The 57,671-nt window shown below is 60.6% G+C and carries 48 protein-coding genes (1 of these 48 running past the window's edge); 19 read left to right on the top strand and 29 right to left on the bottom strand.

The window, feature by feature from the left end; all coding sequences use genetic code 11:
• From ACYZT5_RS15675 to ACYZT5_RS15650, 6 genes are all read right to left on the bottom strand, one after another.
• Positions 1-248, bottom strand: partial view of an acetyl/propionyl/methylcrotonyl-CoA carboxylase subunit alpha gene (locus tag ACYZT5_RS15675; RefSeq protein ID WP_462051892.1) — the beginning only. It extends 1,714 nt beyond the left edge of the window; 248 of the gene's 1,962 nt are visible here — the first part of the coding sequence; the start codon lies at positions 246-248; its stop codon lies off the left edge, out of view.
• A gap of 125 nt (positions 249-373) precedes the next feature.
• Positions 374-1,171 (bottom strand): enoyl-CoA hydratase/isomerase family protein, encoded by a 798-nt coding sequence (locus ACYZT5_RS15670; RefSeq protein WP_462051891.1) that lies wholly within the window; start codon positions 1,169-1,171, stop codon positions 374-376.
• Positions 1,168-2,325 (bottom strand): citronellyl-CoA dehydrogenase, encoded by a 1,158-nt coding sequence (gene atuD, locus ACYZT5_RS15665; RefSeq protein WP_462051890.1) that lies wholly within the window; start codon positions 2,323-2,325, stop codon positions 1,168-1,170. Before atuD ends, ACYZT5_RS15670 begins: the two co-directional genes overlap by 4 nt.
• 70 nt (positions 2,326-2,395) lie before the next feature.
• On the bottom strand, positions 2,396-4,012 hold the full coding sequence (gene atuC / locus ACYZT5_RS15660; RefSeq protein WP_462051889.1) for a geranyl-CoA carboxylase subunit beta: 1,617 nt from the start codon (positions 4,010-4,012) through the stop codon (positions 2,396-2,398).
• Positions 4,013-4,015: 3 nt separating this feature from the next.
• Positions 4,016-4,885, bottom strand: coding sequence for an SDR family oxidoreductase (locus ACYZT5_RS15655; protein ID WP_462051888.1), 870 nt, complete (start codon positions 4,883-4,885; stop codon positions 4,016-4,018).
• 12 nt (positions 4,886-4,897) lie between these two features.
• Positions 4,898-6,700 (bottom strand): acyclic terpene utilization AtuA family protein, encoded by a 1,803-nt coding sequence (locus tag ACYZT5_RS15650; protein ID WP_462051887.1) that lies wholly within the window; start codon positions 6,698-6,700, stop codon positions 4,898-4,900.
• 178 nt (positions 6,701-6,878) lie between these two features.
• Here ACYZT5_RS15650 and ACYZT5_RS15645 point away from each other — a divergent pair, with 178 nt between their 5' ends.
• The 3 genes from ACYZT5_RS15645 (at position 6,879) to ACYZT5_RS15635 (ending at position 9,519) form a co-directional block, all read left to right on the top strand.
• Positions 6,879-7,505: a TetR/AcrR family transcriptional regulator gene (locus ACYZT5_RS15645; RefSeq protein ID WP_462035850.1), complete on the top strand. Its 627-nt coding sequence runs from the start codon at positions 6,879-6,881 to the stop codon at positions 7,503-7,505.
• A gap of 90 nt (positions 7,506-7,595) precedes the next feature.
• Positions 7,596-8,405 carry a substrate-binding periplasmic protein gene (locus ACYZT5_RS15640; protein WP_462051886.1) on the top strand — a complete coding sequence of 270 codons (810 nt, stop codon included), beginning with the start codon at positions 7,596-7,598 and terminating at the stop codon, positions 8,403-8,405.
• Positions 8,406-8,505: 100 nt separating this feature from the next.
• Positions 8,506-9,519, top strand: a complete 1,014-nt coding sequence (locus tag ACYZT5_RS15635; RefSeq protein WP_462051885.1) for a GNAT family N-acetyltransferase — start codon at positions 8,506-8,508, stop codon at positions 9,517-9,519.
• Between the two features lie 135 nt (positions 9,520-9,654).
• On the opposite strand, the gene ACYZT5_RS15630 is transcribed toward ACYZT5_RS15635, so the two are convergent.
• Positions 9,655-10,203, bottom strand: a complete 549-nt coding sequence (locus tag ACYZT5_RS15630; protein WP_033059180.1) for an RNA polymerase factor sigma-70 — start codon at positions 10,201-10,203, stop codon at positions 9,655-9,657.
• A gap of 371 nt (positions 10,204-10,574) precedes the next feature.
• Here ACYZT5_RS15630 and ACYZT5_RS15625 point away from each other — a divergent pair, with 371 nt between their 5' ends.
• The gene (locus ACYZT5_RS15625; protein ID WP_462051884.1) at positions 10,575-23,558 is read left to right on the top strand and encodes a non-ribosomal peptide synthetase; all 12,984 of its coding nucleotides are present in this window, start codon (positions 10,575-10,577) and stop codon (positions 23,556-23,558) included.
• A gap of 171 nt (positions 23,559-23,729) precedes the next feature.
• Positions 23,730-24,542, top strand: coding sequence for an alpha/beta fold hydrolase (locus ACYZT5_RS15620; RefSeq protein ID WP_462051883.1), 813 nt, complete (start codon positions 23,730-23,732; stop codon positions 24,540-24,542).
• Between the two features lie 128 nt (positions 24,543-24,670).
• Here the strand turns inward: ACYZT5_RS15620 and dsbG are convergent, their stop codons facing one another.
• Genes dsbG through dsbD form a run of 3 tightly spaced genes read right to left on the bottom strand, consistent with a single transcriptional unit; the run spans position 24,671 to position 28,016 of the window.
• Positions 24,671-25,438: a thiol:disulfide interchange protein DsbG gene (gene dsbG, locus ACYZT5_RS15615; protein ID WP_462051882.1), complete on the bottom strand. Its 768-nt coding sequence runs from the start codon at positions 25,436-25,438 to the stop codon at positions 24,671-24,673.
• The gene (locus tag ACYZT5_RS15610; protein ID WP_462051881.1) at positions 25,414-26,280 is read right to left on the bottom strand and encodes a TlpA family protein disulfide reductase; all 867 of its coding nucleotides are present in this window, start codon (positions 26,278-26,280) and stop codon (positions 25,414-25,416) included. Before ACYZT5_RS15610 ends, dsbG begins: the two co-directional genes overlap by 25 nt.
• On the bottom strand, positions 26,280-28,016 hold the full coding sequence (dsbD, locus tag ACYZT5_RS15605; RefSeq protein ID WP_462051880.1) for a protein-disulfide reductase DsbD: 1,737 nt from the start codon (positions 28,014-28,016) through the stop codon (positions 26,280-26,282). The genes ACYZT5_RS15610 and dsbD overlap by 1 nt, the downstream gene beginning before the upstream one ends.
• A gap of 153 nt (positions 28,017-28,169) precedes the next feature.
• Here dsbD and ACYZT5_RS15600 point away from each other — a divergent pair, with 153 nt between their 5' ends.
• From ACYZT5_RS15600 to ACYZT5_RS15580, 5 genes are all read left to right on the top strand, one after another.
• Positions 28,170-28,853, top strand: a complete 684-nt coding sequence (locus tag ACYZT5_RS15600) for a response regulator (RefSeq protein WP_462051879.1) — start codon at positions 28,170-28,172, stop codon at positions 28,851-28,853.
• Entirely contained in the window at positions 28,850-30,175 is a 1,326-nt protein-coding gene (locus ACYZT5_RS15595; RefSeq protein ID WP_462051878.1) for an ATP-binding protein, read from the top strand. Before ACYZT5_RS15600 ends, ACYZT5_RS15595 begins: the two co-directional genes overlap by 4 nt.
• A gap of 217 nt (positions 30,176-30,392) precedes the next feature.
• A complete protein-coding gene (locus tag ACYZT5_RS15590) occupies positions 30,393-30,878 on the top strand; it encodes a GNAT family N-acetyltransferase (RefSeq protein ID WP_462051877.1) in 486 nt (161 codons plus the stop codon).
• A 77-nt stretch (positions 30,879-30,955) separates the two neighbouring features.
• Positions 30,956-32,368: a diaminobutyrate--2-oxoglutarate transaminase gene (locus tag ACYZT5_RS15585; RefSeq protein WP_462051876.1), complete on the top strand. Its 1,413-nt coding sequence runs from the start codon at positions 30,956-30,958 to the stop codon at positions 32,366-32,368.
• A gap of 81 nt (positions 32,369-32,449) precedes the next feature.
• Positions 32,450-32,677 (top strand): MbtH family protein, encoded by a 228-nt coding sequence (locus tag ACYZT5_RS15580; protein WP_008152757.1) that lies wholly within the window; start codon positions 32,450-32,452, stop codon positions 32,675-32,677.
• A gap of 92 nt (positions 32,678-32,769) precedes the next feature.
• Here ACYZT5_RS15580 and ACYZT5_RS15575 read toward each other — a convergent pair whose 3' ends face one another.
• The 10 genes from ACYZT5_RS15575 to ACYZT5_RS15530 all read right to left on the bottom strand — a co-directional run bounded on the left by ACYZT5_RS15575 (position 32,770) and on the right by ACYZT5_RS15530 (position 40,934).
• Positions 32,770-33,681 (bottom strand): metal ABC transporter substrate-binding protein, encoded by a 912-nt coding sequence (locus tag ACYZT5_RS15575; RefSeq protein ID WP_462051875.1) that lies wholly within the window; start codon positions 33,679-33,681, stop codon positions 32,770-32,772.
• The gene (locus ACYZT5_RS15570; protein WP_003226663.1) at positions 33,682-34,581 is read right to left on the bottom strand and encodes a metal ABC transporter permease; all 900 of its coding nucleotides are present in this window, start codon (positions 34,579-34,581) and stop codon (positions 33,682-33,684) included. It abuts the gene before it with no gap.
• On the bottom strand, positions 34,581-35,432 hold the full coding sequence (locus tag ACYZT5_RS15565) for a metal ABC transporter ATP-binding protein (protein ID WP_462051874.1): 852 nt from the start codon (positions 35,430-35,432) through the stop codon (positions 34,581-34,583). Before ACYZT5_RS15565 ends, ACYZT5_RS15570 begins: the two co-directional genes overlap by 1 nt.
• The gene (locus ACYZT5_RS15560) at positions 35,429-36,358 is read right to left on the bottom strand and encodes a metal ABC transporter substrate-binding protein (RefSeq protein WP_462051873.1); all 930 of its coding nucleotides are present in this window, start codon (positions 36,356-36,358) and stop codon (positions 35,429-35,431) included. The genes ACYZT5_RS15565 and ACYZT5_RS15560 overlap by 4 nt, the downstream gene beginning before the upstream one ends.
• A gap of 35 nt (positions 36,359-36,393) precedes the next feature.
• Positions 36,394-36,966 carry a DUF6162 family protein gene (locus tag ACYZT5_RS15555; protein WP_462051872.1) on the bottom strand — a complete coding sequence of 191 codons (573 nt, stop codon included), beginning with the start codon at positions 36,964-36,966 and terminating at the stop codon, positions 36,394-36,396.
• Positions 36,963-37,292, bottom strand: a complete 330-nt coding sequence (locus tag ACYZT5_RS15550; protein WP_429510747.1) for a hypothetical protein — start codon at positions 37,290-37,292, stop codon at positions 36,963-36,965. The genes ACYZT5_RS15555 and ACYZT5_RS15550 overlap by 4 nt, the downstream gene beginning before the upstream one ends.
• Positions 37,289-37,831, bottom strand: coding sequence for a thiamine pyrophosphate-binding protein (locus tag ACYZT5_RS15545; protein ID WP_462051871.1), 543 nt, complete (start codon positions 37,829-37,831; stop codon positions 37,289-37,291). Before ACYZT5_RS15545 ends, ACYZT5_RS15550 begins: the two co-directional genes overlap by 4 nt.
• Positions 37,828-39,027, bottom strand: coding sequence for a PepSY-associated TM helix domain-containing protein (locus ACYZT5_RS15540; protein WP_462051870.1), 1,200 nt, complete (start codon positions 39,025-39,027; stop codon positions 37,828-37,830). Before ACYZT5_RS15540 ends, ACYZT5_RS15545 begins: the two co-directional genes overlap by 4 nt.
• A 359-nt stretch (positions 39,028-39,386) precedes the next feature.
• Positions 39,387-40,262: an alpha/beta fold hydrolase gene (locus ACYZT5_RS15535; RefSeq protein ID WP_462051869.1), complete on the bottom strand. Its 876-nt coding sequence runs from the start codon at positions 40,260-40,262 to the stop codon at positions 39,387-39,389.
• A 213-nt stretch (positions 40,263-40,475) separates the two neighbouring features.
• Positions 40,476-40,934 carry a VOC family protein gene (locus ACYZT5_RS15530; protein WP_462051868.1) on the bottom strand — a complete coding sequence of 153 codons (459 nt, stop codon included), beginning with the start codon at positions 40,932-40,934 and terminating at the stop codon, positions 40,476-40,478.
• A 267-nt stretch (positions 40,935-41,201) separates the two neighbouring features.
• On the opposite strand from ACYZT5_RS15530, the gene ACYZT5_RS15525 reads away from it, so the two are divergent.
• The 3 genes from ACYZT5_RS15525 (at position 41,202) to ACYZT5_RS15515 (ending at position 43,930) form a co-directional block, all read left to right on the top strand.
• Positions 41,202-42,416, top strand: a complete 1,215-nt coding sequence (locus ACYZT5_RS15525; RefSeq protein ID WP_462051867.1) for an SfnB family sulfur acquisition oxidoreductase — start codon at positions 41,202-41,204, stop codon at positions 42,414-42,416.
• Between the two features lie 2 nt (positions 42,417-42,418).
• Positions 42,419-43,084 carry a methionine ABC transporter permease gene (locus ACYZT5_RS15520; protein WP_462051866.1) on the top strand — a complete coding sequence of 222 codons (666 nt, stop codon included), beginning with the start codon at positions 42,419-42,421 and terminating at the stop codon, positions 43,082-43,084.
• Between the two features lie 75 nt (positions 43,085-43,159).
• Positions 43,160-43,930: a MetQ/NlpA family ABC transporter substrate-binding protein gene (locus ACYZT5_RS15515; protein WP_462051865.1), complete on the top strand. Its 771-nt coding sequence runs from the start codon at positions 43,160-43,162 to the stop codon at positions 43,928-43,930.
• A 125-nt stretch (positions 43,931-44,055) separates the two neighbouring features.
• Here the strand turns inward: ACYZT5_RS15515 and soxR are convergent, their stop codons facing one another.
• Positions 44,056-44,523 (bottom strand): redox-sensitive transcriptional activator SoxR, encoded by a 468-nt coding sequence (soxR, locus tag ACYZT5_RS15510; protein WP_462051864.1) that lies wholly within the window; start codon positions 44,521-44,523, stop codon positions 44,056-44,058.
• Between the two features lie 95 nt (positions 44,524-44,618).
• Here soxR and ACYZT5_RS15505 point away from each other — a divergent pair, with 95 nt between their 5' ends.
• Complete coding sequence (locus ACYZT5_RS15505; RefSeq protein WP_462051863.1) at positions 44,619-44,984, top strand: antibiotic biosynthesis monooxygenase; 366 nt, start codon at positions 44,619-44,621, stop codon at positions 44,982-44,984.
• Here the strand turns inward: ACYZT5_RS15505 and ACYZT5_RS15500 are convergent.
• From ACYZT5_RS15500 to msuE, 4 genes are all read right to left on the bottom strand, one after another.
• Positions 44,981-46,084 (bottom strand): sigma-54 interaction domain-containing protein, encoded by a 1,104-nt coding sequence (locus tag ACYZT5_RS15500; RefSeq protein WP_201182558.1) that lies wholly within the window; start codon positions 46,082-46,084, stop codon positions 44,981-44,983. The genes ACYZT5_RS15505 and ACYZT5_RS15500 overlap by 4 nt on opposite strands.
• Before the next feature lie 21 nt (positions 46,085-46,105).
• The gene (locus ACYZT5_RS15495; RefSeq protein ID WP_462051862.1) at positions 46,106-47,293 is read right to left on the bottom strand and encodes an acyl-CoA dehydrogenase family protein; all 1,188 of its coding nucleotides are present in this window, start codon (positions 47,291-47,293) and stop codon (positions 46,106-46,108) included.
• 150 nt (positions 47,294-47,443) lie between these two features.
• Positions 47,444-48,589 (bottom strand): FMNH2-dependent alkanesulfonate monooxygenase, encoded by a 1,146-nt coding sequence (ssuD, locus tag ACYZT5_RS15490; protein ID WP_101206980.1) that lies wholly within the window; start codon positions 48,587-48,589, stop codon positions 47,444-47,446.
• A gap of 10 nt (positions 48,590-48,599) precedes the next feature.
• Positions 48,600-49,163 (bottom strand): FMN reductase, encoded by a 564-nt coding sequence (gene msuE / locus ACYZT5_RS15485; protein WP_462051861.1) that lies wholly within the window; start codon positions 49,161-49,163, stop codon positions 48,600-48,602.
• Between the two features lie 401 nt (positions 49,164-49,564).
• On the opposite strand from msuE, the gene ACYZT5_RS15480 reads away from it, so the two are divergent.
• The 4 genes from ACYZT5_RS15480 (at position 49,565) to ACYZT5_RS15465 (ending at position 53,788) form a co-directional block, all read left to right on the top strand.
• Positions 49,565-49,834: a hypothetical protein gene (locus ACYZT5_RS15480; protein ID WP_462051860.1), complete on the top strand. Its 270-nt coding sequence runs from the start codon at positions 49,565-49,567 to the stop codon at positions 49,832-49,834.
• 94 nt (positions 49,835-49,928) lie between these two features.
• Positions 49,929-50,552, top strand: a complete 624-nt coding sequence (locus ACYZT5_RS15475; RefSeq protein WP_462051859.1) for a LysE family translocator — start codon at positions 49,929-49,931, stop codon at positions 50,550-50,552.
• 204 nt (positions 50,553-50,756) lie between these two features.
• Positions 50,757-51,914 carry a cysteine desulfurase family protein gene (locus ACYZT5_RS15470; RefSeq protein ID WP_462051858.1) on the top strand — a complete coding sequence of 386 codons (1,158 nt, stop codon included), beginning with the start codon at positions 50,757-50,759 and terminating at the stop codon, positions 51,912-51,914.
• Between the two features lie 65 nt (positions 51,915-51,979).
• A complete protein-coding gene (locus ACYZT5_RS15465) occupies positions 51,980-53,788 on the top strand; it encodes an aminopeptidase P family protein (protein ID WP_462051857.1) in 1,809 nt (602 codons plus the stop codon).
• A gap of 54 nt (positions 53,789-53,842) precedes the next feature.
• Here ACYZT5_RS15465 and ACYZT5_RS15460 read toward each other — a convergent pair whose 3' ends face one another.
• Positions 53,843-54,433 (bottom strand): 2-hydroxychromene-2-carboxylate isomerase, encoded by a 591-nt coding sequence (locus ACYZT5_RS15460; protein WP_462051856.1) that lies wholly within the window; start codon positions 54,431-54,433, stop codon positions 53,843-53,845.
• 36 nt (positions 54,434-54,469) lie between these two features.
• The gene (locus ACYZT5_RS15455; RefSeq protein WP_462051855.1) at positions 54,470-55,198 is read right to left on the bottom strand and encodes an SDR family oxidoreductase; all 729 of its coding nucleotides are present in this window, start codon (positions 55,196-55,198) and stop codon (positions 54,470-54,472) included.
• Positions 55,199-55,290: 92 nt separating this feature from the next.
• Between ACYZT5_RS15455 and ACYZT5_RS15450 the strand changes: the two genes are divergently transcribed.
• Entirely contained in the window at positions 55,291-55,851 is a 561-nt protein-coding gene (locus tag ACYZT5_RS15450) for a TetR/AcrR family transcriptional regulator (protein WP_462051854.1), read from the top strand.
• Between the two features lie 15 nt (positions 55,852-55,866).
• Here ACYZT5_RS15450 and ACYZT5_RS15445 read toward each other — a convergent pair whose 3' ends face one another.
• On the bottom strand, positions 55,867-56,148 hold the full coding sequence (locus tag ACYZT5_RS15445; protein WP_041069802.1) for a hypothetical protein: 282 nt from the start codon (positions 56,146-56,148) through the stop codon (positions 55,867-55,869).
• 167 nt (positions 56,149-56,315) lie between these two features.
• Positions 56,316-57,203, bottom strand: coding sequence for a threonine/homoserine exporter RhtA (rhtA, locus tag ACYZT5_RS15440; protein WP_462051853.1), 888 nt, complete (start codon positions 57,201-57,203; stop codon positions 56,316-56,318).
• Between the last annotated feature and the right edge of the window lie 468 nt (positions 57,204-57,671).

Raw genomic sequence — 57,671 nt, 5'->3', positions numbered from 1 at the left:
CCGGGATGGATCGCGTCGGCACCGGTGCGCCGGGCAGCGTCGAGCATTGCCGGGATGTTCAGATAGGACTGCTGCGCCGCGGCCGGGCCGATGTTCACGGATTCGTCGGCCATCTGCACATGCAGGGCATCGGTGTCGGCATCGCTGAACACCGCGACCGTGCGATAGCCCAGGGCCTGGGCGGTGCGCTGGATGCGGCAAGCGATTTCACCGCGGTTGGCGATCAGGATTTTTCTGAGGGCGGGCATTGGGTCTTCTCTCAAGTTGTGCGGTGCAAGTGATGGCCTCTTCGCGGGCAAGCCTCGCTCCTACAGAGCTTTGCGCAAACCTGTAGGAGCGAGCGGTGCGGCGGTCCGACTTGCCCGCGAAGCTCTTAAATGGCCCACCCCGGTTTTCGCTTTTGCACAAAGGCCATGGTCCCCTCAATACCTTCAGCCCCGGAGACCGCCTCGCTGAACCACTCGGCCGCTTCATCCAGCAACGCATTCGATGGCTGCCCGGCACTCGCCAGCAACAGCTTTTTGGTCGTCGCATTGGCCTCCGGCGCGCAGCACAACACATGGGCCAAAATTTCATCGAGACGCTCGGCCAACGCTTGCGCATCATGTTCGACAAAATGCACCAATCCCATGCGCCGCGCCTGTGTGCCGTCGAAACGTGCTGCGGTCAGTGCCAGTCGGCGAGCCTGAGTCAGGCCGATGCGCTGGACCACGAACGGGGCGATCTGCGCTGGCAGCAGACCGAGGCTGGTTTCCGGCATACCGAATTGCGCCTGGTGATCGGCCAAGGCGACGTCGCTGACGCAGGCCAGACCAAAACCACCGCCGAGCACCGCGCCTTGCAGCACCGTGATTACCACTTGCGGCGCGTGTTGCACCTCTTGCAGCAGTGCACCAAACGCTCGATTCAGGTCGCGATAGGCGCTCGGACCTTGAGCGCGTGCATTGGCCATGTCCTTGATGTCGCCCCCGGCGCAGAAATGCCCGCCGGCACCGCCGATCACCAGCGCGCGAATGGCTCGGTCGTCACGCACTGCTGCCAGCACGGCGCGCAGTTCAGCGACCATCTCCAAGCTCATGGCGTTGCGGCTTTGCGGTCGATTGAGGGTGATGTGCAGGACACCGTTATGGGGTTCGAGCAACAAAGTCTGGCAAACAGGCAGGGTGCTCATTTCTTTTTCCCCGGCAGGATGCCCATGAGTTTGCAGATGATCCCCAGCATGATTTCGTCGGCACCGCCGCCGATCGACACCAGCCGCACATCGCGGTACGCGCGGGCCACCGGGTTGTCCCACATGAAGCCCATGCCGCCCCAATATTGCAGGCAACTGTCGCTGACTTCACGGCCCAACCGTCCTGCCTTGAGTTTGGCCATGGACGCCAGACGGGTGACGTCCTGGCCTTTGATGTATTGCTCGGTGGCCTGATAGACCAGCGCCCTCAGGCATTCGATTTCGGTTTGCAGCTCGGCCAGCCGGAAGTGGATGACCTGGTTATCGATCAGCGCATTGCCGAAGGTTTTGCGCTCCTTGCAGTACTCGATGGTGCTGTCGATGCAGTACTCCAGGCCCTTGATCATGTTCGCCGCGCCGAACAGCCGTTCCTCCTGGAACTGCAGCATTTGCATCATGAACCCCGCGCCTTCGTGGCCAATGCGATTGCGTTGCGGCACCCGCACGTTGTCGAAAAAAACCTGAGCGGTTTCCGAGCTGCGCATGCCGAGCTTGTCCAGGTGCGAGCTGAGACTGATGCCTGGCGTGTTCATCGGCACCATGATCAGCGACTTGTTGATGTGGGGTTTGTCGTCCGAGGTGTTGGCCAGCAGGCAGATGAAATCCGCGCTCGGCGAGTTGGTGATCCACATCTTGCTGCCATTGATCACGTAGTCGTCGCCGTCCTTGCGGGCGGTGGTTTTCAAACCGGCCACGTCGGAACCGGCGCCGACTTCGGAAACACCGATGCAGCCGACCTGCTCGCCAGTGATGGCCGGGCGGAGAAACGCTTCGCGCAGTTCATCGGAGCCGAATCGCGCCAGCGCCGGGGTGCACATGTCGGTCTGAACACCGATGGACATCGGAATCCCGCCGCAATGAATGGTGCCGAACTCTTCGGCAGCGACGATTGAGTAGCTGTAGTCCAGGCCCATGCCACCGAACTTTTCCGGTTTGGAAATCCCCAGCAGGCCGAGGTCGCCGGCCTTGCGAAAGATCTCGTGGATCGGAAAGCGTCCGGCCTTTTCCCATTCCTCGACGTGAGGATTGATCTCGTGATCGACGAATTGGCGGACGGTGCGGCGCAGTGCTTCGTGTTCCTGGGTGAAGATCATTTTTTATTGTTCTCCTGAATGATCGTTCCCACGCTCTGCGTGGGAATGCAGCCTTAGACGCTCTGCGTCATCAAAAACGGGCTACACCAAAACTGTTGGTTTGCAGCGGCCGCACGTCGGCCTCATGGCAGATATCCAGCAAGTACCCGAGCAAGGTCCGGGTATCGCGAGGATCGATCAACCCGTCATCCCACAGGCTGGCGCTGCCATACAGCGCGGTGGACTGGCTGTCGAGTTTCTGCGCGGTGACGTGTTCCAGCATGTCGAGCATTTTCGGGTCGGGCACCAGGCCGTCCTTGGCCTGTTTGGCCTCGGTGACGATCCGCAGCACTTTACCGGCCTGGGCGCCGCCCATCACCGCCGTGCGGCTGTTGGGCCAGGCGAAGATGAAACGCGGGTCGAGGCCACGGCCACACATCGCATAGTTGCCGGCGCCGTAGGAACCGCCGACGACGATGGTCAGTTTAGGCACCCGGGCGTTGGCCACCGCTTGAATCATCTTCGCGCCGTGTTTGATCACGCCTTGCTGCTCCGACTCGGTGCCCACCATGAACCCAGTGGTGTTGTGGAAAAACAGCAGCGGCGTCCGGCTCTGGTCGCAGAGCTGAATGAACTGCGCAGCCTTGCTCGCACCCTTGGGGGTGATCGGTCCGTTGTTGCCGATGAACCCGCAGGCGCGGCCTTGAATCTGCAAATGGCCGCAGACAGTTTGCTGATCGAACTCGCCCTTGAATTCGAGAAAGTTCGAGCCGTCGGCAATCCGCGCGATGATCTCGCGCACGTCGTAAGGTTTTTTCGTGTCGTCAGGAATCAGTCCAAGCACTTCGTCGATGGGGTAGAGCGGTTCTTCCCAGCGCCGCGCAGACGCTAAAGGTAACCGGTCATTCCACGGCAACAGGCTGACAATCTCGCGCACCTGCCGCACGCCATCGGCATCGTTCTCGGCCAGGTATTCAGCGGTGCCGGCGATTTGCGCGTGCATCTCGGCGCCGCCCAGTGCTTCATCGGTGGCGACTTCGCCGGTGGCAGCCTTGAGCAGCGGCGGGCCGGCAAGAAACAGCTTGGCCTTGCCTCGCACCACCACTACGTAATCCGAGAGCCCCGGCTGATAAGCGCCGCCGGCCGTGGCCGAACCATGAACCACCGTGATTTGCGGCAGGCCCATGGCCGACATCCGCGCCTGATTGGCAAAGCTGCGGGCACCTTCGACGAAAATCTCCGCCGCGTAATTGAGGTTGGCGCCGCCGCTTTCGGCCAGGGTAACGACCGGCAGTTTGTTCTCCATGGCGATCTGTTGCAGACGCAGGGATTTTTTCAAGCCGCTGGGGGAAATGGTCCCGCCCTTGATCGCACTGTTGTTCGCCACCACCAGAACCCGAACGCCGGACACGTAACCGATCCCGGCGATCAAACCGCCGCCAGCCGAACTGCCGTCCTTGTCGTCATGCAGTTTGTAGCCGGCCAGGCTGGCCAGTTCAAGGAACGGTGCGCCAGGGTCCAGCAGCAGATTGAGGCGTTCGCGGGGCAACAACTGGCCGCGTTTGTCGAACCTGGGTTTGGCTTCGGCAGCCTTGTTCAGCAGGTTCTGTTCGAGCTGGCGGACATGCTCGATGCCGACCAGCATCGCCGCTCGATTGCGGGCGAACTGCTCGCTGAGCGGGTCCACGTGCGACTGAATCACCGGCATGGCTTATTCCTTGTCCTTGAGCACGTCCGGTAAGTAGGCGCGGTGAAAACCGTTATACGACTCGCTGATCTGCGCCTTGTGTATCGGCCAGGCGCGCCCGCCCAGGCTGGCGGCGCCGTCGATGCGCAAGGTGCTGCCGCTGACAAATGCCGCTGCCGGGCTGAGCAGGAAAACGATCGCCGCGCTGACCTCCGATTCGGTGCCGATGCGTTTGAGCGGCACGTGCTCGCGCAACGTCGGGATCACCGCTTTGAATGCGCCTTCGTAGGTGTCCATACCGCTGGACGCGATCCAGCCCGGCGCCACGGCATTGACCCGCACCCCGGCGTAACCCCATTCGAACGCGGCGGTCTTGGTGAGGTTATCCATGCCCGAACGCGCTGCACCCGAGTGGCCCATGCCGGGCATACCGCCCCACATGTCGGCGAGCATATTGACGATGGCGCCGCCGTGCGTGCTCATGGACTGGTTGAACACTTCCCGGGCCATCAGGAAGCCGCCCATCAGGTTGGTGCGCAACACCGTGTCGAAGCCTTTTTGATTGATCGACGCCAGCGGCGACGGGTACTGCCCGCCGGCGTTGTTGACCAGGCCGTGAATCGGTCCGTGCTTGCGGATCAACTCGCTGACCACATGCTTGACCGCTTCTTCCTCACGAATATCGCAGACCATCCAGTCAGCCTTGCCGCCATCCTCGGCAATCTCGGCCGTGACGTTTTTCAGCTTGTCTGCCGTGCGCCCGAGCAGCAGCACATGGGCGCCGAGGGCCGCCAGTTCGTGAGCGGTGCAACGGCCGATGCCGCTGCCGCCACCGGTGACGATGATGTTTTGGCCTGCAAACAAATCGGCTTTGAAAATCGAATCGTAAGCCATGGCGACAGTCCTCTAGTTGACTTGGTCGGCGATGCGCTGAGGCACCGGTATCTGGATTTCCAGCAGTTGCTGGGCGAAGGCTTTGCCTTGCGGATCGATCCGCAGGCTGGCCACACCACCGCCTCCAAGGGCGTTTTCCAGCAGAAAATTAAGGCTGTGGGTGCCCGGCAGATACCAGCGTTCGACACGGCCGTGGATCGGGTCGAGGACATGACTCATCCAGTCGACGATCACTTCTGGCGTCAAGGCCTCGGCAATCCACGGCAGGTACTCCGGCTCGCGGGCCAAGACGCCGATGTTGCTGTGGTTGCCCTTGTCACCGGAGCGCGCCACGGCGAGTTTGACCAGGGCCACGCTGGCATCGGCCCGGTCTGAGGGTTTCGGTGGGGCGCACGCCACGGGCAGGTCGGCGGTGTCGAGTACATCAACGGCGGGCAGGGCGCATGGGTGGCGCTGGCCCTTGAGATCAATTTCCAGCGTGCAGGCGGTTTTGTCGATAAGGAACGAGAACAGCCGGATCAGCGGATACACCGTCGGCCGTCCACCGACAATCCCGGTCAGTCCCGGCGCCATGCCGGTGGCGGCCTGGGCGATTTCCCGGGAGAACACGATCAACGCCTGTTTACCCGGATGGCGCACCGCAAGTTTGATCACCACTTCGCGGTTGTCATGGCGCTGACCGTGGGTGCCGTAAGTGGCTTCGCTGCCGAGCAGTTCGATGTTCACTTCGCTGTAGGGTGGCCAGCCGCGCTGGCTGAAGATTTCCGACGTCTTGTTGATGATGGCTTCGCTGACTCGACGCGCCTTGTCGACCGCATCGATCCCCGCGATCAGGCAACTGGCGGTGCAGCGAAAACCGTCCGGGTAAGTGGCGCTGACCTTGTACTGATCGGTCGGTGGCAAGCCTTTTGCGCCGTGTACCTGAACCGCATTTTTGCCTTGTTGCACAAGTTTTACTTCAGTGAAATTGCAGACCACGTCCGGCAGCAGATAGGCCTGTGGGTTGCCGATTTCATACAGCATCTGCTCGCCGACCGTCAGCGGTGTGACCAGTCCGCCGGAGCCTTCGGGTTTGCTGACGATGAACTGGCTGTCGGCGCTGACTTCGACGATGGGGAAGCCGATGTGTTCGTAGTCGGGCACCTCACGCCAATCGGTGAAGTTGCCGCCGGTGCACTGGGCGCCACATTCGATGATGTGGCCGGCCAATGCGGCCTGGGCGAGTTTGTCGTAGTCGTGCCAGGACCAATCGAATTCATGCACCAATGCAGCGCTGACCACGGCGCTGTCGACCACGCGCCCGGTGATCACAATGTCGGCACCCAGGCGCAGGGCTTCGACGATGCCCGGCGCGCCGAGGTAGGCGTTGGTCGAGACGCACATCGGCGGCAGGGGCGCGCCGCTAAACATTTCATGGATACCGCTGCTGCTCAGCTGTTTGAGCTGCGGCTGCAGGTCATCGCCCAGCAGCACGGCGATTTTCAATGCCACCCCGGCCTTGTCGCAGGCAGCGGTCAGGGCGGCGGCGCAGGCCTGTGGATTGACTCCGCCGGCGTTACTGATGACGCGGATTTTCTGTTCGGCGAGTTGACCCAGCAGCGGGCTGAGGACTTCGATGAAGTCGCTGGCGTAACCGGCCTGAGGATCTTTCATCCGCGCGCCGGCCATGATCGACATCGTAATCTCGGCCAGATAATCGAAGACCAGATAGTCCAGGCGCCCACCTTCCACCAGTTGCGCGGCAGCGGTCGAGGTGTCGCCCCAGAAGGCGCTGGCGCAACCGATGCGAATTGTTTTAGGCCCAGTCAACTCCATAGTCACCTCCGACAGAAGTTCATCGAGACTACCAAGCAAGCGCTTGGTTTGTAAACGGCTTAAATATCTTCTTCCCGAGCGCTTGCTTGGGCGCCCCGGCCAGCTTAAATTGCCCGCGCAACCCCACTGTTTTAGCGGTGAGCGGCGTATTTGATTGATCGACTGTAGGAGAGAACGGGTGGACGAGCAAAAAGCCCTGAGGGTGATGCGCGAATTGGTCGACAACGGCCAATTGACCGACCCGGACAGCGCCCGTGGCAAACTGCTGCAAGTGGCGGCTCACCTGTTCCGCAATAAAGGATTTGAACGCACCACCGTGCGCGATCTGGCCGGCGCCGTGGGCATTCAGTCAGGCAGTATTTTTCATCACTTCAAAAGCAAGGACGAGATCCTGCGGGCGGTGATGGAGGAAACCATTCGCTACAATACCGCGTTAATGCGTGCAGCCCTGGCAGAAGCCGGCAGTGTGCGCGAGCGAGTGTTGGCGCTGATTCGTTGTGAATTGCAGTCGATCATGGGCGGCAGCGGCGAGGCCATGGCCGTGTTGGTCTATGAATGGCGTTCGCTGTCCGAAGACGGGCAGGCGCAGGTGCTGGCGCTGCGCGACATTTATGAAGACCTCTGGCTACAGGTGCTGGGCGAGGCCAAGGACGCCGGTTTTATTCGCGGGGATGTGTTCATCACCCGCCGCTTTCTGACGGGTGCGTTGTCCTGGACCACCACCTGGTTTCGCGCCGGCGGCAGCATGAACCTCGATCAATTGGCCGATGAGGCGTTGATTCTGGTGCTGGAAGAGAAGCAATAAGTTTGTTTTGAGTCGCGAGGAAACTGGCTAAGTGGCCGAAACCGCCTAGCTTGAATGCATTGATGCGTATTTTTTGGGGAGTGGGGTGTTTTGAAGTCTTCGCCAATTAGGACGGCTTCGCGGCTTTTGCTGGCGACGCTTGCGGTGTTATGCGTGATTCCTGCCCAGGCAGCACAGCTGGTGCGAGTCGGTGCCGCCCATTTTCCTCCTTATACCGTGCGCCCGGAATCCGGTGCTGACACCGGTTTGCTGCCGCAGTTGGTCGAGGCACTCAATGCCTTGCAGGGCGACTACCAGTTTGTGTTGGTGCCCACTTCCATTCCCCGGCGTTTTGGTGACTTCAAGCAAAGCCGGGTGGACATGGCGATTTTCGAGAACCCGGACTGGGGCTGGAAGGACATCCCGCACACCAGTGTCGACATGGGGCTGGAAGATGCCGAGATTTTTGTCGCGCAACGCCAGCCCGATGGTCTGCCGGTTCGTCAGCAGAATTATTTTTCCGACCTCGCTGGCAAGCGTCTGGCGCTGTTCAGCGGCTATCACTACGAATTCGCCAATTTCAATGCCGATCCAAAATTCCTCGCGCAGAACTACAACGCCACGCTGACGTATTCCCATGACAGTAACCTGCTGATGGTGCTGCGCGGGCGTGCCGACGTTGCCTTGGTGACGCGCTCGTACCTGAGCGATTACCTGCTGCGCAACAAGGAAGTCGCTGATCAATTGCTGGTGTCCCAGCGTATCGATCAGGTCTATCACCACTACGCCATCCTCCGTCCGGCCGCACCCATCAGTGGCGTGGCGTTCGGCAAGTTACTGCAAGGGTTGCGGGACAATGGCGAGATGCTGAAGATTTTCGACCCCTACAAGATCGCCGTGGTGCCGGTCCCGGGTAGTTGAGATCGCGCCACAGGTCGCGTATTTGCCGACTTCTCTTAAATTTCCCGCGGTGGCTCACGTCACATCGTTGAACTGTCGACGATTAACGTGAGCCCCACCCATGTCCAATCTGAATGACCTGACTGCCCTGGCCTTGCCGACAGGAAGCCGTCTTGTAGCCGATGAAACCGAAAGCCGCCTGTGTCTCAGCCTTGAAGGGCAGCCGCTGATCGAATTGCGCCTGACCCGTGAGCCCGAGTTGCAGGTGCAGGTCGAGGCACGCTTCGACCGCCCTGACGGTCAGGCATTCTGGGCAGCCTGTTATTGGCTGTTTGCCCGTGACCCGGGCTGTCAGCGCCTGATCTGGCAACTCGATGTAGCCCCCACCGATGCATTGCTCAGCGGGTTGCTGATCCCCACCGAACTCGTCGGCCAGTATCGCTGTGAGCGAACACTGTTCTGGCAATTGCCTCAGCCTTGGCTGGGTGTGTCGCTGACATCGAGTTATCCACAGCAAATGATCATCAGTGGCGGCAAGCGTCATCCGCTGCGCCCGATGAAACCGCGCGGTGAAGTCTATCGGCGTTTTGATGCGCGCCTCGGTGCCTGGATTTCCCTGCGCACGGTGGAGATCGACCTGGACCTGGCGCGTTTCAATCGTTGGCAGAACAGCCCGCGGATCGCGAGCTTCTGGCAGGAGGAGGGCAGCCTCGAGCAGCATCGCGAGTACCTGAGCAAACTTGAGGCCGACCCCCACTCCTTGACGCTGATCGGTTGTTTCGATGATCAGCCGTTCGCCTACTTTGAAGCCTATTGGGCCAAGGAAGATCGCATCGCGCCGTTCTATGACGTCGGCGATTACGACCGCGGTATTCATATGCTGGTGGGTGAAGAAAATCACCGTGGCCCGCACAAGGTGGCGAGCTGGTTATCGGCGCTGACGCATTACCTGTTTCTCGACGATCCACGCACCCAGCGGGTGGTCGCCGAGCCTCGCGCCGACAACGCGAAGATGATCGGGCATATGCAGAACCAGGGTTTCCACTGCGAGAAAGCGTTCGACTTCCCGCACAAGCGCGCGGCGTTGATGGTGTTGGGGCGTGAGCGGTTTTTTGATCGGTGTGTGTTGGCTTGATGCATAAAGCTCAAGGTCTGCATCGACCTTAAGTCAGTCTTCGCGGGCAAGCCTCGCTCCTACAGAATTTATGGTTGGATCACGGGTTGCGATTCACCAAAAAACCTGTAGGAGCGAGGCTTGCCCGCGAAGATTTTAGCGGCGGGCAAAGGTATCCACACGACTGCCCGACACCTTGCGGCAGTGCACCAGCGCATCACGAATCATGAAGTTCACCAGGGTCGGCGAGACGCCAAGCTCCTTGGCGATGTCCTTTTGCGGCACGCCGTGCAGGCGATACATCTCGAAGGCGTAGCGGGTGCGGCTGGGCAACTCGGTCAGCGCATCGGCAATGTTTTCCAGGGTCGAGAAGTTGATGTGCGAGGTTTCCGGCGAAGCGCCTTGAATCACCACGTTCAGGCCTTCCTCTTCAGGGCCCGAATACTTCTGCTCCAGCGCCTGTTTACGGTAGTGATCGATCGCCAGGTTGCGCACAATCTGGAACAGGTAGCTGAGCTGAGCCTTGAACGAGGACGTGATCTGCGGCGCTGATTGCAGCCGGAAGAACGCATCCTGCACCACGTCTTCCGCACGCGACCGGCAGCCGGTAATGCGGGCTGCAATCTTGACCAGAATCAGTCGATTGTCGACGAATGCCTGAAGTAGCGGTGAATCGCACCTGCTTGTGGACACTTGTTCCGTCATGGAAATCACCTTGCTGCCAATAGGTTAGTGGGACGGCAAGCCGGGGCTCAGCCGTCCAACACATCGAGCGACAAATTATGTTGAATGATAATGATTGTCAATTGAGAAAGAGAATTAATGCTCCGCAAAGGTGCAAAGTGAGAACTGCGGCACGCTGACGCGTCCGGCCCTGTTGGGGTCCACGCCTTCCGACTAATTATTTCAAGACGTCAACCGTTCTCATTGGTGAATGGTTCCGGGTAGCGGCTGCGGCCAAAACAGCATTCCCAAGCCTCGCGCGGTCGGCGAAGACCGCGTCCTGCACGCCCTCGAAGGGGCGTGACGTCAGAAAACCGATTTCACTTGCAAGCCGAATTCAGGCAGGAAACCTCATGACCGACGCGTTCGAACTCCCCAGCACACTGGTCCAAGCCCTTCAGCGCCGAGCGGCCCTGACGCCGGACCGGGTGGCCTTGCGTTTTCTCGCCGAAACCCAGGATCAGGCTGTGGTGCTCAGTTATCGCGAGCTGGATCAGCGGGCGCGGACCATTGCTGGCGCGTTGCAGGTCGAGGCTACGTTTGGCGATCGTGCGGTGCTGTTGTTTCCCAGTGGCCCGGATTACGTCGCGGCGTTCTTCGGCTGCCTGTACGCCGGTGTGATCGCGGTGCCGGCCTATCCGCCGGAGTCGGCTCGTCGTCATCATCAGGAGCGTCTGCTGTCGATCATTAGTGATGCCGAACCGCGTCTACTGCTGACGAGCGCCGGTCTGCGCGATGCGTTGCTGCAAATCGACGGTGCGCCGCCGTTGCTGTGTGTCGATACGCTCGACAGTGCATTGGCCGAACGTTGGGTAGCGCCGAACCTTGTAGACGACCACATCGCGTTCCTGCAATACACCTCCGGCTCCACCGCGTTGCCTAAAGGTGTGCAAGTCAGCCACGGCAACCTGGTGGCCAATGAACTGCTGATTCGCCACGGCTTCGGCATTGATCTGAATCCTGACGACGTGATCGTCAGTTGGTTGCCGCTGTACCATGACATGGGCCTGATTGGCGGTCTGTTGCAGCCGATTTTCAGCGGCGTGCCTTGCGTGTTGATGTCGCCGGCGTATTTCCTCGGCCGGCCGTTGCGCTGGCTGGAAGCGATCAGCGAGTACGGCGGCACCATTAGCGGCGGGCCTGATTTTGCCTATCGGTTGTGCAGTGAGCGGGTCAGTGAATCGGCCCTGGAACGCCTCGACCTGAGTGGCTGGCGCGTGGCGTACTCCGGCTCCGAGCCGATTCGCCTCGATACGCTGGAACGCTTCGCCGAGAAGTTTGCGACCTGCGGTTTCACCCAAGACAGTTTCATGGCGTCCTACGGGTTGGCCGAAGCGACCCTATTCGTGGCCGGCAGCCCTCGGGGTCAGGGCATTGGAAACCTGTGCGTGGACGATAAAGCCCTGGCACAAAACCGTGCGGAGCCAGGCGAGGGCAACCCGATCATGAGTTGCGGCATCAGCCAGCCGGATCACGCGGTGCTGATTGTCGATCCGATTGCGCTCAACGAGCTGGCTGACAACACGGTCGGCGAAGTCTGGGCCGCCGGGCCAAGCATTGCCCACGGCTACTGGCGCAACCCCGAAGCCTCCGCCAAGACGTTCGTTCAGCACGCCGGCCGTACCTGGCTGCGCACCGGCGACCTGGGCTTTATGCGCAACGGTGAACTGTTTATCACTGGGCGCCTGAAAGACATGTTGATCGTGCGTGGTCACAACCTTTATCCACAGGACATCGAGCAAACCATCGAACGCGAAGTGGAGGTGGTGCGCAAAGGGCGGGTCGCCGCTTTCGCCGTCAACATCGAGGGTCAGGAAGGCATCGGCATTGCGGCGGAAATCAGCCGCAGCGTGCAGAAAATCCTCCCGCCCGACGCCCTGATCAAAGCCATCCGCCAAGCCGTGGCCGAGGCGTATCAGGAAGCGCCAAGCGTGGTGGTGCTGCTCAATCCGGGGGCGCTGCCCAAGACATCGAGCGGCAAACTGCAACGCTCGGCATGCCGCAATCGCCTGGCGGACGGCAGCCTCGACAGCTATGCGCTGTTCCCGTCGGCGGACGTCGACAGTCAATCCGCAACTGAATCAGGTTCTGAACTGCAAACCTTGATCGGCCAGATCTGGTGCGAGCAGCTCAGCGTCAAACAGGTCAGCGCCGACGATCACTTCTTCCTGCTGGGCGGCAACTCCATTGCCGCCACTCAGGTAGTCGCACGTCTGCGCGAATCACTCGCTCTGGAGCTGAACCTGCGCTTGTTGTTCGAAGCGCCGACCCTTGGCGCGTTTGCCGTCGCTGTCGCTCAGCAACAACAGGACGGTGGACTCGCCCAGGGCGCGATCACACCGCTGTCGCGCACCGAAGCCATGCCGCAATCGCTGGCGCAAAACCGTCTGTGGATCACCTGGCAACTCGACCCGCAGAGCAGCGCCTACAACATTCCTGGCGCCTTGCGCTTGCGCGGCGAGCTGGATGAACACGCCTTGCGCGCCAGTTTCCAGCAGCTGATCGAGCGTCACGAATCCCTGCGCACGCGGTTCTTCGAGCGCGACGGTGTGGCGCTGCAACAGGTCGATGCAGCGAGCGAGTTCAACCTGCAACTCATCGATATCAGCGACCTGCCAGCTGCCGAGCGTGAAGTCCGTGCGCAGCAAATCCGTGAGGACGAAGCCCGTACTCAATTCGATTTGGAAAAAGGCCCGCTGCTGTGGGTGACCCTGGTGCGCCTCGATGAAGAGGACCATCAACTGTTGGTGACGATGCATCACATCATCGCCGACGGTTGGTCGCTGAACGTGCTGATCGACGAGTTCTCGCGCCTGTACGCCGCAGCGTCCCAAGGACAAATAGCGACGCTCGCGGCACTGCCCACGCAATACGCCGACTACGGCAGCTGGCAGCGCCAATGGCTGGCGCAAGGGGAGGGCGAGCGTCAGCTGGCTTACTGGAAAGCGCAATTGGGCGATGAGCATCCAACCCTGAGCCTGGCCACCGACCATCCGCGCTCGGCGCAACACACTCACAGTGCTGCCCGCCATTGCGTGAAGCTGGGCGCGACCCTGAGCGAAGCCATTCGCCAGACCGCCCAGGCCCATGAATCCACTTCGTTCATGCTGTTGCTCGCGGCGTTCCAGAGCCTGCTGCACCGCTACAGCGGTCAGCGTGACATCCGCATCGGCGTACCCAACGCCAACCGTCCGCGCCTGGAAACCCAAGGGCTGATCGGATTCTTCATCAACACCCAGGTGCTGCGCGCCGAGCTGGATTCGCAGCTGCCATTCGTGGAGCTGCTGGCGCAAACCCGTCAGGTCGCGTTGGGCGCACAAGCGCATCAGGATCTGCCGTTCGAACAATTGCTCGAGGCCTTCCCGCACGCCCGCGAACAAGGTTTGTTCCAGGTCATGTTCAACCACCAGCAACGGGATTTGAGCGCATTGCGTCGACTGCCAGGGTTGTTGGCCGAAGAGCTGCCGTGGCACAGCCGCGAAGCCAAGTTCGACCTGCAATTGCACAGCGAGGAAGACCAAAAGGGTCGCCTGAGCCTGTCCTTCGACTACGCCAGCGAACTGTTCGACGTGGCGACTATCGAGCGTCTGGCCGATCATTTCAGCAACCTGCTGCAAGCCATTTGCGAGCAACCGAAAACCTCGATCGGCGACCTGCAACTGCTGAACCCGTCCGAGCTCGATCAGCAAGCATCATGGAGCGCCGCACCGTGTACGCCGGCCAGTGTGTGGCTGCCCGAATTGCTCAACGAACAAGCGCGTCTGACTCCGGAGCGCACCGCCCTGATGTGGGACGGTGGCGGCATGGACTTCGCCGAACTGCACACCCAATCCAACCGCCTGGCCCATTACCTGCGCGACAAAGGCGTCGGCCCGGATGTCTGCGTGGCCATCGCCGCCGAGCGTTCGCCGCAGTTGCTGATCGGTCTGCTGGCGATCATCAAGGCCGGTGGCGCCTACGTGCCGCTGGACCCGGACTACCCGGCCGAACGTCTGGCCTACATGCTCAACGACAGCGGCGTCGAATTGCTGCTGACCCAAACCGAGCTACTTGACCGCCTGCCGGCCGCCGACGGCGTCAGCGTGATCGCCATGGACGCCTTGCATCTGGAGAGCTGGCCGAGCCAGGCACCGGGCCTGCACTTGCACGGCGACAACCTGGCGTACGTGATTTACACCTCCGGTTCCACCGGCCAGCCGAAGGGCGTCGGCATCACCCACGCAGCCCTCGCCGAGCGGCTGCAATGGATGCAGAACACCTATCGTTTGAACGACACCGACGTGCTGATGCAAAAGGCGCCGATCAGTTTCGACGTGTCGGTGTGGGAGTGCTTCTGGCCGCTGATTACAGGTGCACGCTTGCTGATCGCCGGCCCCGGCGAGCACGGCGACCCGCATCGCATCGCGCAGCTGGTTCAGCAATACGGCGTGACCACGCTGCACTTCGTACCGCCACTGCTTTCGTTGTTCATCGATGAGCCGCTCACCACCGAATGCACCAGCCTGCGTCGGGTGTTCTCCGGTGGCGAAGCCTTGCCCGCCGAACTGCGCAACCGCGTGCTGGAACAACTGCCAGCCGTGCAATTGCACAACCGTTACGGCCCGACCGAGACCGCGATCAACGTCACTCATTGGCACTGCACATCCGCCGATGGCGAACGCTCGCCGATTGGTCGTCCGTTGGGCAATGTGTTGTGCCGCGTGCTCGATGAGGCACTCAATCCCGTTCCGGCCGGTGTGCCGGGCGAGCTGTGCATCAGTGGCATCGGTTTGGCGCGCGGCTATTTGGGTCGTCCGGGCCTGACCGCCGAACGCTTTATTGTCGATCCGCTGGGTGAGCAGGGTGCTCGTTTGTACCGCACCGGTGACCGTGCGCGCTGGACCGCCGACGGTGTGATCGAATACCTCGGCCGTCTCGATCAGCAGGTCAAACTGCGTGGCTTTCGCGTTGAACCGCAAGAAATCGAAGCCCGTCTGCTGGCTCAGGACGGCGTCGCTCAAGCCGTGGTGCTGGTGCGCGAAACAGCGGTTGGCGGACAGTTGATCGGTTATTACACCGCCACTAAAACCAGAGAAACCGAAGACACTCAAACCGCCCGCCTGACAATAGCGCTGGCCGCTGAGTTGCCGGAGTACATGGTCCCGGCGCAGCTGATGCGTCTGGACGAAATGCCCCTGAGCCCCAGTGGCAAACTCGATCGTCGCGCCTTGCCAGAACCGCAATGGCAAGTCCGCGAACATGTCGAACCGGCCACCGCGCTGGAACAACACCTCGCCGGTATCTGGCGAGAAGTATTAGGCCTGGCGCAAATCGGTCTGCGCGACGACTTCTTCGCCCTCGGCGGCCATTCCTTGCTGGCCACGCAAATCATCTCCCGTACCCGTCAGGCCTGCGACGTCGAGTTGCCGCTGCGCACGCTGTTCGAAAACAGTGAGCTGGGCGCGTTTACCGAACAGGTTCAACTGATCCAGGCCAGTGGCAAAACCAATCAGCAGCCGCCGATCGAGAAAGTCGACCGCAGCCAGGCGGTACCGCTGTCTTATTCCCAGCAGCGCATGTGGTTCCTCTGGCAGATGGAACCGGACAGCCCGGCCTACAACGTCGGCGGCATGGCGCGGCTGCGCGGAGTGCTTGATATCGGGCGCTTCGAAGCAGCGCTGCAAGCACTGATCATGCGTCACGAAACCTTGCGCACCACGTTCCCGAGTATCGACGGCGTGGCGCAGCAACGGGTTCACCCGGAAACCGGGATGCGCATGGACTGGAAGGACTTCTCCGCGTTCGACGTTGATCTCCGCGAACAACGCGTCCAGCAACTGGCCGACGACGAGGCACATAAACCCTTCGATCTGGAAACCGGACCCCTGCTGCGCGCCTGCATGGTCAAGACCGCCGAGCACGAACATTACCTGGTGCTGACCCTGCACCACATCGTCACCGAAGGCTGGGCGATGGACATCTTCGCCCGGGAACTGAGCGCGCTCTACGAGGCCTTCGTCGATGACCGCGAATCGCCGCTGCAACCGCTGCCGGTGCACTACCTGGATTACAGCGTCTGGCAGCGTCAGTGGCTGGAGTCCGGCGAACGTCAGCGCCAACTCGATTACTGGACCGCGCAATTGGGGCGTGAACATCCGCTGCTGGAATTGCCCGCCGACCGTCCACGTCCTCCCGTGCAAAGTCATCAGGGCGAACTGTTCCGTTTCGACTTGAGCGATGAACTCGCCGCTCGCGTTCGCGCCTTCAATGCACAAAACGGTCTGACCCTGTTTATGACCATGACCGCCGCGCTGGCTGTGCTGCTTTACCGCTACAGCGGCCAGACCGACCTGCGCATCGGCGCGCCGGTGGCCAACCGGATTCGTCCGGAAAGTGAAGGGCTGATCGGTGCGTTCCTCAACACCCAGGTGCTGCGTTGCCAGCTCGACGGGCAAATGTCCGTGGGTGAGTTGTTCGAGCAGGTTCGCCACACCGTGATCGAAGGCCAGTCCCATCAAGACTTGCCGTTCGATCACTTGGTGGAAGCCTTGCAGCCACCGCGTAGCGCGGCTTACAACCCGCTTTTCCAGGTGATGTGTAACGTTCAGCGCTGGGAATTCCAGCAGAGTCGCACATTGGCCGGCATGACCGTCGAGTACTTGGCCAACGATGCGCGAGCGACCAAGTTCGACCTCAACCTGGAAGTCACCGACCTTGATCATCGCTTGGGCTGCTGCCTGACCTACAGCACCGATCTGTTCGATGAACCACGCATTGCGCGGATGGCCGGGCACTGGCGCAACCTGCTGGAAGCGCTGCTGGCCGATCCGCAACAGCGCCTCAGTGAACTGGCATTGCTGGAAGCCAGCGAACAGCAAAACCTGCTCGACAGCCTCGGCGTCGAGCTGGGCGAACATCGACTCGACCAGTGCATTCATCACCTGTTCAGCGAGCAGGCCCTGGCCCGCAAAGACGCGCCAGCCCTGACGTTCGCCGGACAAACCCTGAGCTACGCCGAACTCGACAGTCGCGCCAATCGCCTGGCCTGGATGCTCCGCGAGCGTGGTGTTGGGCCGCAGGTTCGGGTCGGTCTGGCGCTTGAGCGGTCGCTGGAAATGGTCATCAGCCTGCTGGCGATCCTCAAGGCTGGCGGCGCCTACGTGCCGCTGGACCCGGAATACCCGCTGGATCGTTTGCACTACATGATCGAAGACAGCGGCATCGGTTTGCTGCTCAGCGATGCGGCGATGTTCGAAGCGCTTGGCGAACTGCCGCCAACCGTGGCTCGCGGGTGCCTCGAAGAGGACGCCGCCACACTGGCCAATTACCCGGCCACCGAACTGCCGTTTATCAGCCTGCCACAACATCAGGCGTACCTGATTTACACCTCGGGCTCTACCGGCAAACCAAAAGGCGTGGTGGTGTCCCACGGTGAAATCGCCATGCACTGCCGCGCCGTGATCGAGCGCTTCGGCATGCGCCCGGACGACTGCGAGCTGCATTTCTATTCAATCAACTTCGACGCCGCGACCGAGCGTTTGCTGGTGCCGTTGTTGAGTGGTGCTCAAGTCGTTCTGCGCGCTCAAGGCCAGTGGGACGCGGAAGAAATCTGCGGGCTGATTCGCAGCCACAACATCAACATCCTCGGCTTCACGCCGAGTTACGGCAGCCAGTTGGCGCAATGGCTGGCGACTCAGGGCGAGACGTTACCGGTGCGGATGTGCATCACCGGTGGCGAAGCCCTGACCGGTGAACACCTGGCGCGAATTCGCGCAGCGTTCAAACCGAGCCTGTTTTTCAACGCCTATGGCCCGACCGAAACCGTGGTCATGCCGCTGGCCAGTCTGGCGCCCGAGCAACTGGCAGAAGGTCTGGGCAGTGTGCCGATCGGCAGCGTGATCGGCGCTCGCGTGGCGTACATTCTCGATACCGATCTGGCGTTGGTCCCGCAAGGCGCGACGGGCGAGTTGTACGTCGGCGGCGCCGGTCTGGCGCAGGGTTATCACCAGCGTCCGGGCATGACGGCGGAACGTTTTGTAGCTGATCCGTTCGCCGCCAATGGCGGGCGTCTGTACCGCACCGGCGATCTGGTGCGCCAGCGCGCCGATGGTCTGGTGGAGTACCTCGGGCGCATTGACCATCAAGTGAAAATTCGTGGATTCCGCATCGAACTGGGCGAGATCGAAACCCGTCTGCTGGAGCATGAATCTGTGCGTGAGGCCGTGGTTTTGGCCCTCGATGCACCGAGCGGAAAACAACTCGTCGGCTATCTGGTGACCGACGTTGCCGGGCAGGACGAAACTCAACAAGCCTCACTGCGCGAAGCCCTGAAAAATCACCTCAAATCCCAGTTGCCGGACTACATGGTGCCGACGCACCTGATCCTGCTGGCCAGCATGCCGCTGACCGCCAACGGCAAACTCGACCGCCGCGCACTGCCGGCGCCGGACCCGGAGCTGAACCGTCAGCATTACGTGGCGCCTAGCAATGAGCTTGAACTGACGCTGGCCGCGATCTGGTGCGAAGTGCTGAATGTCGAAAAAGTCGGCCTCAACGACAACTTCTTCGAACTGGGCGGTGACTCGATTCTGTCGATTCAGATGGTCAGCCGTGCGCGGCAGCAGGGCATTCATTTCAGCCCGCGTGACCTGTTCCAGCACCAGACTGTACAGACCCTGGCCGCCGTGGCGACCCGTACGGAGCAGGTCACGGCCGAGCAAGGTTTGCTGACCGGCGAATCACGTTTAACGCCGATCCAGCACTGGTTCTTCGACACAGATATCCCCCAGCGCCAACACTGGAACCAGGCATTGCTGCTGGAGCCGACCGTGGCGCTGGAGCCCCATCGCCTCGAACAAGCATTGCTGGCGGTGACCGAACAGCACGACGCCTTGCGTTTGCGTTTCACCGAAGTCGCAGGTCAATGGCAGGCCGAGCACCAAGCGATTTCCGATGCGCCGGTGCTGTGGCAAGTGCGTGTTTCGACCATGGACAAATGCGCGGCACTGTTCGCCGATGCCCAGCGCAGCCTCGACCTAGAAGAAGGGCCGTTGATGCGGGCGCTGCTGGTCGACGGTCCCGAGGGCCAACAACGGCTGTTTATTGCCATTCACCACCTGGTGATGGACGGCGTTTCGTGGCGAGTGCTGCTGGACGACCTGCAAACGGTGTATCGCCAACTGGATGCGGGGCAGTCGACAAAACTGCCGGCGAAAACCAGTGCCTTCAAGGACTGGGCCGCACGCTTGCAGGCGTATGCCGGCAGCGAATCCCTGCGTGAGGAACTGAGCGGGTGGCAGTCGCAACTGGCCGGTGAAAGCGTCGAATTGCCGTGTGATCGACCCGAGGGTGGCCGGCAGAGTTGTCATGCACAAACCGTCAGCGTGCGCCTCGACAGCGAGCGCACCCGACAATTGTTGCAGCAAGCGCCGAGTGCCTATCGCACTCAGGTCAACGACTTGCTGTTGACTGCATTGGCCCGCGTGTTGTGCCGCTGGAGCGGTCACGCGTCGGCGTTGGTTCAACTCGAAGGCCACGGCCGTGAAGCGCTGTTCGACGAAATCGACCTGACGCGCACCGTCGGCTGGTTCACCAGCGCTTACCCGCTGCGGCTGACGCCAGTGGATGGGCAGGGCGACTCGATCAAGGCGATCAAGGAGCAACTGCGTGCGGTGCCGCACAAAGGTCTGGGTTATGGCGTGTTGCGTTATCTGGCCGATGACCTGTGCCGTCAGAGCATGGCGGCCTTGCCGGTGGCGCCGATCACCTTCAATTACCTCGGTCAGTTCGACCAGAGCTTCGGCGCGGACGCCTTGTTCCTGCCTCTCGATGAAGCGGTCGGCGCGGCCCATGATCCTCGCGCGCCGCTGCCCAATGAGCTGAGCGTCGACAGTCAGGTCTATGGCGGTGAGCTGGTGTTGCGTTGGACCTTCAGCGCCGAACGCCACACTGTGCAGACCATCACTGAACTGGCAGACGCTTACCTCGGCGAATTGCAGAGCCTGATCGAGCATTGCCTGGGCGACGATGCGGGCGGCCTGACACCGTCGGACTTCCCGTTGGCGAAACTGACCCAACCGCAACTCGATGCGCTGCCCATCCCGGCCGTCGCCATCGAGGACGTCTACCCGTTGACACCGATGCAGGAAGGCATGCTGCTGCACACCTTGCTGGAACCGGGCACTGGCCTCTACTACATGCAGGATCGCTACCGCATCAACAGCGAGCTCGACCCGCAGCGTTTCGCCCAAGCATGGCAAGCGGTGATCGCGCGTCACGAAGCCCTGCGCGCGTCGTTCTGCTGGAACGTCGGCGAAGACATGCTGCAAATTATCCACAAGCCGGGCAGCACGCCGATCGAGTATCTGGACTGGACCGCAATCGCCGAAGCCGAGCAGGAGCCGACGTTGCAGGCACTGCTCAAAAGCGAGCGCGAGGCCGGGTTCGATCTGCTCAACCAGGCACCGTTCCACCTGCGTTTGATCCGGGTGGGCGCAGCGCGTTACTGGTTCATGATGAGCAACCACCACATCCTGATCGATGCCTGGTGCCGTTCACTGCTGATGAACGATTTCTTCGAAATCTACACCGCACTGGGCGAAGGTCGAGATCCACAGCTGGCCGTGCCACCGCGCTATCGCGACTACATTGGCTGGCTGCAACGCCAGAGCCTCGCCGAGGCGCGGCAATGGTGGAAAACCAACCTGCAAGGTTTCGAGCGCACCACGCCGATTCCGAGCGACCGGCCGTTCCTGCGTGAACATGCCGGTGAAAGCGGCGGCATGATCGTCGGCGACCGCTACACAAGGCTGGATGCCCGTGACGGTGCGCAACTGCGCGAACTGGCCCAGGCGCATCAACTGACCATCAACACCTTCGCTCAAGCGGCTTGGGCGCTGGTGCTGCGACGTTTGAGCGGCGATCGCGACGTGCTGTTCGGCGTCACGGTGGCCGGGCGTCCGGTGGAAATGCCAGAGATGCAGCGCACCGTCGGGCTGTTCATCAACAGCATCGCGCTGCGGGTGAAAATGCCCGAAGACGATCAGCGTTGCAGCGTTCGTCAATGGCTCAGTGGCCTGCTCGACAGCAACATGCAGCTGCGCGAGTACGAATACCTGCCGCTGGTGAGCATTCAGGAAAACAGCGAACTGCCCAAGGGCCAGCCGTTGTTTGACAGCCTGTTCGTGTTCGAAAACGCCCCGGTGGAAGTCTCGGTGCTGGACCGTGCGCAGAGCCTCAACGCGACGTCGGATTCGGGCCGAACCCACACCAACTTCCCGCTGACGGCGGTCTGCTATCCGGGCGATGACCTGGGCTTGCACCTGTCTTACGACCAGCGTTATTTCGATGAATCGACCGTCGAACGCATGCTCGGCGAGTTCAAGCGGTTGCTGCTGGCGCTGGTCGAAGGTTTCCACGGCGACATGGCCGATCTGCCGCTGCTGGGTGCCGAAGAACAGGACTTCCTGATCCACGGCTGCAACCAGAGCGAACACGATTACCCGCTGGAGCAAAGCTACGTCGCTTTGTTCGAAGCGCAAGTCGCTCAGCATCCGCAACGGATCGCCGCGAGTTGCCTGGATCAGCGGCACAGCTACGTTGAGCTGAATAAACGCAGTAACCGTCTCGGCCATGCGCTGATTGCGGCCGGTGTCGGGCTGGATCAACCGGTGGCGTTGCTGGCCGAACGTAACCTCGATCTGCTGGGCATGATCATCGGCAGCTTCAAGTCGGGCGCCGGTTACTTGCCACTGGACCCGGGCCTGCCGAGTCAGCGTCTGAGCCGGATCATCGACTTGAGCCGTACGCCGTTACTGGTTTGCACCCAAGCCTGCCGCGAGCAGGCCGTCGCGCTGCTGGAAGAATTCGGTTGTGCCAGTCGACCACACTTGCTGGTCTGGGAAGACGTGCAAGCGAGCGATGCATCGGTGCAAAACCCGGGCATCTACAGCGCTCCGGATAATTTGGCCTACGTGATCTACACCTCGGGCTCCACCGGTCTGCCGAAGGGTGTGATGGTCGAGCAGCGCGGCATGCTCAACAACCAGTTGAGCAAGGTGCCGTACCTGAATTTGAGCGCCGCCGATGTGATCGCTCAGACCGCCTCGCAAAGCTTCGACATTTCGGTCTGGCAGTTCCTCGCCGCACCGCTATTCGGCGCTCGGGTGGACATCGTGCCGAACACCATCGCCCATGATCCGCAAGGGTTGCTGGCGCATGTGTCGGCCCAGGGCATCACCGTGCTGGAAGGCGTGCCATCGCTGATTCAGAGCATGCTCGCCCAGGAACGCATGAGCCTCGACGGCCTGCGCTGGATGCTGCCGACCGGCGAAGCGATGCCGCCGGAGCTGGCGCACCAATGGCTGCTGCGTTACCCGGATATCGGGCTGGTGAATGCCTACGGTCCGGCGGAATGTTCGGATGACGTGGCGTTCTTTCGCGTTGACATGGCATCGACTCGTGGCAGTTATTTGCCGATCGGCACGCCGACCGACAACAACCGTTTGTACCTGCTCGACGGCGCGCTGGAACTGGTGCCACTGGGTGCGGTGGGCGAATTGTGCGTCGCCGGTACTGGCGTCGGCCGTGGCTACGTCAGCGATCCGCTGCGCACCGCTCAAGTGTTTGTGCCGAACCCGTTTGGCGCGCCCGGTGATCGTTTGTATCGCACCGGTGATCTGGCCCGTCGTCGCAGTGACGGCGTGCTGGAATACGTCGGGCGTATCGACCATCAAGTGAAGATCCGCGGCTACCGCATCGAACTGGGCGAAATCGAGGCGCGTCTGCATGAGCAGCCGCAAGTCCGCGAAGCGGCGGTGGGTGTGCAGGAAGGGGTCAACGGCAAGCATCTGGTCGGCTATTTGGTAGCGGCTGATTCTTTGATCAATCCAACCGAGCGACTGGAGCGCATCAAGCAACGCCTGCGCGCAGAACTGCCGGAATACATGGTGCCGCTGCATTGGTTGTGGCTCGACCGGATGCCGCTGAATGCCAACGGCAAACTGGATCGCAAGGCCTTGCCGGCGCCGGAAATCGGCCAGTTGCAGAGCCAGGACTATCAGGCACCGCGCAATGAGTTGGAGCAGACGCTGGCTAGTATCTGGGCGGAGGTGCTGAAGGTCGAGAAGGTGGGGGGGCGTGACAATTTTTTCGAGCTGGGCGGGCATTCATTGCTGGCGACGCAAATTGCTTCGCGGGTGCAGAAAGCCCTGCAACGTGATGTGCCGCTGCGAGCGATGTTCGAATGTAGCACGGTGGAGGAGTTGGCTGAATACATCGATGGGCTGGCGGCGAGCGACATCACCGAGGAGAAGGTGGATCGTCTGAATGATCTGATGGCGGAGTTGGAGGGGCTTTAAACATCAAAAGATCGCAGGCTTCGCCAGCTCCTACACAGGCTAGGCGTACACCTGTAGGAGCTGCCGCAGGCTGCGATCTTTTGATCTTCAATCCGGTTGACTGCCGAGCACATGCGGCTCAGGCTGCTTGTGCTTTTTTGGGTGGATCGCAATTCACAAAGGAGACAGTCAATGCCCTTCGTAACGGTTGATGGACAACCCCTTCACTACATTGATCAAGGCACTGGCCCAGCCGTTCTGCTGGCCGGCAGTTATCTGTGGGACCAGGCCATGTGGGCGCCGCAAATTGCCGCGTTGTCGCAACACTACCGGGTAATTGCTCTGGACTTATGGGGCCACGGTGAATCCGGGCCACTACCCCAAGGCACGAATTCGCTGGATGACATCGCACGTCAGGCACTGGCGTTGCTCGATCATCTGGACATCGACCGTGTCACGCTGGTCGGTCTCTCGGTCGGTGGCATGTGGGGCGTGCGTCTGGCGCTGTCGGCGCCGCAGCGGATCAACGGTCTGGTGCTGATGGACACCTTCGTCGGGGTCGAACCCGAACCGACTCGCCAATACTATTTCTCGCTGTTCAAACAGATCGAAGACACCGGCGTGATTGCGCCGCAGCTACTCGATATTGTGGTGCCGATCTTCTTCCGTCCGGGCATCGATCCGCAGTCGGCGCTGTATCAGGATTTCCGCGCCAAACTGGCTGCATTGCCGCCTGAACGGCTGCGCGAGAGCATTGTGCCGATGGGTCGGATTACGTTTGGGCGTGATGATCTGTTGCCGCGACTGGGCGAGTTGAATCCTGAAACCACGCTGGTGATGTGTGGCGATCAGGACAAACCGCGGCCGCCATCGGAGACGAGGGAGATGGCCGAGTTGATCGGTTGCCCATCGGTGCTGGTGCCGGAGGCGGGGCATATCTCTAATCTGGAGAATCCGGAGTTCGTCACCGAGGCGTTGTTGAAGTTTCTGGCAAAACTCAAGTAAAGATCGTTCCCACGCTCTGCGTGGGAATGCATCCTGTGGCGCTCTGCGCCACGATCTGAAGCGGACGCGGAGCGTCCGGGGCGGCATTCCCACGCAGAGCGTGGGAACGATCAATGGGGCCGGTGAGGTCACTTCGGCCCGAGAATCTGCACCAATTTATCCGGCGAAGGCGCGCCTTGCTGCTGTTGCAACTCGCCCTTGTCGTCCGTGTAGAAAATCGCCGGGGTGGCCTGCAGCTCCAGGTCTTCCATCAGCTGCATGTTCGCCGCCAGTTTCGCCTGAATCGCCGGAGGTACGTCTTTCAGGGCTTTTAGCGAACTGTCCTTACCGGATTTCTCGTGGTCTTCCAGCGCTTTCTGCGGATCCTTGGCGGCCAGCAGCGCAGCCGATTTGCCCGGGCTGTCTTCTCGAATGATGCCGACCATAATGTGCCGCAGCTGCACCTTGCCAGCCTTGACCCATGGCCGCGCCTGCTCCCAGAACATGTTGCAGTAAGGGCAATTCGGATCGCTGAACAGGTACACGATCCGCGGCGCATCTTTCTTCCCGTCACCGATCCAGTTGCTGGCTTCCATTTTGCCCCAGACTTCCTTGGCCATCGGTGCGTAAACCAGCTTCTGCAGCGGCGCGCTGCTCAGGTCGTTGCCGTCGGCGTCGTACAGATTACCGAGCAGCACATGCTTGCCATCGGGAGTCAGGTAAAGCGCGATGCCACGGCTCTGGTACTGCGCCGCATAACCACGCAGACCGTCGGGTGCGTCGAATTGGCCGACGATTTTCGCGCCCTTGGCTTCGATTTTCTTGATCGCTTCGGGCAGCTCTTCAGCCTGTACCGACGGCAAGTGCAGCAGGGCGGCGCCCAGGGTCAATGTCAGCAGGTGGCGGAGGCGGGACATGGCAGTTTCCTTGAAGAGGTGGCCGGTGCGGCAGGATTCGGGGTGTCGAAGTTTTCCAGGGCGCGGGCCAGGCTGGCTTCCGACAGCTCGCCCAAGTGGCTGCCCAGCAGGCGACCGTCGGGGTTGTAGAACAGCGTAGTCGGCAACGCCATGGAGCCGACGGCCTGGCCCAATCGGCCACTGCCATCAAACAACACGTTGGACAGGCTCAAGCCCTGGGTTTCCAGAAAGGTACTGACGCTTTGCATGCTTTCAGCCTGGTTGACGAACAGGAACGTCAGGTCCGGGCGGTGTTGCTGGGCGTTTTCCAGCACCGGCATTTCCCGACGACACGGCGGACACCAGGTGGCCCAGAGATTGATCACCAACGGGCCGCCCTTGTAGTCGGCCAATTGCACGGTTTCACCGGCGGCATTGCGCAGGGCAATTTCCGGCAGGCGCGTGCCTTGTTCGTAAATCGTCAGGGAGAACGTCGCCAGCAGCCAGAACGCCAGGCCGCTGGCCACGCCAAAGCCCAATGGACGGCGTAAACCCGGGCGACGCCAGCCTCGATACAACGCGGCGAGCAGCAGCACGATCACACCGGGCCAGGCGAGGAAACCGCCGTCGCGCAGGTCGATGATCTGCCACAGATCGTTGCGGTACTGCGCCCAGTAGGCGATCACGAAGCTGATCCGGGCGGCCAGCATGCCCAGCAGGAACAGGCTGAACAGCACCGACTCCGGGTTTTCGCCGCCGCGCTTGGCCACCCGCCAGCCGACGAAGGTCGCCAGCGCCAGGGCACTGATCAGCAGCAGGTGATTAAGCGCGATGGCAAAAGTGCCGAGGGTAAAGGTCAGCATTAACGGGCGTCTCGGGTGGTGGTCCAGCGTTGCAGGAAAGTATCGGCATCGACCTCACCGGTGATGCGCTGGCTGCGACGCTCGATGCCGTCGGCACCGATCCACAGCAGGCTCGGTGGCCCCGGCACTTTATAACGGCCGAGCAGTTCGCGGCTGGCGGCATTGTCGGCGGTGACGTCCAGGCGTAGCAAGCGCACATCGCTCAAGGCTTCCAGTACGTGGGGTTTGCCGAATACCTGTTTTTCCATGACCTTGCACGACACGCACCAGTCGGCGTAGTAGTCCAGCAGCACCCACTGGCCTTGAGCCCGTGCCGCGTCCAGTTCCCGTTGCAGTTCGGCGGGGTCCTTGAGGGTGGTGAAGGCGTCGTGGCCGACAGGGGTTGCCGCACGGCTCGAGTTTGAAGTGCTGTAGACCTTTAACGGCTTGAACAGATCGTCACTGCCACCGGCGGCACCCACCAGCAGCAGGCTGCCCCACAAACCCAGTAACAAAGAGCTGGCCCCGAACACATGAGCGGTCCGTCCGAAACCGTCGGATTGGCGCCAGGCGCTGTAGGCCGCGAGCACCAGCAAGGCGCCGCACAAGCCGACCCACAGGGATTCATCCAGCACCGGGCGCAGCATCAGCAGGGCAGTGGCGAGGAACAGGAAGCCGAACACACCTTTGAGCAGGTTCATCCAGGCGCCGGGTTTGGGCACAAAGCGATTGCCGACGGTCACCAGCAACAGCAGCGGCACACCGATGCCGATGCCCATGGCGAACAGAATCAACCCGCCATGCAGCGCGTTGCCGCTTTGCGCGATGTAAAGCAAGGCGCCCGCCAGTGGGGCGGTCATGCACGGGCCCACCAGCAAACCGGACAAGGCACCCAACACACCGGCGCCGAACAGATTGCCGCCGCGCTGATTGCGCGAGACATTTTCCAATCGATCACGCACCGCCACCGGCAGTTGCAACTCGAAGAAACCGAACATCGGCAACGCCAGCAACACAAACACAGTCGCGAAACTGCCCAGCAACCAAGGGTTCTGCAACAACGCCTGCAGATTCGCCCCGAGCAGCGCGGCCAGAACGCCCATCGCCGCATACACCAGCGCCATGCTCACGACGTAGCTGGTCGCCAAGGCGAAACCGCGCTTGGGCGTGGCGCCACTGCCGACGATCAAACCGGCCAGAATCGGCAGCATCGGCAACGAGCAAGGCGTGAAGGCCAGCAACAGCCCCAGACCAAAGAACACCAGCAAGCTCCAGCCCAGCGCCTGTTGTTGCAGGTCGCTGGCCAAGGCTTGATCTGGCGCTTCGTTTGCCGCAGCGGTAGTCGATCTACCGCCCAGATCCACGACCTGAGTGTGCGGCGGATAACACAAACCGGCATCGGCACACCCCTGGAAGCCCACCTTGATCTGACCCGTGGCGCCTGCCGGGATCTTCAGTTCCAGGCCTTGGCGATAGACCTGCTGTTCGCCGAAGAACTCATCGCTGTGCGCTTCGCCGTCAGGCAATACAGGCTTGTGTTCCGCGGGCAAGCCATCGAACTTCAGGCGTTGCTGGTAGAGGTAATAACCGTCGGCGATTTGCCAATAGAGCTGAGTTTCACCGGAATCGAGGCGTTCGGAGGTGAAGATGAACGCCTTGCCGAGGGGAAGAAAGTCGGGTTTGGTCGCGAACGGATCAGTCCCTGCCTGGGCCAAACCCGAGATCAGTAGAACAAAGAATAGAAACAGTTGACGCATGGGTAAGCCTTATCCCTGTGCAAGTGGAATGCACAATGGGTGGCGGCGATTAACCGATGATTAACCGTAACAACCTTGTGGCAATGGCCCTTGCGGCATAATGTGCGCTTAATCGGCCAACTGCCTAATGACCTTTTTTCTACGGGGCTCCCCATGCATGTACTGGTTTGCGAAGACGATGAGCTGATCGCCAGCGGCATTGTCGCGGGCCTCACCGCTCAGGGCCTGACGGTAGAGCACGTCGCTACCGCGTCGTCTGCCCGGGCGATGCTCAAAGTGGCGGAATTCGATGTGATGGTGCTCGATCTCGGCCTTCCCGATGAAGACGGCCTGAAACTGTTACAGCAGTTGCGTCACAGTGGCCTGGAGATTCCGGTGCTGATTCTGACGGCGCGGGACTCGGTGACGGATCGCGTCGATGGCTTGCAAGCGGGCGCCGACGATTACTTGCTCAAGCCCTTCGACCTGCGTGAACTCGCCGCGCGTCTGCATACGTTGTTGCGACGGGTGGCGGGGCGCAGTGTCAACCTGATCGAGCACGGTCGGTTGACCTACGACCCGAGCAGCCGCGAAACCCTGCTTGGCGGCCAGCCGGTGGACCTTTCCCGTCGCGAGCAGTCGCTGTTGCAGGCCTTGCTGCATAACCGGGGCCGGGTGTTGTCCACCGAGCAGTTGAAAGACAGCGTTTATGGTTTTAACGATGAGCTGGAAAGCAACGCTCTCAATGTGCATATCCATCACCTGCGGCGCAAACTCGGCAATGGCATTGTCGAGACGGTGCGCGGCCTGGGCTATCGCCTGGGGCCGGCCGATGGCGCAGAGGAATTGAAAAAGTGATGAGCCTGCGTTTGCGTCTGAGCCTGACACTCGGCGCCGCTTTTGCGCTGATCTGGGCCCTGGCTGCGGCCTGGATGCTCAGCGACCTGCGCAACCAAATGATGTTTTCCCTCGACCAGCGGCTGGTGGCGTCGGCACGCATGGTTGCCGGCCTGATGGAGCAAATGCCGGCGTTGCCAAGCAAGGGCGAGGGCACCCATTTCAGTGCTGAACAACTGAACATCCCCGGCGGCATGGCCTGTCAGGTCAGTTCGTTGCGTGGCGAAATCCTCGCCCGCAGTCACACCGATCCGCAACAAACCCTGGAAGCCGAGAAAATGGGCTTTCACGACCAGATGATCGATGGTGCACCGTGGCGTAGTTTTACTCTGGCGCGCGGCGATCTGCGCATCACCACCGCTGATCGGCAGATCGAGCGTGAGGCGCTGAATATGTCGATCCTGCTGGCGGCGTCGGTGCCGGTGGGCGTGGCCTTGCTCGGTTGCCTGTGCCTGCTCTGGCTGGGTATCGGCCAAGGGCTGGCGCCACTCAACCGCATGCGCGATGCCTTGATGCGCCGCAGTGCCGACTCCCTGGAACCGCTGCAGATCCAGCCGCTGCCCAGCGAACTGCAACCGTTGCTGGACACCCAGAATCAGTTGTTCCAACGGATCGGCAAGACCATCGAACGGGAACGCCGTCTGACCGGTGACGCCGCCCACGAATTACGCAGCCCGCTGACGGCGATCAAGACCCACCTGCAAGTGGCGCGCATGACCGACGGCGCGGCCCGGGATCAATCCCTGGCCCGGGCCGAAGAGGGCGCCGATCGCCTGCACCGGACCCTTGAACAATTGCTGCTGCTGGCGCGGGTCGAGGGCAGTCTGTCGTTCGATGACGGTGTGCAATGCAGCGCCGAGCAGGTGGCGAAACTGGCGATTCAGGACGCCGCCAGCGGTGATCGTCAGCGGATCAAATTTCAGGTGCCGCCGAAGATCTCTCACGCCCCGGTGCAAATGCCCGCCGTGCTGTCGATTGCCGCGCTGCGCAACCTGTTGGACAACGCGCTGCGCCATACCCCGGGCGACGGCGCGGTGGAGTTGAGTCTGGTAACCACCGGCAACCGTGTGCAGTTTATGGTTCGCGACCATGGGCCCGGCATTGCCGAAGATGATCTGCAACACCTGACCCAACGCTTCTGGCGCAACGGCCAAAGCACCGGCTGCGGTCTCGGTCTGGCGATTGTCCAGGCGATTGTCCAGCGTTGCGGTTGTACGTTGCATTTCGACAGCCGGCCGGATGGGTTGCGGGTTGAGTTGACCATGCCTTTGCAGCCGAGTTAACGGACCACACAATCTACCTTGTGGGAGCGAGCCTGCTCGCGAAAGCGGCGGCACATCCAGCATTGATGTGCCTGAAACGCCGCCTTCGCGAGCAGGCTCGCTCCCACAGGGGGCTTATGTTGCACATCAAATGTAACGTCTCTCCATTGGCATTCGAGCCGTCACCAGCGCTATCGTCCCCGGCAGCTTTGACTCAATGGATTGAGGTAACAGCGCCATGGATGCACCCCTACACATCTGCAAGGCAACCCCCGCCGACGCCGGCATCATCAGCCGGATCGTCGAGCGCTCCATTCGCGTGGGTTGCGCGCTCGACCATCGCAACGATCCGCTGACCGTCGCCACCTGGACCCACAACAAAACCATCGAACACGTGCAGCCCTGGCTGACCGACCAGCGGTTGTACCTGAACATCGCCCTGTTGCAGGACAAACCGGTCGGCGTGGCCATGGCCGCGATCAGCGGCAAGGTCGCGTTCTGTTACGTGCAGCCGGAATGGTTTCGTCGCGGGGCCGGGCAAGCACTGGTGCACGACCTCGAAGGCTGGTTGACCGATCAGGGTTTGCGCCAGGCACGACTCAACAGCACCCGTACCAGTGAAGCGTTTTACCGTCATCTGGGTTACCAGCCTTGCGCTGAAACCTTCGCGGTGGCTGGGCTCCATGCCATTCCCATGCGCAAAGCGCTGACACCCCCTTCATAGAAAGCTGATCGAGGGTCTAAATCCTCGGTGCCCTGAAGCGTTTCCAGAACAGGAAAACCTTATTGAGGGGTCGAGAGATGTCAGTCGCTACCAGCCTTATGGAAGATCAGTCGGCCCGGATCACTCCGGCGCCGACCGAGACGCTTTATCAGTTCCACGAATCGCCGTTACTGGCCCGTCAAAACCAGCAGGAATCGAATGCCCGCAGCTATCCGCGACGCATTCCCCTGGCCCTCAAACGTGCCAAGGGTATTTATGTCGAAGACGTCGAAGGCCGCCGTTTCATCGACTGTCTGGCCGGCGCCGGGACCCTGGCCCTGGGGCACAACCATTCGGTGGTGATCGAAGCGATCCAGCAAGTGCTGACCGATGAGCTGCCCCTGCACACTCTCGACCTGACGACCCCGGTCAAGGATCAGTTCGTTCAGGACCTGTTCGGTTTGCTGCCGCCGGCATTGGCCGCTGAAGCCAAGATCCAGTTCTGCGGCCCGACCGGCACCGACGCGGTGGAAGCCGCGCTGAAACTGGTGCGCACCGCCACCGGACGCAGCACCGTGCTGTCGTTCCAGGGCGGTTATCACGGCATGAGCCAGGGCGCGCTGAGTCTGATGGGCAGCCTGGGGCCGAAAAAGCCCTTGGGCTCCTTGCTCAGCAGTGGCGTGCAGTTCATGCCGTATCCCTACGATTACCGCTGCCCGTTCGGGCTCGGCGGCGCGCAAGGCGTGCAGGTCAATCTGAATTACCTGGAAAACCTGCTGAATGATCCCGAGGCGGGTGTGCAATTGCCGGCGGCAGTGATCGTCGAAGCAGTGCAGGGCGAGGGCGGGGTGATCCCGGCCGATCTCGACTGGTTGCGCGGCCTGCGGCGGATTACCGAAAAGGCCGGCGTGGCGCTGATCGTCGATGAAATCCAGAGCGGTTTTGCCCGCACCGGCAAGATGTTCGCCTTCGAACACGCCGGGATCATTCCGGACGTGGTGGTCATGTCAAAAGCCATCGGCGGTAGTTTGCCGCTAGCCGTGGTGGTCTATCGTGACTGGCTCGACACCTGGCTGCCGGGCGCCCATGCCGGGACTTTCCGCGGCAATCAGATGGCCATGGCCGCAGGTTCTGCGGTGATGCGTTACCTGACCGAACACAAGGTCTGCGAGCACGCCGCTGCCATGGGCGAACGCTTGAGCGAACACCTGCGCATCCTGCAACGGGACTTCCCGCAACTGGGTGACATTCGGGGTCGCGGCTTGATGCTTGGCATTGAACTGGTCGATCCGACGGGTGCGCCGGATGCATTGGGTCATCCACCGATTTTCGGTCGTCTGGCGCCACTGGTGCAGCGTGAATGCCTCAAGCGCGGCTTGATTCTTGAACTGGGCGGCCGTCATGGCGGCGTGGTGCGCTTCCTGCCGCCGCTGGTGATCACTGCGGCGGAAATCGATCGGGTGGCCGAGATTTTCGGCAGGGCCATGGCCGCTGCCATCGCCAGCCTCTAAATTTTTCAGCCTCTGGCACGTTCCTTCTACATAACGGCTGCGCACGCAGTGCAGCCCACCCTACAGCGATGGAGAAACACCATGACTTCAGTATTCGACCGCGAGGACATCCTCTTTCAGGTCGTGGTCAACCACGAAGAGCAATACTCGATCTGGCCCGACTACAAAGCCGTGCCTGCAGGCTGGCGTACCGTAGGCAAGAGCGGCCTGAAAAAGGAATGCCTGGCCTACATCGAAGAAACCTGGACTGACATGCGTCCTCTGAGCCTGCGTCAGAAAATGGAAGAACAGGCGGCGGTGGCTCACTAAGTCACCGCGCAAAAAGAAGCCCGCTGAACCGATATCGGTCAGCGGGCTTTTTGTTAGTGATCGTTCCCACGCAGAGCGTGGGAACGATCTTCCTAGGCGGCAGGTTTACCGCTCAACCCCTTGATCAGCAAATCCACATTCCCTTCCAGCTCGGCCACTGGATCCGCCGCATCGACACTCAACACCACCAATCGACTCCCTGCCTCGGCAATCACCGCTTTCACCGCATCCGACGGCTGTCGATGATGCAACACCACCGCCACGTCATTGTCCTTGAGTGTCGCGCCCAGTTGCTTGAGCGCTTCAGGTGTCCACTCGGCATCCGGCCGCGCATCGAGGCCGATCAGCTCCAGGTTGAGGCCGCCAATCAGATAGCCTAAGTGATCACTCAGGCTCATCACGCTGAGGTTGTCGGCGCTGGCCAACCGCGCTTCGCTGTCGGCGCTGAACTTGAGCAAGCGTTGTTTAAGCGCCGCCAGGTTGGCCTCGATTTTCGGCTTGGCCTCGGGCGCCAGACGCACCAGGTCCGCCGCCATCACGTCCGCCATCCGCCCCATGTTGTTACTGGAAAACCACGGCTGACTGTTCAACCCATCGACCTTATTGCCAGGTTGCACGGCGATGCCGGGCAGGGCGCCATCCACCGGGCGCGCGGCATCGACCTCAACGATACGGATGTTGCTGCGTCGAGAGATCGTATACAGCGGGTCATCCGCCCACAACGAGCGCAGGCCGATCACCGCATCCGCGTCGGTCGCCAGTTTGGCCAGCGCCGGAGCCCCACGGCCTGTGAAGTACGCGGTCTGACGGCTGCCGGGCAGGTTGGCTGGCGCGGCACGTTCAAGGTTGACGTCAGTGCCTTTGAGCAAGACTTCACCCAGACCATAAGTGATCGGCAAGGACGCCAGCACGCGCAGCGGTTTGGCGCTGTCAACTGCAAAGGTTGTGTTCACCAGCCCGCACAAGGCCACTGCCAAGGTCAATTGACGCAAAGTAAATGACATTTATCCGAGATTCCCTTTCAGACTGGGGACAACGCCACGCGCAATGGCGGCGAGAGCGAAGGCGATACCGGCCACCAAAATGATCGCGGCGCCGGACGGAATAGGCAGATCGAAGACAATCGGCGCGAGGATCCCGCACAGCGTGCTGACCGTGGCGATCAGCACCGAGCACCAGAAAAAACCCTTGAGCGACTGGCTGAGCAAACGCGCCGCTGCCGCTGGAATCACCAACAGGGCACCGACCAGAATCGCGCCGATGACTTTCACCGCCGCCACGGTGATCAGGGTCACCAGAATCACAAACAGATAATCCAGTGTCTTCACCGCCACACCACGGACCGCCGCCAGTTGCGGATTGAAACTGGCCAGCATGATGCGGTTGTACAGCGGTAAGGCCAGCGCCATGACCAGCGAACCGACGATGGCCAATACCAACAGGTCATTGCCGTTGACGGTCAGCACCGAACCGAACAGCACGTTTTCGAGGATGTGCACGTTGATCTTGCCCGCCAGAATCAGCAGCAGACTGGCACCCAGCGCCAACGACACCGAGAGGAACACACCGATCAACGTGTCCGGCGCCAGACCCGTGCGGTTGCGCAGGTAGTTCAGCAAGATGCCAAACAACAAGCAGTAGCCGAACAGACTGCCGTAAGGCCCGGTGTAAGGTTCGCCCAGCAGAATGCCGATGGCCACACCGGTCAGCGCCGCGTGGCCTACCGCTTCGGAGAAAAACGCGAAGCGCTTGACCACCACCAACGTACCCAAACCGCCCAGCACCGGGCCGATCAGCAAGCCGGCGAGCAGCGCGTTGACCACAAATCCGTAGGCCAGCGCCTCGGGCAGATAACCCGAGGAGGCCCAACCCTGAACCATCAAACGAAAGGCTTCGTAACTCATCAGGCAGCGCTCCGAGGATGGGTCGAAAACAGGGTCAGCAGGCGTTCCGGGGTCAGCGCCTGTTTCGGCGTGGCATCGAACAGTACCCGGCGATTAAGCCCTGTGACGCGATCCGCCAATCGTCCAACCGCTTCCAGATCATGTTCGATCCACAGCACGGTGATCCCGCTCTGGCGCCAGTCGCCGAGCAGCCGTTCGAACACCTGAATACCGGCCTCGTCGAGCGCCGACATCGGTTCGTCGAGCACCAACAACTGCGGCGCCGGGATCAGGCCTTGAGCCAGCAATACCCGTTGCCGTTCACCGCCGGACAACGCACCCATGCGCCGCTTGCGTTTGTCCTGCATACCGACCCGTTCCAGGGCTTCGCCAATCGCGGCGGCGTAGTGCTTGCTCAACCCGAGAAACGCCGGACGCCGCTGGCACATCGCGGCCATGAAATCGTCGACGGTCATCGGCAAACCCCGATCAAATTCCAGGGCTTGAGGCACGTAGCCGATGGTTCCCGGTGTGCCGGGCCATTGCAGGCTCAGACGACCCTGATGCGGCATCTGCCCGAGCAGAGTCTTGATCAGCGAACTTTTGCCGCCACCGTTGGGGCCGACCAGCGCATGCACGCTGCCGGGCTGGACCTGGAACGTGACGTTGTCGAGGATCGTCGTGCGGCCCAACGTCAGGCTGACGTCGGCGAAATCGAGGGTCGGCCCCGAAATCTGTGGGAGCGACGGTGCGACGATTCGACCTGCTCGCGAATGCGGTGTGTCATTTAACGATGATGTTGACTGACTGGACGCCTTCGCGAGCAGGCTCGCTCCCACAGGGGATACGCTGATGGTTTCTTTGGCGGTCATTGGCCGGACTCCTGAATCGCCCGGACCACGGTGTTGAGGTTGCCGGTCATTTCCTTTTCGTACTTGTCGGCGGTGTATTCGCCATAGGAAATGTGCGACAACGGATACAGCTTCACCCCGGATTCACGCTGGATGGTCTCGACGTAGGTGGACGGGAAATCCATCTCCGAGAAGATCACCTTCACGTCCAGTTCCCGCAGTTGATCGATGGTCTTTTTCAGCTGACTCGGGCTCGGTTCGATGCCGTGGGCCGGTTCGACCACAGCGATCACTTCCAGGCCGAACTCGCGCAGCAAATAGTCATAAGCCGCGTGAACCGTGGCCACCCGCAGTTCGGCGTTCGGCGCCCGGGTCAGTTTCGCCAGGGCGTCGGCGCGCATCTGCCGCAGGCGCTTGCCATAGGCGCGGGCGTTCTGGGTGTAGGCCTTGGCGTTGGTCGGGTCGAGCTTGCCCAGTTCCCGGGCGATGTTGTTGACCTGGGCAATCGAGGCGCTGATCGACAGGAACGTGTGCGGGTTTACGACTTTGCCGGCGCCGCGAGCGGCGACGCCGGTGGCGGCCAGCAACGGTACGTTTTCGTTGGCTTCGATCACCGGGATGTTCGGGGTTTCGCTGGCGGCGATCATGCGGTCGGCGAAGTCGTCATGGCCGACGCCGTTGAGCACGATCACGTCCAGCCCGCTGATGCGCTTGATGTCTTCGGCGCGCGGCTCGTAGGCATGCGGGTTGAAACCGGCCGGAATCAACGGCACCACCTCGGCCTTGTCACCGACGATGTTCGCCACGTAGCTGTAATAAGGGTGCAGGGTGATGCCGATGCGCAGGCGCTTGGCCTCATCAGCATGGGCCATGGGTGGCAGCAGACAGGCAAACAGGCTGATCAGCAGCAGGCGCAAAAGCGGACGACGTTGAGATGAAATAGGCATGGGAAAGCGGTCTTCTCTCGGGTGAAGGCGAGGGTTCAGTGCCGGTGCTGGCGGGTCACGCCGGCATCGAATTGCGCGACGATCTGCTGCCAACCGGCGCTTTCGAGCGCGGCGTCGGTGAGATCGGTCGGGGCCGCGAGGGCTTTGCCGCGGTTGAGCCAGACGTCCGGAGCATCGTCGACAGCGGTCAAGCGCATCAAAAACGAACCCGCCACGGTGGGCGTCTGGCTCTGGCCGAAGTAAGCCTTGGCGTCGAGCAATTGCCAGGCATGAGCGCCACGGCTGACGGAACTGGCGTCCTGGGCAAACGGCGCAAAACCTTCATCGGCGAGGGCTGCGGGGGCGGGGAGCGCCTGTTGCTCCTGACGCAGCAGGTGAATTTCATCGAGCGTCACCCGCAGGTCGGCGTAGATGCCTTGCTCGGACGCGCTCAAGTCACGGCGGGCATCCAGTTGATGGCTGCCAACGCTGCTGACTACCTGAGACTCACCGCGCCAGGCGACCACCGAGCCGGCAACCGTCAGGATCATCAGGCACAACAGCAACACATAGAGGGTTTCATGGCCGGCACCGGCCGGGCGGACGACGTGCGTGGTTGGCGTACTCATGGGGCTTCGATGTCCGCTTGGTCGATCTCAACGACGTGGCCAGGGCCTGCGTCGAACAGCACGTAGAACTCGGCGCCGGGCTTCTTGAAGGTCAGGGTTGAATCGGCACCGAGCTTGCCCGGCACCAGGATGGTTTCGTCGTAGCCGATCACATCCAGGGTCACGCCCGGCGCGCCGCTGCCGTCGGAGAAACCGCCGGTGCATTTGATCTGCTCGGCGTCGATGGCTTTGCATTCGCACATCGGGTTGTGGGCCAGGGCGCTGGCGCTGAAACCGGCACAGAGCACCAGCAGTGCGGCGCTGAGAGGACGTATAACGTTGATCATGGTTTGCCTCCTTGTTGGTTCAGCCAGGCGAGGGTGGCCGGGGATGCCTGACTCAGGGGGACAGATGCCTGATGCATGGCGCCGTCCCAGCCTTCCATGGTGATCCACAGCTCGGCGTCGGCTTTGGTCTTCTCGGGGATCGGCAGCATCGCGCCCATGAGGTACGGCGTGCCGAAGAAAATCACCCCGGCCGCGCGCAGGCTGCGTGGTTTGCCAATGCGCAGGTAAGTCGCCTTGACCTGATCGCGACAGCGGTCGCACAGCGCCGCGTTGAAGCTCTTCATGAAGCCGGCCGGGCCATCGAGGGTCGGTGCATCGTTACGCAACTCGGCCAGACGCAGGCTCCAGGGGCCCACCTGAACCTCGCCGATTTCCCGCTCACCCAGGCCGGTGTCACCGCGAAACAGCGCGGCGTCGGCGAAGTATTTGGGCATGAACCCCAACGGCACCAGCAACAGCAGAACGTTGATGTGGAAGCGCCATTTGTGCCAGAAACGGCTCAGTGTCGACCCCGGTTTTTCTGCGGCGAACAGGCTCATTGGCTGATCTCCGTGGTTTCACGGCGGGTGGCCGGAACGGTCTGACTGCGTGGGCGTTTGTTGCTGCGTTTGAGGGCGTTGGCCGTGGCCAGGGCGGTGCGCTTGGTCCAGATCAACAGGCCGCTGAGGACCATCATGCTGAGGATCAGGCCGAAGAGGAACCAGATCAGTTTGATCCAGATCCCGCCGAAATCGCCGGTGTGCAGCGGACGCATGGATTCGGTCACCAACTCCAGGCCGGAGCGGTCCGACAACAAGCGGGTGGCGGCGATGTCGCCGGTATACGGGTTGATGTCGGCCGTCTGGAACATCAGCGGATACGAACTGCGTCCGCCCACCGAGAGATAGCTATAGGCATTGGCGGGCAGGCTGACGAAGCTGTCGTCCAGGCCGGGAATACCTTCCTTGGCTTCGCGAATGGCGGTCTCCAGGCTGATCATCGGCGCAGGCGAACCGTCGGCCGTCAGCGGGACACTTTCGCGCGGAACCACGGCAGCCACCGGCGCGGTGGAAATTGAAATCTGGTTATCGAACATGAACGCCTGAATCAGGAACCAGGTGCTGGTGACGGAAATTACCGCGATGAACCAGATCGACCAGATGCCACTGAGGCGATGAAAGTCGCCCCAGAAAATCCGTGCGCCGTGACGAATGCGCAAAGTCGGGCGGAAGAAACCTTTCCAGAAGCGCTTGTAGACCACCAGCCCGGTGACCAACGAAGCCAGCAATGGCAGGCTGAGAAACGACACCAGGTACCAGCCCCAGCTGTAGCCATTGGTAAACGGCACCAGCCACCAGCCATGCAGTGCGCGGGTAAACGCCTTGAAATTGAATTGTGGGGCAGTGCCCTGAATGACGCCGCTGTAGGGATTGACGTAAACCGTCACGGAGCGACCGTCGGGGTAGCTGACGTCAACGTCGAGGGCGAAGTGTGATTCATCGGGCCGGCTGATGGCCTCGACCAGGGTATTGGGCTCAGCCTTCTTGATAGCGGCGATGATCTGGTCATAGCTGAGCAGCGGCGCATCGTCCGAGGGTTGGCTGGCGCGCATTTGCGGGTTGGCCAGCCAGACGATTTCCTGGCTGACCACCGCCAGGGTGCCGGTTACGCAGACGATCAGCACGAAAAACCAGATCGGAAGCGCCAGCCAGCTATGGACCAGAAACCAGAGTCTTGAACGGGATTTCTTCGACATGAGTAAAGGTCTTGTTTCGATGAGAGGGCCGCCGCTAAGGGCTTCCCAGCGTTGAGGTCCATGAAAGGCCGGGCCGTGGCTTTTGCCTGCGCGGGCGACTGCATCTAAATAAGACGGATGAGCATCGAAAATCCCGAAGGGGGATGTGAAAGAAAATGTTTCGTGATATCGATTGGCTGGTTTCTGTAGGAGCAAAGCTTGCTCGCGATTGCTTTCTGTCATTCAACATTGATGTTGACTGGGCTACCGCTATCGCGAGCAAGCTTTGCTCCTACAGAGTCATGAGCGTTGTGTACTTGCGCCGATCCAACACGAAACCTGGCGGCATGAGCCGCCAGCTTAGCAGTGGGGTGCAGCGATCAGAGCAGGAAACCCAGCACTTCAGCGAGCAGCAGTTCGGGGGCTTCTTCGGCGATGTAATGGCCGGCGGGCAGCGCCTTGCCACGCACGTCAGTGGCGACGTGTTGCCATTCCTTGAGCGGTTCGAAACAGCGCCCGACCGTGCCTTCTGCACCCCATAGAACCAGCAACGGCAGATTCAAATGACGGCTGGCTGCGATATCGGCGCGGTCATGCTCCAGATCCGTGCTGGCGCTGGCGCGATAGTCCTCGCAGATACCGCGCGCGGTGCCCGATAGTTTCAGGCAGCGCAGGTACTCAGCGAATGCTTCAGGCGTGAACGGTTTGAGCCCGGCGCTGCGACTGCCCATCACGCTGCGCAGATAAGATTCTGGATCAGCTTCAATCAATGTTTCCGGCAACGGTGCCGGGCGGATCAGGAAGAACCAGTGCCAGTAGGCGCGGGCAAAGGCTTCGTTGGTTTGCGCGTACATCGACAGGGTGGGCGCGATGTCGAGCAGCACCATGCGTTGCACGGCAGCGGGATGATCGAGGGCCAGCCGATGGGCAACGCGGGCGCCACGGTCGTGGGCCAGCACCGAGAACTGTTCGAAGCCCAGGGACTTCATCAGCTCGACGCTGTCCCGAGCCATTTCGCGTTTGGAATAGTGAGTGTGGTGATCGTTGGCCGGCGGTTTTCCACTGTCGCCGTAACCGCGCAGGTCGGCGGCAATGACGGTGAAGTGCTCGGCCAGTTGTTCGGCGATCTTGTGCCAGATGACGTGGGTTTGCGGGTGACCGTGCAGCAATAACAAACCCGGCCCGCTGCCGCCGATGCGGTAGGCAATGTCTACACCGTTGACGTGGCGCTGGTCTTTCAGGAATCCGGCGAACATGGGTGACTCCTTTTAATAGATGCCAGCATCCTGAAATCGTTGAGTCCTTACGACAAGGCGCAAAGCGTGGTGCGCTTGTTCATGAAGTGTGTAGAACCAAGATCGTTCCCACGCTCTGCGTGGGAATGCCTCAATGGACGCTCTGCGTCCGCTTTGGGACGCGGAGCGTCCCGGGCTGCATTCCCACGCAGAGCGTGGGAACGATCATTGGGTTCAACCCTTTTGAAACATCTCCTTCGCCCGCTGCTCAATCTGCTCCTGCGTCAGATCTTCCTTGCGCGTGGCCAGAAACCACAGATGCCCATAGGGATCCTTCAAGGTCCCCGAGCGGTCGCCATAAAACTGATCCTTGACCTCGGACACCACCGTGCCACCCGCCGCAATCGCCTGTTTATAAGACGCGTCCACATCGTTCACGTACAGATGCAGGCCCACGGACGGCGACGTGTCCGGATTGCTCAAAGGGCCCTGATCGCAAGGCGTGCCGAGCATGATCGGGCAATCGCCGATGCGCAGTTCGGCATGCCCGATGCCGCCATCGGGCATGGACAGGCGCATGACTTCGGTGGCACCAAAGGCTTTCTTGTAGAACTCGATGGCTTCGGCCGCTTTTTGAATGCCCAGATACGGGGTGATGCTGTGATACCCCTCTGGAATGGGTTTGACGCTCATGATGGTTCTCCCTGTTCTTGTCGTGAGTGAAAAGGTGTTCCTTCGCCGATTTCCGGTCGAACAACTATAGGTCAGCGTTTTTCGCTCGACCGAACCCCCGACGAGCAGCAGTCACTGTTCAGCCATCAACAGCGAAGCAGCAGATTGCTCGGGTTTCTCATCGAAAACACCTTTGAAAGGCCCTGAACTCCCCGAAAACATTGGTTCGGACGGTCAGGCACAGAAGCTGCAATACCCTCCGGTAAACATTGGTACCGAGAGACTTGTATGCCTGAATCTGCCGTTTATCGGATCAACCCTCCGGCCGCCCATCGGATCACCGACGAAGCCGAAGCCCTGCGTGTGGCTAAACGTGTCGCCGCGATCTTGCTGGAGCAAGACGCCGAGCGCGATCGCACGCGTCAGGTGCCCGCCGAGATCGTCGATTTGTATTCCAACAGCGGTTTGTGGGGCATTAGCGTGCCGAAAGCATTTGGCGGCGCGCAGGTGTCCTACGCGGTGCTGGCGCAGGTCATCGCGATCATCTCGGCGGCCGATCCGTCCCTTGGGCAAATCCCGCAAAACCATTACTGCCTGCTGGAAGACATTCGCCTGCAAGGCACGCCTGAGCAGCAAGCGCACTTCTTCGGGCTGGCGCTGCAAGGTCACCGCTTTGCCAATGCCTTGTCGGAAACCGGCGGCAAGAACGTGCAGGATATTCAGGCGACCCTGCGCCGTTACGGCGACGGCCATGTGATCAACGGTCGCAAGGGTTATTGCACCGGTTCGCTCTATGCCCACTGGCTGGCGGTGCTGGCGCTGGACGAAGAGCAGAAGGGCCAGTTGGCCTTTGTCGAGCGCGGAACCAAAGGGCTGGTGATCGTCGACGACTGGGACAGCATCGGTCAGCGCACCACCTCCAGCGGCACGGTGCTGGCTGAGGACCTGCACGTCTCGGCGTTCAATCTGTTCCCGACGTATCGCTCTTATGAAACACCCACCCTGGCGGGCCCGTTTGCGCAGTTGACCACCGCGGCCATTGACGCCGGCATCGCCCGTGCGGCCCTGCGCGACACCATCACATTTGTTCAGAAATTCGCTCGGCCGTGGATCGATGCGGGTGTGGAAAAGGCCAGTGAAGATCCGCTGACCATCATTCAGGTCGGCGGCCTGGAGATTCGTCTGGAAGCGGCCGAAGCCTTGCTGGAACGCGCCGGTTGGGCGCTGGATGCCGCACGTTCGGCACCTGACGAAGACAACGTCGCGCAAGCCTCATTGGCCGTCGCCAAAGCTAAAGTGCTGACCACCGAAATCGCCATCGAAGCCAGCAACAAGCTCTTCGAACTCGGCGGCACCCGCTCGACCCTGAGGAAGCACAACTTCGACCTTCATTGGCGCAACGCCCGGGTCCATACCCTGCATGACCCGGTACGCTGGAAATACCACGTGGTCGGCAACTGGCTGCTCAATGGCGTCAAACCCCCGCGTCACGACTGGTCCTGACCATGGCCGAGTGGCTGAAAAACATCTATTGGGCCGACATCGCCCAGGCCTGTCTCGACACTCTGAGCATGCTCGGTGCCGCCCTCGGTTTTACCGTGCTGCTGGGGCTGCCGCTGGGCGTGGTGCTGTTCCTCACCGGCAAGCGCCAATTGCATGAAGCGGTCGGGATTTATCGGGTGCTGTCGGTGATCGTGAACATGCTGCGCTCGCTGCCGTTCATCATTTTGCTGATCGTGCTGATTCCCCTGACCACGTTGCTGGTGGGCACCTCCCTCGGCGTGCCGGGGACTATCCCGCCACTGGTGGTGGGTTGCACGCCGTTCTTCGCGCGCCTGGTCGAAACCGCCTTGCGCGAAGTCGATCGCGGGGTCGTGGAAGCGACTCAGGCCATGGGCGGCACCACCTGGCAGATCATCCGCCACACCTTGTTGCCCGAAGCCCGGGGAGGGCTGCTGGCGGCGGTCACGGTGACCGCGATTGTGCTGGTGGATTACACGGCGATGGCCGGGGTGATCGGCGGCGGTGGCCTTGGCGACCTGGCGATCCGCTACGGCTATCAGCGTTTTCAGACTGACGTGATGGTGGTCACCGTGGTGCTGTTGCTGATCCTGGTCCAGGCCCTGCAAGTGACGGGCGACCGATTGGTTGCGCGCTACAGCCGACGATAGACATTCGATTCAAACATTAAAAAACGGCCCAACGTCCGCCCCACGACGGCCACTCAATCTGCCTAGGAGCACAGCATGAAAAAGACCCTGGCCATTCTGGCTGCCGTCCTGTCGTTCAACGTTCACGCCAACGAAAAACTCATCGTCGGCGCCACCCCGGTGCCGCACGCGGAGATCCTCGAATTCGTCAAGCCGACCCTGGCCAAGGAAGGCGTGGACCTGGACATCAAGGTCTTCACCGACTTCATCCAGCCCAACCAGCAATTGGCCTTGAAGAACCTCGATGCCAACTATTACCAGTACCGACCGTTTCTCGATGACTACAACAAGACCCGCCATACCGATCTGGTGCCGGTGGTCGGCGTGCACATCGAACCGTTTGGCGCTTACTCGACCAAAATCAAAAACATCGCCGAGCTGAAGGATGGCGCCACGGTGTCGATTCCCAACGATCCGGTGAACACCGGGCGCGCACTGGTGCTGCTACACGAAGCCGGCCTGATCAAACTCAAGGACCCGAGTAACACCCTGGCCACTCAGCGCGACATCATCGAAAACCCCAAGCACCTGAAAATTCGTGAACTGGAAGGTGCGCTGCTGGCGCGTTCGGTGAGCCAGGTGGACCTGGCGTTTGTCTTCGCCAACTACGCCCTGGAAGCGGGAATCGACACCAACAGCGCGTTGATCGTCGAGAAGGGCAAGAGTTTGTACATCGAGTTTCTAGTGGCGCGGCCGGACAACATCAATGATCCAGGCTTGCAGAAACTGGCCAAGGCTTTGAATTCCGATGAGGTTCGGCAGTTCATTTTGACCCGCTACAAAGGGCAGATTGCGCCGGGGTTCTAAACTTCGGTCGGCCTTGAAGACGCCTTCGCGGGCAAGTCACGCTCCCACAGGTTTTGCGTCGTTTGTAATAATTGCGAACAACACAGAACCTGTGGGAGCGTGGCTTGCCCGCGAAGGCCGCGCCGCTATTTCGGGTCAGTTCCCGATTCCAGCAGCTGCGCCCCGGGCCCTCGCTCCCCCAACACATCGCCAAAATTGCGCAACGGACACGCCTCCATCGACAGACACCCACACCCAATGCAGCCATTGAGCCGGTCCCGCAGCAGCACGAGTTGATTGATCCGCTCATCCAGATCCCGACTCCACTGCGCCGACAACACCTTCCAGTCCGCCGCCGTCGGGGCGCGGTTATCCGGCAGGGACTTGAGCGCCTCGCCAATCTCCGCCAATGGAATTCCCAGCCGCTGGGCCACTTTGATCAACGCCACCCGCCGCAACACTTCCCGTGGATAACGCCGCTGGTTGCCTTGGTTGCGATTGCTTTTGATCAAACCCTTGGACTCGTAAAAGTGCAGCGCCGTGACCGCGACGCCGCTGCGCGCAGCCAATTGGCCGACGGTGAGTTCCTTGTGCAAGTTTTCCGAGGTGATCATTTAAAAAATGCCCCTTGACCTCTAGTTAACTCAAGGTTTTACCCTGCAAGCCTTCGGATCGCAAGATCCGGCTTACACGTAAGTGGGGACTATTCATGCAAGCGTCAGAGAAAAATCGCAGCTTCACCCAACTGATCGAATTCGAGATCGAACCCCATCAACAGCCCGCGCTGGTGTCGGCCTTGACGAAACAGACCGAGCGCCTCGCCCAGGGCTACAGCGGTTTTCTGAGTGCCAGCATCCAGGCCAGCGACGATGGCCGGCGGGTGCTCAACTACCTGCAATGGCAAACACGAGAGGCGGGAGAAGCCGCGTTTCAAAACTTTGAAAGCGGCGAGCAGGATTTCTGGCAGCTGATCCGCGCCCATCAGGCGAAAACCGTGACCTTCGGCTCGTTCCAGGTGCTGCACAGCCTGGAACGCAGCCACGACAACGCGCTGCACTGCAATCTGGTGGGTTAGATCGACAGCTGCATGACACGCTCGCCCTGGAGATTTTCCGTGGGCCGGCGCTTGTTCACCGCCAGCTCGCCGATCTTGATCAGTCGTGTGCGCGTTACGTTGCGGCTCAACCCCAGCAGCGCAGCGGTGTGCACCTGGTTGTAATGGCTGAATCGATAGGCCGCCCGCAGCAAAGCGTCTTCGACTTTCTCGTGCAGCGCGCCGGCCTGTTCTTCGAAGAGCTTTTGAAAGGCCCGATCGAGCAGGGCTTCCGGTGAGTCGTCGACGTTGCTGTGGTAATCGTCCTGACGCTCGATGCGCATGTTCGACAAGCGCAAGTCGTCGCGTTCGATCACACCGTTACGGCAGATCAGCAGGGTGTGGTGAATGACGTTTTCCAGTTCGCGGATGTTGCCCGGCCAACTGTAGCTGCGCAGTTTCAGTTCGGCTTCTTTGCTGATGGTGATGGTGCCGTAACCGAGGCGCTGGCTGTAGGCTTCGACGAAGTGTCGGGTCAGCGGCAGGATGTCGCCGGGGCGGTCGCGCAGCGGACTCAACTCCAGGCTGACCACGTCGAGGCGGTAGTACAGATCCTCGCGGAAATGCCCGGCGTTGATGGCTTTCTCCAGTTGCACATTGGTCGCGGCCAGCACGCGCACGTTGATGGGAATGCTCTTGCGCGAACCCAGTCGCACCACTTCGCGCTCCTGCAACACCCGCAACAATTTGACCTGAATCGCCATCGGCAAATCGCCGATTTCATCGAGGAACAACGTGCCGCCGTCAGCCTCTTCGAACCAGCCGGCCTTGGCGCTCAGCGCACCGGTAAAGGCGCCTTTTTCATGGCCGAACAACTCGGCCTCCACCAGGGATTCAGAGAACGCGCCGCAGTTCACCGCCACAAATGGCCGGTTGCGGCGGGCGCTGAGGTTGTGGATATGCCGCGCCACCAGTTCCTTGCCGGTGCCGGTTTCACCGATGATCAGTACGCTGGCTTCACTGGGTGCGACTTGTTGAATGTGGGCGAGCAAGGCTTGGGATTTAGGGTCTTCGAACACCTGCGCCGTGGCGCGGATCGAGGTGGCCAGGGCGGGTGAGGGCGGTAAGGTCAGCAGTTGCATGGGCAGGCTCCATGAATAAGGCTATGAATAGAAAGTCGGGATCGGCAGGGACTGGTTCAACGCCCAGTCACCCAGTTCATGGAGTTTGTAATCCACTGGGTCGTGCAGGGTTTGCGTGCGCAGGTTGCGCCAATGGCGGTCCAGTCGCAGTGAGGCATGAGTCGAACGGGCGCCGGTCACTTCAAACAATCGGCTACAGAGTTCCAGACCGTTGCGAGTGGCAGCTACCTTGGCCGTGGCAATGGCGGTAGCGAGGTGCCCGCGTTCTTCGGCGCTGAGGTTCGGGCCTTTGGCCCAGGCCTTGTCGAGCAACCCGGCAGCGCGCTCGACCAGCAGTCGAACACTTTCGAGGGCCACCCAAAACTCACCGTAGTGGCTAAGTACATAAGGGTCCTGACGCACATCCTGAGCGCTGGATTTGTGCCATGGACGGGTTTCGGTGAGGGTGTATTGCCGCGCTTCTTCGAAGGCACCTTCGGCAATGCCGAGGAACATGTGCGTGAACGTCAGCTGGGCAATCAACGGCCGAAGGCAGGCGAATGGCGTACTCAGCGGACCCGGATCGAGCAGCAACTCCGACTCTTCGACCCGCACCCGTTCGAACGTCGCGCTGCCGCTGTCGGTCTGGCGCTGGCCCATGTTGTTCCAGTCGTTGTGCAAGGTGATGCCGCTGCGACCGCTGGGAATCGCGGCGATCAACAGCTTGCCGCCAGCGCTTTCATCCACCGCCGAGGCGATCAGCATTTGCGAATCGCTGGCGCCGGAGCAGAAGCTTTTCTTGCCGGAAAACTCACGCCAGCCCCCGAGGTTTTTCACCACGGTGCGGGTGTCCAGCGGGTTGAGGGCGTTGCCCCAGAACCAGTTCTTGCGAGCCGTCTGTTCGAACCACGGCTGCCACTGCTCGGGCCGGGCGAACAGGCGCACGGTGGCGAGCATCAGGTGATGGAAGCCGAAGACATGGGCAATCGAGCTGTCGACCTTGGCGAACTCGCGCACGATGGTCAGGGTGTCACTCCAGCTGGCGCCGAGGCCGCCATACTGGGTGGGAATGCTTAACGCGAGCAGACCGCTGTGGCGCAAGGCGTCACGTTCAGCTTTGGGCGTACCGCCACGTTCATCGCGCTCTACAGCGGTCAGGGCAAACTCGGCGGCCAATCGGCGGGCGGTCTGCAAGGGGGACAACAGGGCGCTTTGCGGCTTGGCAGTCACGCGGGGTTCCTTCTTTCTGGCGACATACGCTGATCGTTCCCACGCTCTGCGTGGTAATGCCTCTAGGGACGCTCTGCGTCCAGTGACGCGGAGCGTCACGGGCTGCATTCCTTTGCTGCGCGTGGGAACGATCAGCACAGGGTTTCTGGGTCAGGCCGAGGCTTTAGCCGGGAGCACATCATTGGCGATCATTTCGCCAAACGGCCCGGTGAGATTAGTGACGCCGCGCCCCGCCAGGCTGGCGTACGGCTCAGGCAACAGCGGGAACACCAACTCGGCAAAGCGATAAGCTTCCTCGAGGTGCGGATAGCCGGAGAAGATGAAACTCTCGATCCCCAGGTCCGCGTACTCCTTGATTCGCGCCGCCACTTGCTGCGGATCGCCCACCAGCGCCGTCCCGGCACCACCGCGCACCAGGCCGACGCCGGCCCACAGGTTGGGGGAGATTTCCAGGTTGTCGCGACGCCCGTCATGCAACGCTGCCATGCGCCGCTGACCTTCTGAATCGAAACGCGAGAACGACTTCTGCGCTGCCGCGATGGTCTCGTCGCTGATGTGCTCGATGAGTTTATCCGCGGCTTTCCAGGCTTCTTCAGCGGTCTCGCGGACGATCACGTGCAAGCGAATTCCGAACTTCACCGTGCGACCGTTTCGCGCTGCACGCTCACGCACATCGGCCAGTTTTTCCGCCACGGCGGCCGGTGGTTCGCCCCACGTCAGATAGACATCAACCTGCTCGGCGGCCAGTTCATGGGCGGCTTCGGAAGAGCCGCCGAAGTACAGCGGTGGATAGGGTTTCTGCACCGGCGGATACAGCGCCTTGGCGTTCTGTACTTGCAGGTGTTTGCCTTCGAAATCCACTGATTCGCCTTGCAGCACCCGGCGCCAGATTTTCAGGAATTCGTCGGTGACTTCGTAGCGTTCGCTGTGATCGAGGAAGATACCGTCGCCACGGTTTTCATCCGGGTCGCCGCCAGTGACCACGTTGATCAGCAAGCGGCCATTGGACAGTCGATCCAGCGTAGCGGCCATGCGCGCCGAGACCGTCGGCGAGATAATTCCCGGCCGGATCGCCACCAGATAACGCAGGCGTTCGGTCAGCGGCACCAGCGCCGAAGCAATGACCCACGAATCTTCGCAAGAGCGTCCGGTTGGGATCAGTACACCGTGGTAGCCGAGGCTGTCGGCAGCCTGGGCCACTTGTTTCAGGTAGTTGAGTGTCACCGGGCGTGCGCCCTGAGTGGTGCCCAGGTAATGGCCGTCGCCGTGAGTCGGCAGAAACCAGAAAACATCCATGAAGAAATCCTTAAGCGATTTTCAGCAGATTTTTGGGGTGCACGCCGAACAACGGCGCGGCGCGTTCTGCAGCTAGGCGTATGCGGGCCTTCAAGGGCTCACTGGTTATTTGGTAATTGGAGAAGTCGGCTTCGGTGGCATAGACGCCAATGGGCAACGTCAGGGCCTGGAAGAAACTGAACAGCGGTCGCAACTGGTGATCGAGCACCAGTGCATGACGCTCGCTGCCACCGGTGGCGGCCAGCAATACCGGCGTGTCGATCAGCGCGTTGAGGTCGATCAGGTCGAACAAGTGCTTGAGCAGTCCAGGGTAGGAACCGCGATAAACCGGCGCAGCGACGATCAGCAGGTCGGCGTTCTCGATCGCGTGCAGTTCGGCTTCGATCTCGGCGCTCAATTCCTGACGGGACAGCGCGGCGCCCAACGGTCGGGCGATGTCACCCAGTTCAATCAGCTTGCTTTCAATCGGTAATTGCTCGGCCAGCTGCGCCAACAGCGCCTGAGTCAGCACCAACGTGCGAGACGGACGCCAGGTACCGCCGGAGAGGGCAACGACTTTCAATGGACGCGACATGAATCAGTTCCTTTTTAAACAGTTGCTCAGGGAGCAGTGAGTAGTCACTAACTTTGAGCAAGAGCTGTACCAATCCCTCGGAGCCCCGATTCACGGGGCTTTCAGCGCGTTGGCCGGTAGATGCTGTTCGATTAGCAGAGCTGTTTGTTGAATGACTGTTGCCTGGCGAACAGTTGCCTGGGCAACAGTGCAGTGAAGCGATGGAGTTGTTATAAAGGCTCTGTGTTATTCCGTAAAAGACCATAAATTAATATTTATAGATCGTTTGGAGATATGAAGCGGTCTGGCTGAGCAGCGTTAGTTAAAGTCGATAGCCACTATCGAGAACGTTGATTTCTGCTGATCGGATGCCCGGCGTAGCCTGTGTTCATTGCCCCGAACCCAGCTGTCAGGACGTCACAATGAAACCTCTAATCGCTACTTTCTTGCTGCTTGCAGTCTCCGTTCTCGCCGGATGTGCTAGCCATGTTTCTCCGGAATTACGGCCCTACACCGCCGAAGAAACCAAGGAACTGGCGCTTGAGGCCTTGAATCGTCGCGGTCTGTCTTTCGAGGAGTACCACGCGAAGAAAGCCGAATTGCTCGGCCAACCGCAAAAGTCGGTCAGTTTCGACAAACAAGGCGAAATGAACGCGGAACGTGCTGTACAGCTTCACGGTCGTCCTAGCTGAGACTGTACTGGTCGAAGTTTTACGTAACTGTCCATGGGTTTCCCTCAAGGCGTGCGATAGGGTCAACACCTGACTGACCTGATGGACCGCTGCCATGACGCTCTCGCTCGATTTGCTGCTGGGCTTCGCCCTGTTTGCTCTCGTCACCTCGATTACTCCCGGGCCCAACAACACAATGTTGCTGGCATCGGGTGTGAACTTCGGCTTTAACCGCACCATTCCCCATATGCTTGGCATCACCTGCGGCTTCTTCGTGCTGGTGGTGGCGGTAGGTTTCGGCTTGGGCGCAGTGTTTCAAACCTATCCTTTGCTCTACAGCGTTCTGCGTTACGTCGGCGCGGCGTATTTGTTGTATCTGGCGTGGAAAATCGCGCACTCCGGGCCGGTCTCCGAGAGCGAAAAGGGCGAGAGCAAGCCGATCAGTTACTTGGGCGCGGCGGCTTTTCAGTGGGTCAATCCCAAGGCCTGGATCATGGCCATCGGTGCCATCGGTGCCATCAGCACCTACACGCCAATGCAAGGCTACTTCACCAACGTGATCGTGATAGGGGCTGTGTTCGCCGTGATCAATCTGCCGAGCGTCGGTGTCTGGGCAGGTTGCGGCACATTGTTGCGCAACGTGCTGAAGGATCGCCGCTGGTTGCGATTGTTCAATTGGGGCATGGCCTTGCTGCTGGTGGCTTCGCTGTATCCGTTGTTGCTCGATAGCTTTAGCTGACGCATTGCTTCAACCGGTTGGCCGATGCCTGTTAAGCTCGACTTCAGGAGCGTTCCTACGCACTTTTAAATGAAGTTGTTCTTCTTTAACGGCCTCCGATCAGGTATTTCTAACGCTCTGAACGATCGGCGCAGCTCACGAGGTTGCGCTTTGACGTTTCAGTGACGAGCTTCCTGATCCCGGAACACGCTCTGCGAGTCTTTTATGAATAAACGTCCGTTGTATTTCGACTACGCCGCCACTACGCCGGTGGATGAGCGAGTCATCAAGGTGATGGTCGAGTGTCTGGGTTTTACCGGCAATTTCGGCAATCCAGCGTCCAGCTCCCATGCGTTCGGTCAACAGGCCCGGCAATCGGTCGAGCAGGCACGGCAACAGGTCGCGGAACTGGTCGGCGCTCAGGCGCAACAGATCGTCTGGACCTCCGGCGCCACCGAATCGAACAACCTTGCCCTTAAGGGCGTGGCCCAGGCCCGCGGCGTTTCTGGCGGCCACATCATCACCAGCCAGATCGAACACAAAGCGATTCTCGACACGGCGAAGCAGTTGCAGGACGCCGGTGTTGCGGTGACTTATCTGGTGCCTGACGCCGAGGGTTTGATTACCCCGCAAGCGGTCAGCGAAGCGATGCGTGAAGACACCTTTCTGGTGTCGCTGATGCTGGTCAACAACGAGCTGGGCACCCTCAACGACATCCCGGCCATCGGTCAGGTAGTGCGTGATCGCGATGCGTTGTTCCATGTCGACGCGGCCCAGGGCGCGGGCAAAGTGGCGATCGATCTGGCCAAGTGGTCGGTGGATCTGATGTCCTTTTCCGCCCACAAACTCTATGGCCCCAAAGGCATCGGCGCGTTGTATGTCGGGCCTCGCGCGCAACAGCGCTTGCAGGCGCAGATCCACGGCGGCGGTCACGAGGGCGGTTTGCGTTCCGGGACCCTGGCGACTCACCAGATCGCCGCCATGGGCGTGGCCTTCGCCTTGGCAGCCGCCGCGTTCGAGGAAGAAAAAGCCACGATCGTGCGGCTCCGCGAACGCTTGCTCGAGCAACTGCTGAGCATCCCCGGGGTTCGGCTCAATGGCAGCCCGACCCATCGCATTCCCCATACCCTGAGCCTGACCTTCAACGAAGGCGAGTTCAATTCCGCGGCGCTGAGTAGCTCGATCGCGTTTTCTGCGACCTCGGCCTGCAACTCCGCCAGCAATGCTCCCTCCCATGTGCTGCTGGCCCTGGGGCACGACGCCCGCTCGGCGAGTCGCACCATTCGCTTGAGCCTGGGCCGGTTCACCACCGAGCAGGACATCGACCAAGCGGTACACCTGATTAAAGCGGCCTGCGCCAGTGCTCCGGCATTTTGGCAATAAGGTCTGAAAGTGCCGGCGTTGATCGGCACTCAACAATAATGATGAAGTGATTAGCAGGAGACATGATGAGTACGCAGCCTTCGATCAATGGATCGGTACCCCAACGCCTGGCGCAAACCCGCGAACTGATGAGCCGGGAGGGCATTCACGCTCTGCTGGTGCCGTCGGCCGACCCGCATCTTTCGGAATACCTGCCGGGTTACTGGCAAGGACGGCAATGGTTGTCGGGCTTCCATGGCTCGGTCGGCACGCTGATCGTTACGCCGGACTTTGCCGGTGTCTGGGCCGATAGCCGTTATTGGGAACAAGCGACCAAGGAACTCAAGGGCAGCGGTATCGAATTGGTCAAACTGCAACCGGGTCAACCCGGCCCGCTGGACTGGCTGGCCGAGCAAACCCCCGAAGGCGGCGTCGTCGCGGTAGATGGTGCAGTGATGGCCGTGGCTTCGGCGCGTACGTTGGGTGGCAAACTCGAAGAACGCGGCGCACGTCTGCGCACCGACATCGACGTGTTGAGCGAAGTCTGGAGCGACCGTCCGACGCTGCCGAATGAACCGATCTATCAACACCTGCCGCCTCAGGCGACTGTCAGCCGCGGCGAGAAACTGGCCAAGCTGCGTGAGGTTTTGAAAGGTCGCGGTGCCGACTGGCACTTCATCGCCACCCTCGATGACATTGCCTGGCTGTTCAACTTGCGCGGCGGCGATGTGTCGTTCAACCCGGTGTTTGTTTCCTTTGCCTTGATCAGCCAGCAGCAGGCAACCCTGTTCGTGGCGCTGAGCAAGGTCGATGCCGAGCTGCGCGCAGTCCTCGAACAGGACGGCGTGACCCTGCGCGACTACAGCGAAGTGGCCGCCGCCTTGCGCGCCGTACCGAGCGGGGCGAGTCTGCAAGTCGATCCGGCGCGCGTCACCGCCGGGTTGCTGGATAACCTGGACAGCGGCGTGAAGCTGGTCGAAGGCCTGAACCCGACGACGTTGGCCAAGTCGCAAAAAAGCCTGGCCGATGCCGAGCACATTCGTCAGGCCATGGAGCAGGACGGCGCGGCGTTATGCGAATTCTTCACTTGGCTGGACACAGCGTTGGGTCGTGAGCGCATCACTGAACTGACCATCGACGAACACCTGACGGCAGCGCGTACCCGACGTCCGGGATATGTATCGCTGAGCTTCAACACCATTGCCGCGTTCAACGCCAATGGCGCAATGCCGCACTACCACGCCACCGAAGAAGAACATGCGGTGATCGAAGGTGATGGTCTGTTGTTGATCGACTCCGGCGGCCAGTACCTGGGCGGCACCACCGATATCACCCGGATGGTGCCGGTCGGTACGCCCACCGATGAGCAGAAGCGCGATTGCACGCGGGTACTCAAAGGCGTGATTGCGCTGTCCCGTGCGCAATTCCCGAAAGGCATTCTGTCGCCGCTGCTCGATTCGATTGCCCGCGCGCCGATCTGGGCTGAAAGCGTTGATTACGGTCATGGCACCGGTCATGGCGTCGGCTACTTCCTCAACGTGCACGAGGGCCCGCAGGTCATCGCCTACCAAGCCGCCGCCGCGCCACACACTGCAATGCAGCCGGGCATGATCACCTCCATCGAGCCAGGCACTTACCGTCCGGGACGCTGGGGTGTGCGGATCGAGAACCTGGTGTTGAACCGCGAGGCGGGCAAAAGCGAATTCGGTGAGTTCCTGAAGTTTGAAACCCTGACGTTGTGCCCGATCGACACTCGTTGCCTGGAGCCGTCGTTGCTGACGGATGACGAAAAACAGTGGTTCAACGCCTACCACGCCGAGGTGCGCGAGCGCTTGAGCCCGTTGCTCGACGGTGCAGCTCTTGAGTGGTTGAACACCCGCACTGCGGCTATTTGATCGGTTGGAGTTCAGGCGCTTCATAGAGCGCCTGGCTCATGTGGTCGACGAGATTTAACGCAGGGCTTCAAGGACGAAGTCCAGGCGATCCTGACCGAAGAACAGCTGATTATCGACAAACATGCTCGGGGCACCAAATACGCCCCGTTGCACTGCTTTCTCTGTGTTGTCCTTGAGAGCGGCTTTGACTTCCTCATCGGCAGTCAGGGCCAGCACCTCATTTGGATCAAAACCATGCTGTGTCAGGACTGACGCGACAATCGCCGGATCATCGAGGTCGCGGCCTTCAACCCAAAGTGCGTGAAACAGGCAATCGATGAACAGCTGAAAGCGTTCTGGATGGCGCAACTGCATGCCGGTGATGGCGCGCATCAGCATCAGAGTGTTGATAGGAAAGTGCGGTTGGAACTTCAGCGGCACGCCGTAGCGCTTGGCATAGCGGTCCAGGTCCTGAAACATGTAACGGCCCTTGGCCGGTATGGTTGCCGGTGAAGCGTTGCCGGTGGCTTTGAAGACCCCGCCCAGCAACATCGGCTTGTAGATCAGCTGGCTGTCGGTCTGCTCGCAGATCTTCGGCAGTTGGGTATAAGCCAGGTAGGTGGCGGGGCTGCCGAGGTCGAAATAGAACTCTACGGTTTTGCTCATGGTCGATGCGCTCTGCTTATTATTTTAGGGGTGGGTTTACCAGCGTTCGCTCCAGGGACGCAGGTCCAGCTCGAAGGTCCATGCGTCACGGGGCTGGCTGTGCAGGTACCAATAGTTCTCGGCGATGTGCTCAGGATTGAGAATGCCGTCCTGTTCCTTGGTCGCGTACTTCTCGGGGAAACTCTCGCGGATAAAATCGGTATCGATGGCACCGTCGACTACGACGTGGGCGACGTGAATGTTCATCGGTCCCAGTTCTCGAGCCATGCTTTGCGCCAGGGCGCGAATCCCGTGCTTGGCGCCGGCAAAAGCCGCAAACCCCGCGGCTCCACGCATGCCTGCGGTGGCACCGGTGAACAAGATAGTGCCCCGTTGACGCTTGGCCATGCGCTTGGCCACTTCACGAGCGTTGAGAAAACCTGAGAAACAGGCCATTTCCCAAATCTTGAAATATTTGCGCGCGGTTTCTTCGAGAATGCTGCAAGGCACATTGGCGCCGATGTTGAAAACGAACGCTTCGATTGGGCCAATCTGGCTTTCGATCTGCTCGACCAACGCAATCACGTCCTCTTCCTTGCGCGCATCACAGGCAAAACCGTGGGCTTCTCCGCCATCGGCCTTGATGGCATCCACCAGCGGCTGGAGTTTGTCCGCGCTGCGGCGGGTGACACACGCCACAAATCCTTCCTGCGCAAAGCGTTTTGCAATGGCGCCGCCAGTGGCATCCCCTGCGCCTACAACCAGTACGACCTTCTTGTTATTCATGGGTAGATCCCTTTGCTAAACGATCGTTAACTGAACGAACGTTATGCTACGATTCGGCAAGCGTCAAGGCGATCAATCCTGAGGGCAAGGCAATGCGTTACTCGGCCAATCACAAACTGGAAACCAAAGAGAAACTACTTGAAAGCAGTGCGGTGTCGGCCAAGAAGTCAGGTTTTTCAACGGTAGGTGTCGACGGTTTGATGAAGGCGATCGGCTTGAGTGGCGGGGCTTTCTACAGTCACTTTTCATCGAAGGATGAGCTGTTCGCCTCGATCGTCGAGCGTGAGCTGTGCCAAAGCCTGGAGCGTTTAGGGGCGGACCAGAATCGTGACAAGCTCGAGCGCTGCCTGAAACACTACCTGAGCATGGCCCATGTGGAGCACCCGGAATCCGGTTGTGCTTTGCCGGTATTGGGGGCTGAGATTGCCCGTTCAGACGTGATGATTCGTCAGCAGGCGGAGCACTGGATTTGTCGGCTTCAGGAGAGTTGGGCGCAGGTTCTGGAAAGCGACAGCCTGGCATGGGCGATTCTGTCGCAATGTATCGGTGCGATGGTCGTGGCACGAATGCTGGCCACTCCAGACATCCAGCGCGCGGTGCTGAAGTCCAGTTACGATGAGATTGGCCGCCAGATTGCAGGTCCACGAACCTGACAAGGCGGCATCAACCTATTTGCAGATGACGATCATGCTGCGGCTGGTATAGCCGGCAGGGTTGAGGCCGAACGGGTAATCGCCTGGTTCCTCCACGGCGTCCCCCGATTTGGCGATGACCTTGTAACCTTTGGGTGCGCACGAGTTGGCAGCGCTGGTGTAGCACTTGTCCCAGGATGACGAGAGCCCGGAACAGTTGATATGCAGACCTTTCTTGCCGTGTTTTACCTGGGTTTTCGATGTCGCCGCGCAGCCCGCAACCGCAAGTACGGCGATCAGTATCAAAATTCGTTTCATTGCTGTCCTTATAGCGTCCCGGATCTTTGCGCCCGGGTCTGGCTGCATTCGCTTTCGCTTCAAGCGTTCTGATATCCCTATCTGAAAAATCCATGTCTGACACTGGGTTACGGGCCTAAACATGGCCTAATTGCGCGGCAAATACCAGACCCTCGTCAAATCCTGTCTCAATCTGCAGCGACTGCAGGCTTGGCCGCGCTCCCCATCGTCATGGTCGCGCCTATGGAAGCCAGAATGATGCACATGATGGCCATCCATTGTGACAGTGACAGGTACTCATGGAGAAACAACAGGCCTGACAGTGCGCCGATCGCAGGTTCAATGCTCATCAACGTGCCGAAGGTCCGGGTTGGGATTCGGGTGAGGGCGATCATCTCCAGCGTGTAGGGCACGGCGGTGGACAGAATGGCGACAGCGATCGCCACGGGGATCAGTGACGGAGTGAGCAGCGCAGCGCCAGCATGGACAATGCCGATAGGAGCTACAAATAGTGCCGCAATCATCACCCCCAGTGCCGCGGTCTGCACGCCATTGTCGGCGCCGGCCTTTTGGCCGAACAGAATGTACAGCGCCCAGCAGACACCCGCGCCCAATGCATAACCGGCGCCTACCAGATCGATTCCCGCAGTCGTTTCTCCCGTAGGTATTAACAGCATTAAACCGATGGCGGCCAGGGCGATCCACAAAAAGTCGATCGCGCGACGTGACGCAAAGATGGCTACCGCCAGTGGGCCGGTGAATTCCAGTGCAACCGCGATCCCCAGGGGGACGGTTTGCAAAGACATATAGAAGAGGAAGTTCATGCCGCCTAACGCCATCCCGTAGACGATGACAGTGCGCAGGGATTTTGCGGTGAGCTTCGCTCGCCAGGGGCGCAGTATCAGCATCATGATCACGCTGGCGAAGATCAGTCGTAGGGTGGTGGTCCCTTGCGCGCCGATAATGGGGAACATACTTTTAGCAAGGGAGGCTCCCGACTGGATCGATGCCATGGCTATCAATAGCAGGCCAACCGAAAACAGAGTCGAGGCAAGGCTGCGGCGCTGGTCATTCATTGCGTGGCATCGTCCGAAGTAGAAAGCGAGAGTGTTGTTGGGCAATATACTGCGCATTCGTTGCGGGTGCGTCTATATATAGCAGCGATTTTGAACATCCTTATAGAAAAGCGTAATTAGGTCTTGACGGCAGATTCTGGAAGTCTATAATTCGCCCCACTTCCGGCGCAGTCGAAACGGAAAACTCCTTGGTAAACAATGAGTTACGCAGTTTTCGCCAGCGGTTACGCTTCAGGTCATCGAAGCCAGAAGGAGTTGAAAGAGCAGGGTTGTTTGGCTCTTTTAACGATTCGATCTTCTCGGTCGAAAGCGGTGTAAAAGAGGTGTTGACAGCAGCGAGTAACGCTGTAGAATTCGCCTCCCGCTAACGAGAGATCGGAAGCGCAAGTGGTTGAAGTTACAAAGGAAACTTTGAAAACTTCGAAAAATAACCGCTTGACAGCAACAGAGGCTGCTGTAGAATGCGCG

The organism is Pseudomonas sp. LB3P14 (genome assembly GCF_054898045.1).
Note: the sequence above shows the minus strand (reverse complement) of the source record. Positions and strands in the feature narration are given on the sequence as shown.

What these genes read in the sequence shown, in the direction of transcription:
- ACYZT5_RS15670 (WP_462051891.1), bottom strand. Translation starts at nt 1,171, where the DNA reads ATGAGCACCCTGCCTGTTTGCCAGACTTTGTTGCTCGAACCCCATAAC.
- atuD (WP_462051890.1), bottom strand. Translation starts at nt 2,325, where the DNA reads ATGATCTTCACCCAGGAACACGAAGCACTGCGCCGCACCGTCCGCCAA.
- atuC (WP_462051889.1), bottom strand. Translation starts at nt 4,012, where the DNA reads ATGCCGGTGATTCAGTCGCACGTGGACCCGCTCAGCGAGCAGTTCGCC.
- ACYZT5_RS15655 (WP_462051888.1), bottom strand. Translation starts at nt 4,885, where the DNA reads ATGGCTTACGATTCGATTTTCAAAGCCGATTTGTTTGCAGGCCAAAAC.
- ACYZT5_RS15650 (WP_462051887.1), bottom strand. Translation starts at nt 6,700, where the DNA reads ATGGAGTTGACTGGGCCTAAAACAATTCGCATCGGTTGCGCCAGCGCC.
- ACYZT5_RS15635 (WP_462051885.1), top strand. Translation starts at nt 8,506, where the DNA reads ATGTCCAATCTGAATGACCTGACTGCCCTGGCCTTGCCGACAGGAAGC.
- ACYZT5_RS15630 (WP_033059180.1), bottom strand. Translation starts at nt 10,203, where the DNA reads ATGACGGAACAAGTGTCCACAAGCAGGTGCGATTCACCGCTACTTCAG.
- ACYZT5_RS15625 (WP_462051884.1), top strand. Translation starts at nt 10,575, where the DNA reads ATGACCGACGCGTTCGAACTCCCCAGCACACTGGTCCAAGCCCTTCAG.
- ACYZT5_RS15620 (WP_462051883.1), top strand. Translation starts at nt 23,730, where the DNA reads ATGCCCTTCGTAACGGTTGATGGACAACCCCTTCACTACATTGATCAA.
- dsbG (WP_462051882.1), bottom strand. Translation starts at nt 25,438, where the DNA reads ATGTCCCGCCTCCGCCACCTGCTGACATTGACCCTGGGCGCCGCCCTG.
- ACYZT5_RS15610 (WP_462051881.1), bottom strand. Translation starts at nt 26,280, where the DNA reads ATGCTGACCTTTACCCTCGGCACTTTTGCCATCGCGCTTAATCACCTG.
- dsbD (WP_462051880.1), bottom strand. Translation starts at nt 28,016, where the DNA reads ATGCGTCAACTGTTTCTATTCTTTGTTCTACTGATCTCGGGTTTGGCC.
- ACYZT5_RS15600 (WP_462051879.1), top strand. Translation starts at nt 28,170, where the DNA reads ATGCATGTACTGGTTTGCGAAGACGATGAGCTGATCGCCAGCGGCATT.
- ACYZT5_RS15590 (WP_462051877.1), top strand. Translation starts at nt 30,393, where the DNA reads ATGGATGCACCCCTACACATCTGCAAGGCAACCCCCGCCGACGCCGGC.
- ACYZT5_RS15585 (WP_462051876.1), top strand. Translation starts at nt 30,956, where the DNA reads ATGTCAGTCGCTACCAGCCTTATGGAAGATCAGTCGGCCCGGATCACT.
- ACYZT5_RS15580 (WP_008152757.1), top strand. Translation starts at nt 32,450, where the DNA reads ATGACTTCAGTATTCGACCGCGAGGACATCCTCTTTCAGGTCGTGGTC.
- ACYZT5_RS15575 (WP_462051875.1), bottom strand. Translation starts at nt 33,681, where the DNA reads ATGTCATTTACTTTGCGTCAATTGACCTTGGCAGTGGCCTTGTGCGGG.
- ACYZT5_RS15570 (WP_003226663.1), bottom strand. Translation starts at nt 34,581, where the DNA reads ATGAGTTACGAAGCCTTTCGTTTGATGGTTCAGGGTTGGGCCTCCTCG.
- ACYZT5_RS15565 (WP_462051874.1), bottom strand. Translation starts at nt 35,432, where the DNA reads ATGACCGCCAAAGAAACCATCAGCGTATCCCCTGTGGGAGCGAGCCTG.
- ACYZT5_RS15560 (WP_462051873.1), bottom strand. Translation starts at nt 36,358, where the DNA reads ATGCCTATTTCATCTCAACGTCGTCCGCTTTTGCGCCTGCTGCTGATC.
- ACYZT5_RS15555 (WP_462051872.1), bottom strand. Translation starts at nt 36,966, where the DNA reads ATGAGTACGCCAACCACGCACGTCGTCCGCCCGGCCGGTGCCGGCCAT.
- ACYZT5_RS15550 (WP_429510747.1), bottom strand. Translation starts at nt 37,292, where the DNA reads ATGATCAACGTTATACGTCCTCTCAGCGCCGCACTGCTGGTGCTCTGT.
- ACYZT5_RS15545 (WP_462051871.1), bottom strand. Translation starts at nt 37,831, where the DNA reads ATGAGCCTGTTCGCCGCAGAAAAACCGGGGTCGACACTGAGCCGTTTC.
- ACYZT5_RS15540 (WP_462051870.1), bottom strand. Translation starts at nt 39,027, where the DNA reads ATGTCGAAGAAATCCCGTTCAAGACTCTGGTTTCTGGTCCATAGCTGG.
- ACYZT5_RS15535 (WP_462051869.1), bottom strand. Translation starts at nt 40,262, where the DNA reads ATGTTCGCCGGATTCCTGAAAGACCAGCGCCACGTCAACGGTGTAGAC.
- ACYZT5_RS15530 (WP_462051868.1), bottom strand. Translation starts at nt 40,934, where the DNA reads ATGAGCGTCAAACCCATTCCAGAGGGGTATCACAGCATCACCCCGTAT.
- ACYZT5_RS15525 (WP_462051867.1), top strand. Translation starts at nt 41,202, where the DNA reads ATGCCTGAATCTGCCGTTTATCGGATCAACCCTCCGGCCGCCCATCGG.
- ACYZT5_RS15520 (WP_462051866.1), top strand. Translation starts at nt 42,419, where the DNA reads ATGGCCGAGTGGCTGAAAAACATCTATTGGGCCGACATCGCCCAGGCC.
- ACYZT5_RS15515 (WP_462051865.1), top strand. Translation starts at nt 43,160, where the DNA reads ATGAAAAAGACCCTGGCCATTCTGGCTGCCGTCCTGTCGTTCAACGTT.
- soxR (WP_462051864.1), bottom strand. Translation starts at nt 44,523, where the DNA reads ATGATCACCTCGGAAAACTTGCACAAGGAACTCACCGTCGGCCAATTG.
- ACYZT5_RS15505 (WP_462051863.1), top strand. Translation starts at nt 44,619, where the DNA reads ATGCAAGCGTCAGAGAAAAATCGCAGCTTCACCCAACTGATCGAATTC.
- ACYZT5_RS15500 (WP_201182558.1), bottom strand. Translation starts at nt 46,084, where the DNA reads ATGCAACTGCTGACCTTACCGCCCTCACCCGCCCTGGCCACCTCGATC.
- ssuD (WP_101206980.1), bottom strand. Translation starts at nt 48,589, where the DNA reads ATGGATGTTTTCTGGTTTCTGCCGACTCACGGCGACGGCCATTACCTG.
- msuE (WP_462051861.1), bottom strand. Translation starts at nt 49,163, where the DNA reads ATGTCGCGTCCATTGAAAGTCGTTGCCCTCTCCGGCGGTACCTGGCGT.
- ACYZT5_RS15480 (WP_462051860.1), top strand. Translation starts at nt 49,565, where the DNA reads ATGAAACCTCTAATCGCTACTTTCTTGCTGCTTGCAGTCTCCGTTCTC.
- ACYZT5_RS15475 (WP_462051859.1), top strand. Translation starts at nt 49,929, where the DNA reads ATGACGCTCTCGCTCGATTTGCTGCTGGGCTTCGCCCTGTTTGCTCTC.
- ACYZT5_RS15470 (WP_462051858.1), top strand. Translation starts at nt 50,757, where the DNA reads ATGAATAAACGTCCGTTGTATTTCGACTACGCCGCCACTACGCCGGTG.
- ACYZT5_RS15465 (WP_462051857.1), top strand. Translation starts at nt 51,980, where the DNA reads ATGAGTACGCAGCCTTCGATCAATGGATCGGTACCCCAACGCCTGGCG.
- ACYZT5_RS15460 (WP_462051856.1), bottom strand. Translation starts at nt 54,433, where the DNA reads ATGAGCAAAACCGTAGAGTTCTATTTCGACCTCGGCAGCCCCGCCACC.
- ACYZT5_RS15455 (WP_462051855.1), bottom strand. Translation starts at nt 55,198, where the DNA reads ATGAATAACAAGAAGGTCGTACTGGTTGTAGGCGCAGGGGATGCCACT.
- ACYZT5_RS15450 (WP_462051854.1), top strand. Translation starts at nt 55,291, where the DNA reads ATGCGTTACTCGGCCAATCACAAACTGGAAACCAAAGAGAAACTACTT.
- ACYZT5_RS15445 (WP_041069802.1), bottom strand. Translation starts at nt 56,148, where the DNA reads ATGAAACGAATTTTGATACTGATCGCCGTACTTGCGGTTGCGGGCTGC.
- rhtA (WP_462051853.1), bottom strand. Translation starts at nt 57,203, where the DNA reads ATGAATGACCAGCGCCGCAGCCTTGCCTCGACTCTGTTTTCGGTTGGC.